Here is a 57,671-nt window from a genome sequence, read left to right as displayed (position 1 = left end):
TGGATCCATCCGACCGGCAGCAGGAAGGCGATCGTCATCGCCGCCAGCGCAACCTTGATGAGCAGGCCCTGAGTCCATAATGTCGTGACCGGAACCCCGATGAGCAGGTTGCGGATGACGCCGCCTCCAAATGCGGTTACCAGACCGAGCACGAAGACGCCCAGAATGTCATACTCTTCCTCCATGGCGACGATCGCTCCGCTGACCGCGAACGCAATCGTGCCGATAATGCTGAATACGGCAAAAATATCGGTATACAAGTTATAACGCCCCTTAAGTCTCCATCATCCTACCTATAATAGCCGCGAGGGATGCAGGACGCAACCGTCATTGCGGCATCGTCTCCGGACAAGCTATAATGTCGGCAGATTCAATACCGAAAGGATGGAAAACCTTGGAACCGTCAACCTTTTATAGCCGGGTCGTCATCGTATCCGGAGGAAGCCTCGGCAGCTGGGCGCTCGATCTTATTCGAGAAGACGACTACATCATCGGCGCCGACGCCGGAGCCCTGTTCCTCGTACGCCAAGACCTCAAACCGCATCTGTCGCTCGGCGATTTCGATTCCGTCAGCCCGGAGGAGCGGCACGATATTCAAGCCGGGAGCCTGGAGCTTGCTTCCTTCGATCCCGTCGACAAAAACTACACGGATACGGAGCTGGCCTTCCGGCGCGGCCTGGACCTGAAGCCGTCCTCCCTGCTGCTGCTGGGAGCGACGGGAAGCCGGCTCGACCATACCATAGCCAATGTCCACTTGCTGCGATCGGCAGCGGTACAGGGCATTTCCGCCTCCATTGAAGACGCTGCGAACCGGGTCCGCGTCCTTCCTCCGGGCTCCACGCTGGCCATTAGCCGCAGCCGCTTCGAGCACATCTCGCTGCTCCCGCTCAGCTTGCGCGTGACCGGCATCAACCTCATCGGATTCCGGTATCCGCTGACCGACGCAACTCTGGATCTCGGCCAGTCGCTCGGCATCAGCAATGCGCTGGCCGCCGAAGCCGGCACCGTATCCACGGCGGATGGCTGGCTCCTCGTGATGGAGAGCATCGGCTGATTCCCCCGTCCGCCAAATCTGAAGCTGCTTCCGTCCGCAGCTTCCCGTCCGCTTATTCCTTGCCGCCGCCACCCGGCGTTTCGATTTTCAGCCCGTCCACATGCTTGCGGGACATCAGCTTTCTGGCCTTGCGGTTTTCCTTCGAATCGAACACGATGTCGAGATCGTACTCCGCTCCCGGATAGAGCTGCTCCTTCTCGATATACAAGGCCAGCCGCTTGCGGTTGAAGGTTCTCTTCTCCTTTTGGACCTGGACCCCGACCTCTCCCCGTTCATCCTCCTCACGGTAGACGATGCCCGTTCTCCGGATCGGGTAGATCCAGACGCAATCTCCGACGCGGAGCGGCATTTTCTCCTTTCCCTTTCCTTTTTTAGCCTCTCGATCCGAAGCGTGTTCCGCCGCTGTCCGTTCCCTGGCCTCCGCTCGTTCCGGATCGCTGCGCCTCCTTCCGGCAGGCTCCCCATCTGACTCAGCCGCTGCTCTTCCCTTCTCCTGTACCGCTGGAGGATGAACTGCAGCCGCTTCCTCTGCCGGCGGCTCCGCTGCCTTCACAGGCTGAAGCTGAAGCTCCGGAGATCGATGATGTCTCAGCTGCTCCGCACGGTCGAGAATGGACCTGGGCAGTCCGTACCGCTTGGCGATCGCCAGCGCATAGCTGTCCCCCGCCTCTCCCGGCTCCAGCCGGTACAGCGGCTGCAGAGATTCCGGATCGAATGCCATGCGGGCGTTCATGCAGCGCCCGGTGCGCGCGGCATAGGCTTTGATTTCATTGAAATGAGTCGTCACGGCAAGCTTCGAGCCTCTCCGTCCCAGCTCCTCCAGCACGGCGATCGAGAGAGCGATTCCTTCCCCCGGATCGGTGCCCGCGGCGAGCTCATCCAGCAGGACGAGCGTTCTCCTTCCCGCCGTATCCAGCACTTCGCGAAGAACGGCCAGATGGGCGGAGAAGGTGCTCAGCGACTGCTCGATGCTTTGCCCGTCGCCGACGTCGGCGAGCACGTCGTCGAAGATGCCGATCGCCGTTCCTGCTGCCGCCGGCAGGAACAAGCCTGCCTGGGCCATGAGCACGAACAGGCCGATCGTCTTGAGCGCCAGCGTCTTTCCTCCCGTGTTGGGACCGGTAATGTACAGCTGATCCCAGCCCAGGCCGAGCTCCGCATCGATCGGAACCGCTTGCTTGCCGAGCAGCGGATGGCGCCCGGAGACGATCCTTACGGCGGGCTCGGCTTCCAGCACGGGCGCCGTCCCGTCGTACGAGATGGCCAGCTTGCCTCTGGCGAGAATGAAGTCGAACATCGCCATCGTCTCCAGGTTGATGCCGAGCTGCGGCCCATGCTCCTCTGCCAGAGCCGACAGCCCGGCCAGGATGCGCTGCCGCTCCTGCTCCTCGGCCGCTTTCCATGAAGACAGCTCCGCCTGCAGGTCGGCAATGTCCGCCGGCTCCACGAACAGCGTCTGGCCGCTGGCGGATTCATCCCACACGGTTCCGGGCACGAGCTTGCGATGCTCGCGCCGGACCGCCAGGACGAACCTTCCGCTGCGCTGGCTGATGACGGCTTCCTGAAGGGCGTTCCGATATTTGGCCAGCGATGCGTCGAGCTTCCTCCGTATCCTGTCCTCCGCCACTCCATGAGCGCGCCTGATCCTGGACAGCTCAGGCGAAGCATGATCGTGAAGCCATCCCCCTCGGATGCAGCGGTCCAGCTCCGCCCTCAGCTCCGGACAGTCCCTCATGGAGGAGGCATATCCCGACAGAAGCGGCGAGGCATCTCTTTTCGCCTCCATATACCGCTTCATTTGCGCCACGGAGCCGAGCCATGCGGACAAGCCCGACAGCTCGCGCTCGTCGTAGATTCTTCCCTTGCCGAGCAGCGCCAGGAAGGGTTCGATTCCTTCCATCGCAGACAGCGGAACGCTGGCTCCGGCCGCCAGCAGCGACTCCGCCTCTGCCGTTTCGCGCTGCCACAACGCCGCTTGCCTCCAGATCGCGCTGGGACGGTGCTTCTCAGCCAGCCTCAATCCGGGCTCCGATACGGCAAAGCCGCATAGCCGCTCGTGGATGGCGTTGTATTCGAGTCTTGCCATGGATGCTTGATTCAACTTGATTTCCTCCCCGAAATTGCTCATGTCCATATCGACCCAGCCGCATGAAGGCGTTCAAGGACATAAAAAAACAGGAGGGAACGCGGAAGCGCTCCACTCCTGTCGGGCTAGGTACCTGCTGCCGTCTCTACCTGTGTATGCCTCCCATGACCGGATGCCGGAAGCCTCGGTGGAACAGGCTTCTGGCGGCAGGTGCATGAGAAACGAAAAATCCGTGCTCGAAGGAGCACGGAATACCGGTAAGACGATTGTCCGCAGACCATCGCTCAGGGTGAGTATCCACATGTTCTCAACTCTTCATAAGCGCGCCCGAATAACCTCGTGAATGATTCCATTCAGAAGGGGTAATGAGTTCGAGAAGCGCTATATAAAATTTAAGAGTTAAGAACACCTGTAATCATCAATAGCTCCCCTTTGGATAAAGTCGGCTGGAATCGTATAGCTTCCATGAGCATACAAAGAAAATCGGCTTTCGTCAAGCAGCTGCCGCCTTCGGACGCCAGCGGCCTCCAGCCCTTTTTCGTTTAGCAGTGAATTATCTTCGGAGCCGCCTTATAATGGAACCAACGATACATCGCAGGAGGTACGAGATGAAATTAAGGCTGCTGACCCCTTACCTGGCTTCAAGAGGCTGGCTCTACGCCGCCTCGCTGCTGCTGATCGCCGCCGGCAACATCATCCAGTCCTATTACCCGCACATTCTCGGCGAGTTCATCGACCGGCTGAAAAACGATGACATCGCGATGACCGACATCCGCATGTACGCGCTCATGCTCGTCGCCATCGCCGTCTGCTACGGCTCCATGGCCGGCCTCGGCCAATACCTAATCATGAGGCTCGGCCGAGGCTTCGAGCGGCTGATGCGCAAGCGGCTGTTCCGCCACTTCACCCGGCTGAGCGAGTCCTACTACGCCAAGCACGGCGTCGGACAAATGCTGAGCTACGTCATGAACGACGTCACCTCCGTCCGGGAGGCCATCTCGGTATGCCTCAACCAGACGGCCAACGCCGTCATCCTGCTGCTGTCGGCCTTCGTCATGATGGCCGCATCGGGGCTTCCATGGGGGCTCATCGTTCCCTGCGTCTCCCCCCTGCTGCTTATTCCTTTCCTGGTCGTCTACTTCGGACCGCGCATCCGCAAGCGCTCGCGCATCGTGCAGAACGCGCTCGCGCGCATGACCGAATCGGCCGAAGAGCAGTTCGGCGGCATGCGCGTCACCCAGAAATTCGCCGCCGAGGACGTCATGGCGGAGAGATTCGGCGGCACCGTCGACCGGATCAGGGAAAGCCAGCTGGGACTGGTGCGGATGTCTTCCTTCTTCCAGGCGCTGCTTCCGTTTCTCGGCGCCCTGTCGCTGGTCGTCACGATCGCTTACGGCGGCTACCAGGCTCTGAGCGGAGCCATTACGATCGGAATGTTCGTCTCCTTGACTCTCTATGTGCGGCTGATGATCAATCCCCTGCAGCAGATCGGCAACGTCATCAACACGATGCAGCGGTCGCGCGCCAGCCTTGAGCGGCTGCAGGAGCTTCTATCCATCATCCCCGACATAAGCGATGCGGAGCAGTCCGTCCCGCTCTCCGGATCCGGAATCGAGCTGCGCGGCCTCAGCTTCAACTACCCCGGCTCGCCCGTGGAAGCGCTGCATGATATCCATCTCTCCGTTAAGCCTGGCACGACTGCCGGAATCATCGGCCGCACAGGCAGCGGCAAAACGACGATCGCCAAGCTGCTGCTGCGGATCTACGAAGCTCCCCCGCGCACGATCCGGATCGGCGAGGCCGATATCCGGGAGCTCGGCCTCGGCAGCCTGCGCGAGAACATCGCTTACGTCCCGCAGGACGGCTTCCTGTTCAGCACGACGATGCGCGACAATATCGCCTTCTCCAGGCGCAATGCCGAGCAGAGGGATGTCGAGGACGCCTCCCGTCAAGCCGGCATCTACGAGAGCATCCAGCAATTCAGCGAGGGCTTCCAGACCCGCCTCGGCGAGCGCGGCGTCACGCTCTCCGGCGGACAGCGGCAGCGCACGAGCCTGGCCAGAGGCCTGATCAAGGACGCTCCGATCCTCATTCTCGACGACAGCGTCAGCGCTGTCGATGCCGTCACCGAAACGGCCATCATCCGCAATATCCAGCAGCTCCGCAAGAACAAAACAACGCTGATCATCGCGCATCGCATCAGCGCGATCAAGCATGCCGATGTCATCGTCGTCATGGACGATGGCCGGATCGTCCAGCAGGGAACGCATGAAAGCCTGCTGGCGGAGGAAGGCATCTATGCGGAGCTGTTCGCCCTGCAGCAAGGAGGGACTTCACATGGCCAAATCGGTTAAGCAAGCCGAAGCAGCGGAACAGCAGCAGCAAAACCAGACCCGCTCCAAGGAAGCCCGAAAAGGCATCATGATCTATGCCAAGCCGTACCGCAAGGCGTTCACAGGCGTATTCTTCTGCACGCTGATCGCGGTTATAGCAGACCTGCTCCAGCCTTATCTGGTGAAGATCGTCATCGACGACCATCTGATGCAGGGCAAGACGGAATTTCGGCCGCTGCTGCTCATCGGCGCCCTGTATCTTCTTCTGTCCATTCTCGCCCTGCTGTTCTCCTATCTGCAGAACAATCTGATCCAGCGTACCGGCCAAGGCATCGTGGCAAGCCTTCGCAAGGACTTGTTCCGCCATATATCGAGGCTGTCGCCGTCTTTCTTCGACCGGACGTCGAGCGGCAGCCTCGTGACGCATGTATCCAGCGACACGGAGACAGTCAGCCAATTTTTCACCCAGGTGCTGATGAGCCTCATGCGGGACGGGATGACGCTGCTGCTCATCATCGCGCTCATGTTCCAGCTCGACCCCGTGCTCGCATCGTACAGCATGGTGCTGCTTCCCGTCATCGGCATCATCGCGTTCTCCTTCCGCAGCTATATGCGCAAGACGTACCAGCTGTCGCGCAGCAGGCTGTCGCGCCTGATCGCCTTCACGGCGGAGAACCTCTCCGGCATGAACCTGGTGCAGGCTTTCCATCAGGAGAAGGAGCAGGAGCGCCAGTTCGCCGAAAAGAACGAGACGTACTTCGAGGCCAATCTGAGGGAAATCCGCACGAACGTGCTGTTCAACCGCTCCTTCGACCTGCTGGGCAACCTGTCGGTCGCCTTCATCGCCTGGCTCGGAGGCCGCGCCGTCTTGGGCGAAAGCCTGGAATTCGGCATCCTGTATGCCTTCATCACCTATATCCGGCAGTTTTTCCAGCCGATCAATGCGATCACCCAGCAATGGAACACGCTGCAATCCGCCTCCGTCTCCATGGACCGGATCTGGGGCCTGCTGAGCACGAAGCCCGATCTTCCGGATGACGGAGATGCCTCCTTCCCTGCCTTGAACGGCGGCAGCGGCAGTCAGCAGGTCAGCGGCGCCATCGATTTCCGAAACGTGACGTTCGGCTACGGGGATGGCGAACCGGTCATCAAGGCGTTGAGCCTGAGCATCCGTCCCGGAGAGAGGATCGGCATCGTCGGCACGACAGGAGCCGGCAAAAGCTCGCTGATCAGCCTCCTGTGCCGGTTCTACGACGTGCGGAAGGGATCGGTGCAGATCGACGGAATCGACGTGCGGAAGCTCCCTCTCGCCACGCTCAGCCGGACGGTCGGGCTGGTCCAGCAGGAGCCGTACCTGTTCTCAGGCTCGATCATTGACAACATCCGGCTGTTCGACACCCGCTTCAGCCGGGAGCAAGCGATGCAGGCTTGCACGTTCGTCGGCGCCGACGCCCTGATCCGCCGTCTGCCGGACGGTTACGACACGATGCTGAGTGAAAAAGGCAGCGGACTGTCCACCGGGGAGCGGCAGCTGCTCAGCTTTGCCCGGATCGTGCTGTATCAGCCTGCCATTCTCGTGCTGGACGAGGCGACGGCGAATCTAGACTCCAGCACCGAGCAGCTCGTCCAGCGGGCGCTGGACGCCGTTGCGGCGGGAAGGACGACGCTCGTCATCGCCCATCGCATTTCGACCGTCATGGATGCAGACCGCATCATCGTCATGCGGAGCGGCGTCATCGCCGAGCAGGGCAGCCACGAGGAGCTGGTCCGGCAGCGCGGCTACTACGAGCAGCTGTTCCGCCATTCCCAGGGGCGCCCGGAAGAACGCGGAGCCGGCTAGACAGCTTGCAGGCAAACAAGCAGCCCCCGACGAATGCGGATGCCGCATCGTCGGGGGCTGCTTGTTTTTTGGCTTCTATTTATCGAGAATCCGGCGCATTCCCGCCTCGGCATACTTCACGTTGTCCGGCAAGCCGTATGGACGGCGCAGATCGATATCATGCGACATATGCGTCAGCAGCATTTCGCCCGGCTGCAGCTCCTCCCGCAGCTCCAGAGCTTCCGTGACGTCGTATACGGAGCGTCCAGCGTAAGGATAGGGCTCATGGTAAAAGCTCGTCCCGAGCACGATCAGATCGGCGCCGCGCAGCGGCTCCTTCTGCATATTGTCAAGGCCGATGGAGTCGGAACAGTACGCCCAGGCGTATCCTGTCTCGCCATGGTCGAACCGATAGGCGTACGCATAGCCGTTATGTCCATGATGGACACGCCAGCTTCGAATGCTCCAGCAGCCGATCACGAGCGGCTCTTCGATCGGCGTGAAATCGATCCATCGGTCCAGCCAGGGAAAGCGGGCCAGAATATCGGGGATGACTTCGGCGGGAGCGTATGCCATGCCCCGCTGCTTCGTCCACCTGCATGCATCCGCCCATTCCACGAGACCGCCTATATGGTCGAAGTGGGCATGCGTGATCAGCATTCTCCCGACCGAGCGCAGCCCGGCCGCTTCCATCTGCCTGCCCCAATCGGGTCCGCAGTCGATCAGCGTCACATCGTCCGGAGAACCGCCGCCTTCAAGTCCGTCGATCCGCACGAGGGAGCGCAGCCTCCTGTTCCTGCCCGTCGTTCTTGCTTCCTCGCATACGGGGCAGCTGCAATAAACCCTCGGCACTCCAAGCGAATCGCCGGTTCCGAGGAAGGTCAGCACCGCCGGAGCGGAAGCCATCAGAGCGGAAGCAGGGCGATCGATTCCCGATCGCGGATGCCCTGAATCATGTCGTACCATTCCTGGGGCTTGCGTTCGATCGCCGAATAGTAGGTTTCCAGAAACTGCGCAGCCAGAGCTCCCGGTATCTCGTCTTGCCGCTCGTCCTTCGGCAGGAAGCCGAGGTCAAGGCCGCTTACCGCTCCGCCTTCCAAATCCCAGGAAGGATGGACGTAGGCGAGATCCAGGCGCTTGTAGCCGATATGGGACAGCACCTCGCGCCTGACGATCGGATTCATCGGGCTGACGCCTCCGAATTCATGCCCGGTGCGGTAAGGATCGTAGATCTCCGCGAACATGCCGAGCGGCTCCGCCCCGGATTGCTTGGCCAGCCGGTCCAGCTCCCGCTCGCGGCTGCGCATCAGGAAGCGCCCGATGCCGAGACCCGGCCGGCCGATGATCGTGAAATCCGTCATGGCGACGCGCATGTCCGGATAATAGCGGTATTCCGTGGCGCCGACCGCCTCGCCCTCATGCAGGGCGACGCAGACATGGATGGACGGGTCGAGCAGCGGCTCCCGCCACAGGTCGTAGGCGAGCACCTCTTCCGGCGGAAACACCTCCTGCAGCAGGCGGTGGAGCTTGGGGAACTCCGGATCTTCAATGGACACGATGCGGTGGAATTCCATGGTTATGATCAACTCCTTATCGGTTTCATTACGATCTGTTCTTAAGACTCCTGGATGAGGAACGGATTGCGCCATTCCATCAGGGCGGCATAGTGGCATGATTCCTCATCCTCCAAATAGTTCTCCGCGATCCCGGCCGGCATCCTGCCGCAGCGAAGCAGAAAAGACAAAACCGGGTCATGGAGGTCGCCCTTCAGCACGGCGGCCACATACTGCTCGGGCTTAAGCTCGGCGGCATGACGATGGTAGCCCGGCAGACGTCCGCCGCCAAGCAGCCTTCCCTTGCCTAGATGCACGACCGTTTCGTACATCGTCTGCATCAGCCACTTCCCGATGCCGCTCTTGCGGTACTCGGGCCGGACGCATATATCCACGACATAGAGGGTGTCCCCCTCCGGATCGTGATTCCGGATATAGCCGCCGTCGGTTACGGTTGCCCAGTCATGGCTTCCGGCGAGGCTTCCATCCGTCAGCATGCCGGTCATGGACCCGATGATCTCCCCTTGCACGACGGCGCATAGAGCTCCTTCCGGGAAGCGGGCTGCATGCTCGCGGATCTGCTCCCGGTTCCAGAGCAGCTCCTGAGGATAAGGAGGCGGGAAGCTCGCTTCCTGCACCCGGATCAACCCCTCCGCATCTTCAAGGCCGTAGCGGCGAATCGTCGCTTCTACCGGCTTGCCTGCGTGGATCACGTAGAGTTTTTTCAGCATCCGATGATTCCTTCCTTCTCCCCCGCTTCTGTCAGCTCCAATCTCCATACAGATCCGTACGCCGGTCTCTCCATGTCGTTACGGATCCGCTCCGGCGGACGTCCTCGAGCAAGGACAGGTCAAGGTCGGCCACGATCAGCATATCGCGGTTTTCCGTGCCTTCGCACATGATGCCCTTCGGAGGGAACGGAATATCGTTCGGAGTAATGACGGCCGCCTGGCCGTAATTGGCTCTCATGAAGTCTACCCGGCGCAAGGAACCGACCGTTCCGGTCGCCACGATATAGACCTGGTTCTCGACGGCCCGGGCATGGCAGCAGTAGCGCACGCGGTAAAAGCCGTGGCGGTCATCCGTGCAGGAAGGACAGAAGATGACGTCCGCCCCTTTGGCCCGGGCCATGCGCACGATTTCGGGAAACTCGATGTCGTAGCAAGTCAGCATCGCGATCCTGCCGTACCGAGTGTCGAACACTTCCAGGCCGTCTCCGGCGGACATGTTCCATTCCTCCACCTCGGTCGGCGTCAGATGGATCTTGGCTTGCGTGCGCATGCTCCCGTCGGGTCCGAACAAATACGCCGTGTTCCTCAGCTTGCCTTCCGCCGTGCGGACGACGTGGGTGCCTGCAATGATGTACATGCCGTATTCCTGAGCAAGGCCGGCGAACAGCCCTTCGTACGCCTCCGTGAAATCCGGCAGCGACTGTATGCCCTGCGCTTGGCCATCCTCCCCTCTGATGCTGAGGAGCTGCGTCGTCATGAATTCCGGGAACAGCACGAACTGGGTTCCATATTCCGAGGCGTTGCGGACATAATGGGCGGCTTGAGCGGCGAATTCGTCAAAGGAATCGATATCGGCCAGCTCATACTGGACCGCACTTACGCGGAATTTCATTATTAACCTCCTTTAATATACAGCCAACCAATTATGAGAGGATTCTCATCGTATTCTCATAAAGCCCTTTGCATCGCGATTTGGTTGGGTTTTCTTTCTTTCTGGAAATGATTAGGATACAAAAGGTGTGTTATGATCCTTTTTGTAAGCAACACAACATATTCAACGTACACCATGATGGAGGGACACCACAAGACATGCGCACAAGCAAATGGAAAAAAACAATCATGAACATCGGCCTATGCTCTGTCATTGGAGTGTCGGGACTCGCTCTTGGCTCTGCATCGACAGCACATGCCGCGACGCCGCAGGCTGAAAAGCTTCTCTCCTACGGCAAGCAGTACTTAGGCGTTCCTTACCGCCTCGGAGCTCCAAGCGGCGTTACATACGCATTCGATTGCTCTTCGTTCACTCAATACGTCTACAAGAAAACCGGCGTCTCCCTGCCAAGGACTTCTACCCAGCAGGCGGCCAAAGGAGTCAAGGTGACCCGCGGCTATCTCAGCAAAGGCGATCTCGTCTTCTTCACCGGCAGCTCCGGCAAGAGCATCGGCCACGTCGCCATCTACGCCGGCTCCAACAAGATCCTGCACACATACGGCAAAACAGGCGTGACGATCTCCAGCCTTGGAACCTCTTACTGGAACAATCACTACGTCACCGCCAAGCGCATCCTGTAGACAATCTTTTACGAATGATAAAAAATCCGCATCGCCTTCGTTACCGAAGGCGATGCGGATTTTTTGCTTCCCTGCGGCCATGAGGCCGCAGCGCTACCTGCCGCCGTTTCCTTTCAGCGTCTGCGGGAATTGGAACGTAATCGTCGTTCCTTTGCCCGGCTTGCTGAACACGTCGATCTGCCCTTCATGAAGCTCTACGATTCTCTTGGCGATCGACAGCCCGAGTCCGACGCCGCCGGTCGTGCGGCCCCGCGCCCCGTCCACGCGGTAAAACCGCTCGAACAGATAAGGAATCTCGTTCTCGGGAATGCCGATGCCCTTGTCCGTCACCTGGACGCGCACGGACTGCTTGACCGCGCTCACCGTGACATCGATCGGCTCCTTGCTGTACTTGATGGCGTTGTCCAGCAGGATGACGAGCAGCTGGCGGATCTTGTCCTTGTCGCCCGACATCTTCAGTCCGCCTGCGGAAGTATGGACCCGGATCGGGCGCTGGAACGTCGCCTGCAGCATGCCGGCCATCTCGTCGACCATCTGCACGACGTCGAACGTCTCCAGATTCAGCCAATCCTCTTGCTCCGCTTCGGCCAGCATGAGCATCGACTTGGTGAGGTTCTGCAGGCGCTCCGCCTCCTTGGCGATCGCATCGATCGCCTCTTCGCGGACCGCGGCGTCGTCGCGGCCCCAGCGCTTCAGCATGCCCGCGTAGCTGACGATGACGGTCAGCGGCGTCTTCAGCTCATGCGACGCATCCGCGACGAACTGCTTTTGACGGGCAAACGTGCGGTCCAGCCTCTCGATCATCTGATTGAAGGCGCGAAGGAGCTGAAGCAGCTCGGCCGACTCCTCCTTGTCTCCCATCTCGATCTTCCGCAGCTTGCCGCTGCGGTCGATCTCCCTCATCGTCTGCACCATTTGCTGGATCGGGGCTGTCAGCCTCGAGGTGAACCAGTACGTGCCGAAGATCGCGAAGAGGATGGCGCCGATGCTGGTCACGGACAAAGCCGCTACGAGCACCTTCATGTAGCTGTCCTGCAGGTTGAGCTTGCGCTCGATCTCAAGCATGCCGATGATTTCGGAATCCTGATACAGCGGCACCTTCATGAACAGAACCCTCGTGCTGCCGACGAACCTTTCCCCGGACTCCCGGTAGGCGACGAACTTGACCGGGAGCGCCAGAAGGTCGGTATCGGAGCCCTGCAGATTGACCGTCTTGCCTTCCGGACTGATGATCCGGATCAGCTCGTTGACGTTGTAGAACTCCCTGAGCAGCCCTTCGTCCGCCAGATGCGTCTTGTCGTTCAGCTTGTTGTTCTCCAGAATCAGGTTCACCTTGTTCATCATGACCTGCTGCTCGCTGCGCGTCGTGATCTTCGTCATGAACAAGTAGACGAAGATGTTGAACAGGATGAGGATGAAGATGAGCCAGAAGATCGTGAATAGGGTGAACCGCTTGCGGAGAGTCATGCCTCCGGCTCCTTCATCATGTAGCCGACTCCGCGCACCGTATGGATCAGTTTGTGGCGGAAGCCCTTGTCCAGCTTCTGGCGGAGGTACCGGATATACACGTCGACGAGATTCGTCTCGCCCATGAAATCGTACCCCCATACTTCGGACAGGATTTCTTCCCGGGACTTCTCTTCGTTCTTATGCTGCGCCAAATAGACGAGCAGCTCGAACTCGCGCGGCGTCAGGTCGATGGCGAGCTCTTTGCGGAATACTTTGCGCGTGCGCAGCTCGACCGTCAGATCGCCGATCTTGAGCAGATCGGAGCCTTCGGATTCCTTCGGATTCTGCTGGAAGATGCGCAGCAGATTGCGCACGCGCGCCAGCAGCTCCTCCATCGCGAAGGGCTTGGTGATGTAATCGTTGGCGCCGTGCTCGAATCCGCTGACCTTGTCCGGCACCGTATCCCGGGCTGTGATGAGAATGACGGGGATGGGATTGCCTGCCTGGCGGAGCCGGCGCAGCACCTCGATGCCGTTCAGCTCCGGCAGCATGACGTCGAGCAGGACCAGGTCCCACTCTCCCGAGGATGCCTGCATGAAGCCGCTGCGCCCGTCCGGTGCATGGCCGACATGATAGCCTTCATGCTCCAGCTCCAGCTGGAGGATGCGCGCGATGCTTTCTTCATCCTCGATAACCAGCACACGTTCATTCATTCTTGGATGTCACCTGCTTTCCGGTAGATTGGCGGCGCCGCCGCCTGGCTGCCAAGACGGCTGTCAAGATCCGGAACCGCGGTCGACGGATCCTGACCGCCGGAATCTCATGATGCCCGCTTGAACAGCAAGCCCTATATCAGTTCTGTGCCTGCTGCTCCATCGACCAGGCTTCGACATCCCAAGTCTTCGTCACCCAATCCTCATAAAAATCAGGTTCGTGGGAGACAAGGACGATCGTGCCCCGGTAGGACTGGAGCGCGCGCTTGAGCTCGGCTTTGGCTACGACGTCCAGATGGTTCGTCGGTTCGTCGAAGAGGATCCAGTTGCTCTCGCGCAGCATCAGCTTGCACAGCCGCACTTTGGCCTGCTCGCCTCCGCTCAGTTGGCTCAGGCTGCGGGTGATATGCTCGTTCTTGAGGCCGCAGCGGGCAAGAGCCGCGCGAACCTCATGCTGGTTCATGAAAGAGAACTCGTTCCAAACATCCTCGAGCGGCGTCAGCCCTGGAGCCTTCGCTTCCTGCTCGAAGTAGGCCGGCAGCAGGTAATCGCCGCGGTAAACCGTTCCGTCGAGCGGCTCGATGCGGCCCAAAATGGTTTTCAAGAGCGTCGATTTGCCGACGCCGTTGCAGCCGACGATGGCGATTTTGTCGCCGCGCTCGATGAGCATGTCCATCTTCGGAAGAAGCGGGCTCGAGTAGCCGATGGAGAGGCCTTTCGCCTCGAAGATCGTCTTGCCGCTCGTCCGCCCTTCGTTGAAGGTGAACGTCGGCTTCCCCGCTTCTTCCGGCTTGTCGATGCGTTCGATCCGGTCCAATTGCTTTTCGCGGCTCTTCGCCCGGCCGGAGGTGGAAGCCCTGGCTTTGTTGCGCTGGATGAAGTCTTCCTGCTTCTTGATGAACTCCTGCTGCTTCTCGTATGCTCCCAGATGCTGGGCTTTATTCATCTCGGCCATTTCCAGGAATTTCTCGTAGTTGCCTGTGTAGCGGGTCAGGCGTGAAAATTCCAGGTGATAGATGACGCTGACGACTGCGTTCATGAAGCCGGTATCATGGGATATCAGAATGAAGGCATGGGGATAATTGCGCAGATAGTTCGCCAGCCAGGAGATATGCTCATCATCCAAATAGTTCGTAGGCTCGTCGAGCAGTAGGACCGTAGGCTTCTCCAGCAGAAGCTTGGCGAGCAGTACTTTGGTCCTTTGTCCGCCGCTGAGCGCCGTGACGTCGCGGTCGAGGCCGATGGCGCTGAGCCCGAGGCCGTTCGCCATTTCATCCACCTTCACGTCGAGCAGGTAGTAATCCCCGATCTCGAGCTCTTCCTGGATCTCGCCCATGCGTTCCAGCAGCACGTCCAGGTCGGCGTCCGGCTCGCCCATGGCGGCCGTCACCTCGTTCAGCTCCTTCTCCAGCTCCAGCAGCGGCCCGAAGGCGTCGCGCAGCACGTCGCGGATCGTCTTGCCCGCTTCCAGCTTCGTATGCTGGTCGAGGTAGCCGTAACGGATCTTAGGCGTCCATTCTACTCTGCCCTCGTCCTTCAGCTGCTTGCCGGTCAGGATATTCATCATCGTCGATTTGCCGGTGCCGTTCGCGCCGACCAATCCTACGCGCTCGCCTGCGAGCAGGCGGAACGACACGTCCCTGAACAGGACGCGGTCTCCGAATGTATGCGATAAATTTTCAACGGTCAGTAAGCTCATGTAAGTTCCATTCTCCATTCCTGTCTTTATGCAGAGAAAATATCCCGATTAGGGTTCCTAATGGGATATTGTATCACATTATGGGGCTTCTTGGCTCCCCCTTCCGCGAAGAGGCAATGATCGCCATGTTGGAAGCGGATTACATTCCGCCGCCTGCGGCAGGTCCGGCCGGATGACTAGGCCGCTGCCGTTTTTTTGTTGAAAAAGAACAACATCGAAGCCGCCAGCAGAAGGAGCAGAATGCCGATGGCGACGCTCGCAGTGCCGTTTTCATAAGAAATCATCAGCAACAGCTCCCAGCGGGTTGTTGGACCGGAATCGGGGCCGCTGTTGTAAGGGTGCGCATAAGCAATGGGCAAAAGCCCGAAAACGATCAGGGCTATCCCTAGAGCCGCCATCAGAATATAGCCTGCTTTCATAACCGCACCTCCTGCTTCTCTTTTCGTCATTTTACCATAAATTGGAGAAAAAATGCGAGCGTCTGCATTGTCTAGGGAATAGGACATCAGCTGCCTGAAACGGACTCGGATCACGAAGCTCCATGCAGAAATCGTTTTGATCCTCTATCCCGGAAGCATTTCCGACAAAGCGGCCAATGCCTGGCGAAGCGCAGCGGCCGATTTCCCTTTTCGCGGCAGCGGCATCCCTCTCCAGAGCAGCGCGTACCATTCGGACGGCTCCAAATAAGGGATTACGATGGCCGGCTTTTCCGGAAGCAGCGCCAGCCATTCCGCCCTATCCGGAAACGGAGCGTCCTTGCATGCCGCCCACACCGTAGGGAGCCCCGCAGCTTCCCGCATCCGCAGCAGCCGGTTCAGGCCGGCGATCCTCGCTTTGCTCCACCGTGCGGGATTGGGATCCGCGCAGACGACGAGCAGCCCGGAAACGGAAGCCCACTCTTCCGCCAAGGCGACTTCATGCCAGCGGGAGGACCAGTCGACGATAACGGCGCCCTCCCCGCCTCCCGAAGCCATCAGGCGGAAGCGCGCATCCTGATCGGCGGCCGCGGCGGGAGCAGGCTCGGGATGGAGCACCTGCCACGATGCGCGGACGCTTCCGAGACGCCGGTAGCGAGGGTCGGGCCCGTCCGGCGCAGGCGGCAGCACCGGACTCCCGATCAAGGCGCAATATTCCGGCTCTCCTCCAGGAGCCTCGATCAGCTGGAACGGCTGGCCCGTCTCCTCCAAATGCCGAGCAAGCATCAGGCTCAAAAACGTCGCCCCGCTGCCCGGTGAGAGAGACAGCACCGACACGGTTCCGGGCAAAGCGCCTCCGGCAAGGCCGAATGCAGATGCCTTGCCCTTGCCGGACAAGCCCGCGCCGGCGCTATCGGCCCATAATCGGATTTCCCTGGCCGCATCCTCCATGGAATGCAGCCGGTCTTCCGGCCGCCGCTCCAGCATGTTCAAGAGCCATGGAGGCAGCCGTTCCCCTGCGCTCCTCGCTTGGAATCCATCGCGGGACTCGCTTCCGATCATCAGCCAACGAATGAGACATCCAAGTCCGTATACGTCGGTGCGGGAATCGCTCTGTCCTCCCGACTCCTGCTCCGGAGCCGCAAAACCCGGCGTTCCCAGACGGCGCGTATCGGACCGGCTGCCCGGCTTGTAGCTGCGAGCGATGCCGAAGTCGATGAGCCTGACCCTTCCCTCCTTGTCGATCATGACGTTGGACGGCTTCAAGTCCCGGTGGATGACAGGAGGCTGCTGGCGATGCAAATACGACAGCGCCGAGCACAGCTGCAGCGATACCGCCGCCGTCTCATGGAGTTCCAGCCCTCTGCCCCGCGCGCGGACCGCTTGCTCAAGAGTCTGGCCATCGATGTAGTCCATGACGAGCATCTCGGCGGACGCCGAGTTCGGAGGATAATAATCCAGGAGCTGAGGCAAGTGGGGGTGCTCGAGACGCATGAGCATGAAGGCTTCCTCCGCCGTCAGCGCAGCATGGTTGGCTGCATTTATTTTTAATGCCCTTAATTTATTGTTCAGCCGGGTATCCTCCACGGCGTACACTCGGCTCATCCCTCCGCGCCCGATTTCCGCCGCCACCCTATACCGGCCGCCAACCAAGCTGCCTGCAGTCAAGCCATCCCGATGCGGATGAATATCAGCCGTATCTTCTTCCATGAACGCTCAGCCTCCCTATATCCGGCCTGGAATGCAAAAACCCGGCTATGGCGCAGCATCTCCAAAGAGAGCCTGCGCATAGCCGGGATGCTTTCCCGCTTGCCGCTTGTTATAAAATCGATGAGTTATTTCTTCTTCAAATACAGGGTCATTTCCTCCCTGTTGTGGAAAAGCTGCCTTGCGCCGAGAATGTCGAACGCCGTTGAAAGGCGGCTCTTCACTTCCCGGATCGTCTGCAGCGGCTTGCGATGCATCAGCTTGACCGTCACGATCGCCGTCCCGCCCTCCTGCAGCGCCGGGATGAGATCGAGGACAAGCTTGGTCATCTGCATCGGGCTCCAGCTCATATCGCAGACGAGCAGGTCGAATGTGCCTGGCTGGAAGCTGACTTCGGCCGCGTTTTTGCGCAGCACGGTCAAGGTCCGGTAAGACAGCAGCGACGGATGGAGCTCGGCTGGATCGATAGCGGTCACGCGGAGTCCCCGCTCCAGCAAGAGCGACGTCCACCCTCCCGGGGCGGCGCCGATGTCGAGCGCGTTCCGGAAGGCGGCATAATTCAGCCCGAACTCTCTTTCCGCTTCCAGCAGCTTGAACTTGGCCCTCGATATCTGTCCTTCTTCCTTCTGGAAACGTACAGCTCCGCCCGGCCAATCCGACAGCATCTCGGCAGGCGTTCCGATGCCGGCATACAGCGTATCCCGGGATGCGTATACCGCGACGAGAATCTCGGGATGCTTCTGTTCCGGCTCCGCCCCGCACTGCTCCAGCATCGCATCCGCAACGGCTTTTGTATCCGCCGCAGAATAAGGATAAGGGCTTCCTTCCGCTTTGCGGATGTGGACGCCTGTACGCTTGCCCTCGAGCTTGCCGCGAGAGAGCCGGATCCAATCGCTGAGCCAGTCCAGATCGTCCGCATCGGCCGAGATCGACCGAACCGCGTCCACGGGCTGCAGATGCCTAAGGAAAATCGGCTGCTCCGCCTTGATTGACGCCAGCACCGCCTCTTGTTCAAGCGGCACCTCGAAAAGAAAAGCTTCCCCTGGGGAAAGCTGCGTGATGGAGATGCCTTCGAACTGCCGCCGAAGCTCTTCCATCGCGTAGGACGCATAACTTTTATTCGCTGTTCCGATCCACTGACTCAACCTGCTGCACCATCCGTTCCTACTTTGATCCAAGGCCTGCCATGCGCCCATTCCACCGTCAACGGAAGCTCATAGGCATCGCCTAGCACGCTTTCCGACAACACTTCCTCCTTAGGTCCGGAAGCAAGCAGCCTCCCGTCCTGCAGCAAGGCGACATGAGTAAACATAGGCATGATTTCTTCCATATGATGAGTGACATAAATGACGGTCATGCTGCGGCTTCCAAGCTTGCCCGTCTCCGCGAGCAGCTTTTCGCGCTCGTACAGGTCCAGGCCGGAGCAAGGCTCGTCCAGAATCAGGATGGCCGGGTCGCTCATGAGCGCTCTCGCCAGCAGCACTTTCTTGCGCTCCCCCTGCGACAGCGTTCCGAACGGCTGCAGGGCGGCATGGCGAAGCCCGCACTCCTCAAGGAGTCTCAGCGCCTTGCCCCGCACCTCTTCCGGGATCTCTTGATAAAAGCGCAAAAAAGCATACTCCCCGGTAGCCACCACTTCCCATACCGGGTCGGCAAGAGCCAGCTTCTCCACGAGCGACTGGCTGATGTAGCCGATCCTCTTGCGGACCTCGCGGACATCGCATTCCCCGTATCGGTTGCCCAGCACCTCGACTGTCCCGGAAGTGGGGAACATATATCCCGTCAGCATTTCGAGCAGCGTCGTTTTGCCGGAGCCGTTGCGGCCCAGCACGACCCACTGCTCGCCCGGCTGCACGGTCAGGCTTACGTCCTGCAAAATCTCGCGTTCCTCTCGCTGCAGCCTCAAATGTTGCAAAGATATGATTGCCATGCTGCTCACCCGTTCTTCTCTTGAATTGATGCGGCATCCGCCGCTTCGCCGCCTGCCGCCCTGGCAAGTGTCTCTTCCGGCATGGAGGCATAGGAAAGACGGCTTCCTTCTGGAAGGGAGTCCGACAGCAGCTTGTACATCATTCGCCTGCCTTCCGTACTGGATGTATGCAGATAGATTTCCTGCGGATAACGGCCGCTCTCCGCGATATAGCGGGCAACTTCGATTCCCGTAGGCTGGCCCCAGCCGAGGTCGAAATCCAGGGAGAGGATGCCGATGTCCTCGGAAGCGACGAGGGCGATGCACTCCTCGGCATTGCGGGCGTGGACGAAGCCTTCCGGACAACGGCGGAAATCATCTAAATAGACATGGATCAAGTCCGTTCCTCCCATGACTTCATGATCGACAGCTGCTCGCGGTGCGTGCCGTCTGCGCCGGAAGCCGTCTCAAGGACGGCAGGAATGCCGGGGAGCGCTTCAAGCAGCCACCGGAGTCCGGCATCGCCTACAACGCCTTCGCCCAGCCGGGCATGGCGGTCGCGCCGCGAACCGCTGCCGTATGCGGAGTCGTTGAAATGAAGGGCGGCGATATGGTCCAGGCTGCCGGCCCTCTTCGCGTCGGCATGCCACTGCGCCCCGGCATCGCCTTTCCAAATTCCGCTCGCGAACAGATGGCAGCTGTCGAGGCAGAAAGCGATCTTGGCGGGCTCGCGGCAGAGCGAGCGCACTTGCGCCAGCTCCTCCAGCGTCATGCCCATGAAGCCGTGATTGCCGGCTTGATTCTCGATGAGCAGCTTGCATTTGCCGTCCCAGCTGCTTGTGATTCCATCCAGCGTCCCGATCATCAGCCGGTAGCCTTCCAGCGGATCCGCGCCTTTGTAGATGCCGAAATGGACGACGACGCCAAGCGATCCGCATGCCTCCGCGATGTCGAGATCGTTGAGCAAGGATTCGGCTGTCCGCTCGCGGACGGAAGCATCCTCCGAAGCCAGGTTGTTCGGATAAGGGGAATGGGCGATGGACGACAGTCCATGCTCCTGACACCATTCCTTGCAGCGCTGGGCGTCGCGGCGATCGAAAGCTTTGACGCCGAGACTCCGCGGATTTTTCGGGAAGTATTGGAAAGAGCCGCAGCCGAGGGCCGAAGCCCTTTCCGCCGCGGCCCGGTATCCCCCTCTAGTGCTGAGATGGCAGCCGATCCGGTTGTCTGGCATGGCTCAGGATTCCTTCTGGCAATCCGGACAAAAGAATACTTTGCGCGAAGACATTTCATGCTGCTCGATCGTCCCGCCGCAGCGGTAGCATTCGCCGCCCGGACGGTCATAGACTTTGCAATCGTCGTTATAGCCGCCTGTCGACTCGTCGCCGGCCTGGAACGGATTTTCCATATAACCGCCTCGGGTGCGCGCTTCCAGCAGCATGGAATGCATCGCATCGTACAGCCGCGCGAAGGACTCCTCGCTCAGGCCGCCTAGCTTGGCGTCCGGGCGCAGCTTCGCTTCCCAGGCGATCTCGTCGGAATAACAGTTGCCGATGCCGGCGATGACGCTCTGGTCCACCAGCACCGTCTTCAAGGCGCTCCGCTTCTTGGCCAGGAGCCTGGAGGTGAACGCGGCCAGCGTCAATCTCGGATCGAAAGGCTCGGGACCGAGCGCGGCAAGCTTCCCTTCGGTTTCCTTGGCGGAGAGCAGATGCAGGTAACCGAGCCTCAGTCCGATGAAATACAGGTTGCCGCTGTCGAGGTCCAATTGAACCTGAACGGTTCTGTCTGGCCGCTCTTCTTCGGAGCCGTAAAACATCCAGCCCCCCAGCATGAGATGCAGGAGCAGCCTTTCTCCGTTGTCCAAATGAAAAATCAAATGCTTTCCGCGCCGCTCGACGAACCAGATCGTACGGCCCTCCAGCCTGGAGACGAACTCGCCGGCCGGCAGATTGACCGACTTCTCCCGCTCGACGGCGACTTTGCGGATCCGCTGTCCGGCGACGGAAGCGCCCAGCAGCATCCGATAGTGGTCCATTTCAGGATATTCCGGCATGAAGTCTCGCTTCCTTTCCCTCGTGTTGTTCTTTTTATCGCCCTATGTACTTCAATATATACGATTGCAGATCGGCTAGCGAGCCGCAGACGGCATCGGGCTCGGCATCCGCCGCTTCCGCGTAGCGGGCATAATTGTCCGGGCTCGTCAGTCCCGTCAGCACGAGAATCGTGCCGCAGCCGCTGTTCTTGCCCGCGGCGATGTCGGTCGCCAAGTTATCGCCGACGACCCATACCTCCTCTGCCGTCAAGCCGATCCTTTCCAGCGAATAATCCATCAGGATCTTCTCCGGCTTGCCGATGACGACAGGCTTCGCTCCCGACGCGGCGGCAAGCATCGCCCCGATGGAGCCCGCTCCCGGAAAGAGGCCTCCATGGGAAGGCAGCAGCAGATCCGGATTCGTCAGGATGAATTCCGCTCCCGCCAGCAGCTCTCTCACCGCCTCGGAAGCCTTGGCGTAGGAGAAGGCGCGGTCGATGCCCTGGACGACGAGATCGGCATCCCGTTCGACCAGCATCAGGCCCGCTTGCTCCAGCTCTGCCGCCAAGCCTTCTTCCCCGATCAGGAACACCTTGCCGCCCGGAAAGCGTTCGGCCGCATATCGCGCTGCCGCCTGGGAAGAGGTGCATACTTCGTCGGCTTCCGCATCCACGCCCATATCCCGCAGCCTCTTCGCGACGGCTTCGGGACTGGAGGAGGAGTTGTTCGTCACATATTTGTAGGGAACTCCGGCATCACGAAGCGCCCTCACAAGAGAACCGGCCCCATCGACAGCCTTCTCGCCCCGATAGACCGTTCCGTCGAGGTCGAGCAGGAGGCCGCCGATCGGCCGGTCCGGCGCCGGCATTCCCGGCAAGCTGTACGTTTTCTTCATCTGTCAACCTCCAGCATGGCGCCGCTCCCTCCGCATTTGCGGCGGAGCCTGTCGCGCCGCTTGAGCAAAGCTTCCTGCTCGGCCCGCCGCTTGGCGCTGCGGTAATCATGCGGCCTGCCCGCGAACAGCTCGATCGCTTCCTCCGCATAGGCGAGAGCCGAGTGGACATCCTTGAGCTTGTGCTCGTAGAACATGGCCAGCTCCACATGGGCGTCCACGTTCGGAATAAGCGCCGTCCTCATGCAGGCGGCGGCTTTCTGCCACAATACCACAGCCCGGTCCCAATTGCCAGTTTTCTTCTCCCTCATCGCCAGCGTGTGCCAAGCCGAAGGAGCAGGCTTCTCCGAGGCTTCCACCAAGGCGAAAAGACGCTCGGCGTCAGCCGTCCGGCCCATCTTCTCCAGCCATAATCCGGTGCGCAGCCGCTCCTCGTTCTCCTCGGGCATCGGCGTCCGCTCTCCGACAGCGCCGGCGAGCAAATGGCCGAAGCGGATGCCCAGGCACGCAAGGGTGACCATATCCTGTTCGTTATGGCGGAATACGCCCTCAAGCACATCGGGATCGCCTTCCGCCAAATATTGAAAGTAGAGCGCCGGCGCCAGCGATCCCGGCACATCGTCCGTTCGGAAGATGCCGAGACGCTCTTCTTCGACATGGCTCAGCTTGCAGGAGACAAGCGTGTTTTTCCATATGCTTCTAGACGGATGGAGAAAATCCAGATGCAGCAGCTCAGGCGTCCCGCGGAAGCCGTTCATGATGAACCGGGATTGGACGAGCGGCCAGTCGAAGGAGCGCCCGTTGTACGTTCCTAGCCAGCGGAAGCGCGGCAGCAGGAGCAGCAGCTCCTGCAGCATCGCCCGCTCCTCGGCGGGATGGCGGATCAGGAACTGACGCAGGATGAAGGCTCCGTCTTCGAAATACGCCAGCCCCATCATGAACGGCACGTTGCCCGTTCCGGCTCCGAGGCCGGTCGTCTCCAGGTCGAGGAATAGGACGTTGCCGGCATCAGGCGCCTCGCCTGCGTCCGGATGGAAGGCGCCGAGCTGTCCGGCCGTTCCCGTCCACTCCGAGAGCGAATGATGCCCGCTCCGGTGGCCGAGCGGCAGCGTGATCCGCCTCTCCAGGCAATCGCCGGCTGCGTTGGCGACGAGCTTCACGCCGTGGCGGTCCCATTCCGGACCGGCCGAAGCAAGCCCGCCCGCTGCCGCTTCGGATGCAGATGCCTCCTGCATCGGGTCGTTCTCCAGAAGATCAGCGGCAGCAGGAGACCCGGCAGCTTGATCCTCTGCGGGTTTGATTCCTTTCAGCCGGTTCATTTTCTCGCGCAGGCTGCTCATGAGCCGCCTCCTCTCTTCTCGCGTCCTGTATCCTTCATTGCAAGCCTATCCGCCTTGACGATCCTGTGAGCTTTCATAACCGCTCCAGCAGCCGGATGCTTCTGCGCTTGAGGTCGCTTCCTTCTATTTCCGTGCCGATGCAGGAAGGGCATCCGTCCTTGCACGGGCATCCGGAAATCATGTTCAGCGCCGCGTCCCGGACCTCGTCGAACCGCTTGTACACCTCGTCCGCCAAGCCGATGCCTCCCGGATAGTGATCATATACGAATATCGTCGGCAGCTGCGTATGCGCCGCCTTGATCTGCGGCACGACATGGATGTCGTTCCGGTCGCACATCGCCAGGACGGGAACGATATGCTTGAGCACATGGGCGATGCCGAGCAGGAGCTGCTCCAGCGTCTTGGCGCCGATATCGTCGTCGACCTGCCTTATCTCGATCCAGGCCGAAGACGTATGCAGCTCCTCCTCGGGAAGATGGATCGGCCCCGATCCGATATTCTCGAACGTCGTCATCTTGATCTTCTTGAAGATCGTCGGAATGGCATTGACGGTGACATCTCCGAAGTGCAGGGAACCATCCTGCCGCTCCTTCGTCTTGTCGATTTCAAGCACCTTGAGGTTGATGGCGAGATTGGCGTCGGTATAATACTCCACGTCCACTTCGCGCACGTAGGCTTTCTTGTGGTCCCAATCGAGCTTCTCCACCTGGAACTGGACGCCCTCATGAAGGTAGATCGCCTCGTCATGCAGCAGCGTCATGGCGCTGAACCGGTCCATCTCCCCGATGATCCGCACGTTCGCGACGTCGGACTGGTCGACGATGACGACATTTTCCTGGGAAGCGGAGCGCAGGCTGATGCCGCTCGCAGGGAACGACTGGTTAGCCCAGTAGAACGTATCGGCGTTTTTGTGCAGGACGCGCTCCTCCACCAGATACTCCATGATGTCGCCGACATCCAGCGGACCGTACTCCTCGCTTTCCTTGAAGGGCAGCTCGTACGCCGCGCATTTCAAATGATCGACGAGGATGATCAGATTTTCCGGGTTGATCCGGGCCGCTTCCGGACTGCGCTCGAAAAAGTAGTCGGGGTTGTGCACCATGTACTGGTCGACCGGCGTCGATCCGGCAACCATGACGATCAGCGACTCTCCATGGCGACGTCCCGCCCGGCCGGCCTGCTGCCAGCTGCTGGCGATGCTGCCGGGGTAACCCGTCATGACGCATACCTGGAGCTGTCCGATGTCGACGCCGAGCTCCAGCGCGTTCGTGCTGACGACGCCGAGAATATCGCCGCTGCGAAGCCCCTTCTCGATCTCGCGCCGCTGGTTCGGCAGGTAGCCGCCCCGATAGCCGCGGATCGACTTCGGGCCGATCTCTTTCTTCACGAGCTCCTGGATGTGGCTCAGGATGATTTCGACCCGGACCCGGCTTCTGGCGAAGATGATCGTCTGGATCTTGTTCTTCAGGAATTCCTTGGCCAGGTTGTTGACCTCGACGGTCGCGCTCCGCCTGATATTGAGCGCCTGGTTGACGACGGGCGGATTGTAGAAGACGAAATGCTTCCGCCCCCTCGGAGCGCCGTTGTCGTCGATCAGCCGCATCGGGCTGCCGGTCAGATGCTCCGCGAGCTCCCGCGGATTCGCGATTGTCGCCGACGTGCAGATGAACACCGGATTGCTGCCGTAAAAAGCGCAAATCCGCTTCAGCCGCCGGATGACGTTGGCGACATGGCTGCCGAATACTCCGCGATACGTATGCAGCTCGTCGATGACGATGAACTTCAGGTTCTCGAACAGGCTGACCCACTTCGTATGATGAGGAAGAATGGCGGAATGGAGCATGTCCGGGTTGGTGATGACGATATGCCCGGCCTTTCTCACGAGCTGCCGGATCGCCGGAGAAGTGTCTCCGTCGTACGTATAGCTTTTGATGACGATGCCCATTTCCTGGATGATTTCGTTCAGCTCGCTCTTCTGGTCCTGGGCGAGCGCTTTGGTCGGGAAGAGATACAGCGCCCGGCTCGAATCGTCGTCCGCGATCTGCTGCAGCACGGGCAGATTGTAGCAAAGCGTCTTGCCCGAGGCGGTCGGCGTCACCGCGACGACATTCTCCCCTTTGCGGACCGTCTCGTACGCGCTGCTCTGATGAGTGTACAGCTCCGCGATGCCCCGCTTGCCGAGGGCGTCCTTGATCCGGGGGTCGACGCTCTCGGGCATCGGCCGGGTCCGCGCCTCCTGCGGCTCGATTTCATGCCAATTGGCTATATGTTCATTTCCGCGCAGTTCCTCGATCAGCTCGGAAAGAGTTTTCTTTTTCATCATGATGCTGTCACCTCTTCTAGTGACATTTTAGCGAATATCTGTTCGTTTTGCCAGAACAATAGAAAGAGGTTCCCGAGAGAGACGGGAGCTTGGAGCTTCCTTCGGCGCTTCAAACCATTCGTGCCCTTTATATTTAGCATCATTAACTATTAATATAGGCAAATATAGGCTCGATTTTCTCCGTCCGCAGAGACATCAATGTCTTTTTGCCACGCCTCGACAGCCTTCCGCATCGGAATGCGCAGGACACGGCTGAATTCGGCTTGATTCGGCGCCGGGACCGTCTATATCCAGCTTTATTCAGCTTCAGAACCCGCCAGCTGCCAGCTGCCCCTGGCGGTCCGGATTCCGCCTGGCGAGAACAGCGCTGCATCCGCATCCTTCTGGGGGCAGACGAGCCGTCGATAGGCAATAGGCCATTTTCCGCCGATACGGAAAATGGCCGTTATTGGAACCTTATAGACAATGGCATCGCGGCAGTCTTGCCGCCTTCCGGCTCAAATCCAGCAGGAGCCCTCCGGCTCCTCCTCACCCTGTCTGGGGATAGGTACGGTCAAAAGGTCGGCTCCCGCATAGGATTCTGCAAATATGCCGCGCGCCTCGGCGACCAACGCTGGCATGTCCTCATCGCGGTAGCGGCTGCTGAAATGCGTCATGACCAGCCTGCGCGCGCCCGCTTCAGCGGCTGCGGCAGCCGCCTGCAGCGTCGTGGAATGTCCGTAGGCTTTCGCTTTGTCCGCCATCGCGCCTTCAAACGTCGCCTCGTGGACAAGAAGATCCGCATCCTTGGCCAAGCGTACGATCGCCGGGCAAGGAATCGTGTCGCCGAGGACCGTGACGATCCGCCCCGGCAATGCCGGCCCCAGCACGTCGCTGCTGCGGATGACGCGTCCGTCGTCAAGGGTGATGTCCTTTCCTTGCTTGAGCAGCCCGAGCTGAGGGCCGAACGGGACGCCTAATGAGCGTGCCTTGGCGGAATCGAGGGCGCCCGGCTTATCCTTCTCGACGATCCGGTACCCCCAGCTCGGCACCCGGTGGTCCAGCCTGTCCGCTTCGACGATATACAGCTCATCCTCGTAGACGACGCCGGGCGCCAGCTCGGTGATTTCGAGCTCATAGTCCAGATGCGAAGCTGTCAGCCGGAAGACAGCCTGCAAGTACTCTCGGATTCCTTCCGGCCCGAACAGACGGAGCTTGCCCGCCCCAGGGTGATAGGAGCGGCTGCTGAGCAGTCCGGGCAAGCCGTTGACATGATCCCCGTGCATATGAGTGATGAACACGGCTTCGACCTTGCTCATCTTGAGCGGAGTGCGCATCAGCTGATGCTGGGTCGCCTCTCCGCAGTCGAACAGCCACACCGAGCAGCGCGGCTGCGGAAGCGTCAGGGCAACGGAAGTCACGTTGCGCAGGCGCGAGGGCCTGCCGGCGCCGGTTCCCAATAATGTCAGTTCCATTTATGGAGGCTCCCCCTTCCATTCCAATTCCTTATGCCTTGTCGACGTTGAAATATTTGGCTTCGGGATGGGCGAACACCATCGCGGACACGGATGCTTCCGGCTCCATCATGAAGCCCTCGGTCAGCTCGACGCCGATATCCTCGGGATGCAGAAGCTCGAAGAGCGGACCCTGGTCCTCCAGATTCGGACAAGCCGGGTAGCCGAACGAAACCCGGACGCCCTGATAACGAGCGCCGTGGCGCTGCTTCATCGTCATGTCCGGAGAATCCGGTATGCCCCACATATCCCTCATCATATGGTGGATGCGCTCCGCCATCCCCTCCGCCACTTCGAGAGCGACCGACTGCAGGGCATGGGAGCGCAGGTAATCGCCTTTGTCCTTCCAGTCTCCGGCCAGTTCGCGGACGCCTTCCCCCGCCGTCACGACCAGGAATCCGACATAATCCATGATGCCGCTGTCTACGCTCTTCAGATAATCGGCCAGGCAGAGGTAAGGCTCGACCTGCTGGCGCGGGAAGCTGAAGCGCTTGAGAATCCGGGAAGGATCCTGCGGATCGTACACGACGATATCGTTGCCTTCCGACTGGGCCGGGAAAAACCGGTACATGCCGTGCGCCCGGATAATTCCTTCTTTAACCGCTTCATGCAGAATGGAATCGACTGTATCCTTCAGCTGCATCACCTTGGGCTCGCGGGCCGCCAGCAGCTCCTCCACCTTGCCGCGCACGCCGAGATGATGGCCGAGCAGCATCTGCATGTTCACATAAGGAACGATATGCGGGATAGGGACGTTGCGCAGAATATGGCGGTCCAGATCCGGCGGCAAATACACGGGAGCATCGCGGTTGATGGAAGAACGGACCGCGCGGGTTTGCTGCGGCAGCTCCGGCTTCTCCTCCACGGCGACGGCGCCGCTGGCTTTCGCTTCGGCATGCTCTTCATCCATGCGGGCGCGATGGTGCTTGTCCATCAGCTTGTTGGCGAGGTCGAGGCCTTCCATGGCGTCCTTGGCGTAGAGCACCAAGCCGTCATATTCCGGACCGATCCGCGTTTTCGTGAACTTGCGGGTCAAGGCGGCTCCGCCGACCATGATCGGCACGTCGATGTCGGCATTGCGGAGATCCTGGGCCGTGATGACCATCTGCTGCGCGGACTTCACCAGCAGACCCGAGAGGCCGATGGCGTCCGCCTTTTCCCTGCGCTGGGCTTCGATCAGCTGTTCCGGCGGCACTTTGATGCCCAGGTTGACGATATGATACCCATTATTGGAAAGAATAATTTCAACCAGGTTTTTGCCGATGTCATGCACGTCGCCCTTGACGGTGGCCAGGATGATCTTGCCCTTGACCGACGACTCGGTCTTCTCCATGTGAGGCTCGAGATGCGCGACGGATGCCTTCATGACCTCGGCGCTCTGAAGCACCTCGGCGACGATGAGCTCATTGTTGTTGAACAGCCGTCCGACCTCGTCCATGCCTTTCATGAGCGGGCCATTGATGATCTGCAGGGCGGAGTATTTGCCGAGAGCTTCGTCCAGATCGGCGAACAATCCTTCCTTGGTTCCTTCAACCACATAGGAAGCAAGCCGCTCTTCCAGAGGCAGATTGGATACCTTCTCCTTCTTCTCGACCTTCTTCTCGCGGAATGCGGCGACAAAGGCGGCCAGCGTCTCGTCGTTCGTGCGGTAGATCAGATCCTCGGCCAGCTTGCGCTCATGCTCGGGAATGGATGCGTACCGTTCCAGCTTCTCCGTATTGACGATCGCGTAATCGAGGCCCGCCTTGGTGCACTCGTACAAGTATACGGAGTTGAGCACCTCGCGTCCGGCTTCCGGCAGCCCGAAGCTGATGTTGCTGATGCCGAGGATCGTATGGCATTTCGGCATCGCCTGCTTGATGAGCCGGATGCCTTCGACGGTTTCCTCCGCGGATCCGATGTACTGCTCGTCGCCCGTTCCGACAGGGAACATGAGGGGATCGAAAATGATATCTTCCGGACGGAGGCCGTATTTGTTCACGAGCAAGTCGTAAGACCGCTTGGCGACCTCGAGCTTGTCCTCCCTCGTGATGGCTTGTCCGCGCTCGTCGATCGTGCCGACGACGACTGCTGCCCCGTAGCGGTGGATGATCGGCACGACCTGCTCGAATTTCTCCTCGCCGTCCTCCAGGTTGATCGAGTTGATGATGGCTTTGCCTTGGCTGTATTTGAGCGACAGCTCGATGACCGCGGGATCGGTCGTGTCGATGACGAGCGGCGCCTTCACAAGCTTGACGACGATCTCGAGGAACTTCTTCATGTCCTCGCTTTCGTCGCGGTCCGGATCCTGGAGGCAGACGTCGATGACATGGGCGCCCTTCTTGACTTGGGCGCGGGCGATTTCAGCCGCTTCCTCGTATTTGCCTTCCACGATGAGGCGCTTGAATTTGCGCGAGCCGAGCACGTTCGTCCGTTCGCCTACCATGTAGGGACGGTTGTCGGATTCGATGTAGACCGTCTCGATGCCGGACACGGCTGGAGGATGATTGCCGCCGCGGCCGCGCGGCGCGTATCGGCTCATCGTTTCCGCCATCGCCCGGATATGCTCCGGAGTCGTGCCGCAGCAGCCGCCGGCGATGTTCAGCCAGCCGTTCTCGGCGAATGCGCCCATCTTGAGCGCAAGCGACTGGGGAGATTCATGGTAATGGCCGTTTTCGTCCGGAAGGCCCGCATTGGGATAACAGCTGACGGCCGCCAGCGAGATATCGCTCAGCGTGCGGATATGGTCGCGCATGAATTCCGGACCGGTCGCGCAGTTGAGCCCGATCGAGATCGGATTGAGATGCTCCAGGGAGATGTAGAAGGATTCGATGTTCTGGCCGGCCAGCGTCGTGCCCATCGGCTCGATCGTGCCGGATATCATCAGCGGCAGCGTCTTTCCTGTCGCCTCGTAGGCGTTGCGGATCGCGATGCTGCCCGCCTTGACGTTGAGCGTATCCTGGGATGTCTCCAGCAGCATGCAGTCGACGCCGCCCTCGATCAGGGCGACCGCTTGCTCGAAATAGCTGTCTACCAAGCCTTCGAAGGTGACGCCGCCTGTCACCGATAGCGTTTTCGTCGTCGGACCGATCGCGCCCACGACGAAACGGGGATGCTCGGCGGTGGAATACTTGTCCGCCGCTTCCCTCGCGATGCGCGCTGCCGCGAGATTGATCTCCCGGGCCCGCTCCGGAATGTCGTACTCGGCGAGAACGATGCTCGCTCCCCCGAACGTATTCGTCTCGATGAGATCCGCTCCCGCCTCCAGGTACTGCTCATGGATGCTGCGGATGACCTCCGGCCGGGTCAGCACGAGCATCTCGTTGCAGCCCTCCAGCTCCTCGCCGCCGAAGTCTTCGGCCGTCAGATCGACCTGCTGGATCATCGTGCCCATGGCCCCGTCCAGTATCAAGATGCGCTTCTCAAGCATTTCCTGCAAACTTGGCTTCGACAATCTTCTGCACCTCTCCGTCAAAAATCGTTATCCTTTAGTCTATCAGATGAACGCTGGAGTGAAAAGAACTGTAATCGACAACCCCCGAAAGTTGATTTATAATAGAAATTAGCGATATATTCAATTCATTTCAATGGGAAAAGAGGGAATTGCCGATGGCTGAAATCCGCATCCGCAATACGAACGAACGCATTTCCGGCGATGAGCATGTGAAAGCATTTTTGGATTCCCAAGAGGTGCTTTACGAGCACTGGGACATGAGCAAGCTCGACGCGTCCCTGCAGGAGAAGTTCACCCTGAGCGACGACGAAAAAGCTTCCATCCTGGAAACGTTCGACTCCGAAATCCGCGATCTGGCCGGCCGCCGAGGCTATCAGATCTGGGATATCATCACTCTGTCCGAGTCGACGCCGAATCTGGACGAGCTGCTCCAGAAATTCGAGAACGTCCACACCCATACCGAGGATGAGATCCGCGCCATCACAGCCGGCAAAGGCATCTTCATCATCAAGGGCTCCGACGAAGTCGGCTACTTCGACGTCGAGCTTGAAGCCGGCGACGTCATCTCCGTGCCGGAGAACAAGCCCCACTTCTTCACCTTGATGGATAACCGCAAGATTGTCGCGGTACGCCTGTTCATCGAGAAAGACGGCTGGATTGCTCACAACTACTCCGATCCTGAATTCCAGAAAGCTTGATTGCCGGCGCCAAAAAGGCTGCCGCCCGTCGACTTCGATTGAAGACGACAAGGGCGGCAGCCTTTTTCTTATGGGATGATGATTCCAATCGCTGATTCGCGATGCCGGCCGCGTTCCCGCAGCCTGTCGCTCGGGACGCGGATGCTTGCGTGCATATCGGAACCGTCTTGCGACGCCTTATGCAAGCAGCGGAATGAGCTGATCCAATCTCGTAATTTCATGGCTGGGCACGATTTCCGGATTTTTCGCCTTTCCGCCCCGGTTGATCCATACCGATGTCATCCCGATCGTGTTCGCTCCGAGAATGTCGGTCGTAAGCTTGTCTCCGACCATGATGCCATCCTCCGGATCCACTCCGAGCAGCTCAAGCGCATGGCGGAATATGCTTGCATCCGGCTTGCCTTTGCCGTAATTGCCGCTGATGACGATCTCGTCGAAGTAGGAGGTCAGCTCGGGCACGCCGAGCAGCTTCTCCTGCTGCAGATCCGGGGATCCGTTTGTAAGCAGAAGCAGCTTGTACTTGCCTTTGAGGGCGTCCAGCACCTCGAAGGTCTCCTCGTATACGATCGGCCGCTCGCGGCGTTCCTTCGGGAAGCGCTCGGCAAGCTCCGCTCCAAGAGACGGATCGTCGATCCCGACGGCCGAGAGGCCGCGGGTCCAAGCATCCTTGCGGTAGCCTGGAGCCAGCTGCTCCAGCTTGCGGAACGATTCCAGCTCCCCCTCCGAAAAGCGGGCCCACAGCCCTTCAAGCGGATTGATGCCGATTTGCTGCGTGAACGGGAACGTTTCATAAGAGCTGTACAGCTCTCTCGCCTCCCGCTTCACCTCCGCCTCCAGACGCTTCGGATCTGCGCCGGACTGCTGCTGCGCCCATTCGCAAGTGGCCTGGAAAGCTTCGTCCACGCTCCGCTCATCCCACAGGAGCGTATCGTCCAGATCAAACAATACCGCTTTCTTCGCCATCTCTCTCTTCCCCTCGAACCATTATGTCCATGCTGACGGCTGCAAGCCGGATGTCATTTCTGCGTAAAAGGAATGCCGTTGCGGGCGGCGAACTGCTCCAGGCTGACCGCCATCCGGTCCGTAGGATAACGGTTCAGCACCCGGGAGAACACCCAGTTCGCCCCTTTGACCTGCTCGATGACGACATAGCTTTTCATGACCGAGATGCCTTTGATGGCTTCTTTATTCAGACGCTTGTCGCCGGTCATGCGGCGTGTCTGCACAAAATCGGCTCCGACCGCCAAATAAGGGCGCCGCAGGAAGAACATCAGGGCCAGGAAGACGTACATCGCCACGACGATCCAGTTCCAGTTCGTCGCTCCTTCATCTTTTGGAAGGATCAGCACATACAAGGCGACGAACAGCACGAGCATGATCGGGGAGATGTAGTTGCGGCCTTTGAACCGTTCCGTACGATCCCCGGACGCCGCGGGCTTGATGGCGGTCTGTCCCCTCTTCTTTCTAGTGGCATTGATCTGCGCCGAATTGCGGCGTACTTTGCGTTCCCAGGAACGAGACAATAGGGTCACCTCTGCGATTGATTTTGTTGGCCTTGTCAGGGCGGCTTGTCCATATACGCAGGCGGGGCGCCTCCCGTTTCGCGCGGAGACGCCGACGGCCGCCTGTCAGAGAGGCCTGCGGAACTTCTCCAGGAATCGCGTCGGATATTCCGAAGGAAGGCGGCTCGCCTCGTCCAAAGCAGCAAATTGCTCCTTCGTCAGCTCCCAGCCCGCGGCTCCCATGTTTTCTTCGTACTGCGCGTAAGTGCTCACTCCGAAGATCGGCGACGTGATGCCCTTCTGCTGGATGAGCCAGCGGAGAGCCGTTTGCGCCGGCGTCTTGCCGGCTTGCGCAGCGACCTCCATCAAGACGTCCAGGATGCGGAAGTTAGCATCCGTATTCCGGTATTGCCAGGAGCTCTCGCCGGCATTCGCGGTCAGCCTGCCTTCTGTCGGCTCCTGGCGCCCGTAACGGCCGGTCAGGAAGCCTCCGCCGAGCGGCGCCCATGGAATGATGCCGACGTTCTCCTCCAGGCAGAGAGGCACCATCTCCCGGTCCATCTCGCGGTTCAGGAGGCTGTATTGCGGCTGCACGCTGATGAAGCGCGACCATCCCCGGCTGTCGCTCATGGCGAGCGCCTTCATCATCTGCCAGGACAAATAGTTGGAGCATCCTATGTATCTGATCTTGCCGGCGGAGACGAGATCGTCCAGAGCGCGAAGCGTCTCCTCCAGCGGCGTCGCATGATCCCATACATGGACCTGATAGAGGTCGATATAATCGGTGCCGAGCCGCTTCAGGCTCGCTTCCACGTTCTGAACGATATGCTTGCGCGACAGTCCGGCTCCGTTGATATGCTCTTCCGTCTGCATGCGGACCTTGGTGGCCAGCACATATTCGTCCCGATTGCCTGACATCGCCCGTCCGACGATCTCCTCCGATCTGCCTCCGGCATAGACGTTGGCGGTATCCAGGAAATTGCCGCCCTCGCCGCGAAAATGGTGGATCATGCGAGTCGCTTCTTCTTCAGATGTCGTATTGCCGAACATCATCGTTCCGAGACACAGCTCCGAGACGGCCAGCCCGCTTTTGCCGAGCAATCGGTATTCCATTTTATTGGCCCCCCTTGTTCTCGTCATCCACCCATTCAATGGTGTCCAGCTGCTGCTTGAAATTGCGCTTGAAATTGGCCAGATACTGCTGTCTGAGCTGCGTCCGTTCTATGACTTCCTCAGGCGTCAGCCCGACAGATTTGTGCTTGCGGGAAAGCTCGTTGATCCTCGCGATCAAGGTATCGATATCCACTAGTCGTTCACCTCTGTTCCTTGACGTTTCCTTCTAACTTTGAACTACGGAGAAGAGCTTGTCAAGAAAGCCAAAAAACCCCGGCGATGTCCGCCGGAGCTGATACCTATCGAGATGGAATTAGACTCTACCAAGCAAGCTGAAGCTCTAAAAGAAGCTGTTCAAGATTGCTTGGGAATGATCAAGGTCTGTCCCGCCTGCAAATCGGAATCCTTCAGCCCGTTGCGCTCCTTGATCATAAATACGCTGCGCCTGATGTCGTTGGAAAGGCCGGAATTCCCGGCGATGGACCATAGAGTGTCGCCGCTCGTCACCGTAATTGTAAGCTCGCCTTCAGCTGCGGGGGGGATGAGAGATGAGCTCGCTCCGGAAAATCCCCAGAAGCTGGAGAAGATCAGAAGGAACAGGAGGATTGACGCGGCATAAGGAAGCAGGCGGCGCAGACGGCTGTTCCCAGATGGCTTTGCAGAGCCAGCGGAGGAACGGGTGATGAAACTGGAATCGCCAGCGCCTGCTCCAGGACGGAAGCATTCCTTGAGATAAATATGTTCCTGCTTCTGCTCTTGCCTGCGGACCGTTGCCTTAGAGCCGCGCTCCGGCGTGCTATATCCAGATAAAGTCATCATGACCGTTCACTCCCCAAACGTTTGTTCTTATTCACAGAATAACACGAACATTTGTTTTGGTCAACGTTTATTTGGAACGTATGTTCGCAGGACGCGCATGCCCGATGCGAACGGCTGTTTCTCGAACTTATGTTTGTACGAACTCGGGTTCTGTGCTATACTTTGCCTACATATTTCTTTCTACTAATTTCTAGTTTTGGAGTGATTGCGATGTCTAAAGTGTCCAACCGCCAGCAGGCCATTCTTGACTTCATCAAGAACGAAGTCCGGGACAAAGGCTATCCACCTTCAGTACGTGAGATCGGCGAGGCGGTAGGCCTGGCATCCAGCTCCACGGTGCATGGCCATCTGGACCGCCTGGAGAAGAAGGGCCTGATCCGCCGCGACCCTACCAAGCCGCGCGCCATCGAGATCCTCGACGGCGACGATGCCGCCATGCTGCCCTTTCCCGTCTCGATCAGCCGCGTTCCCGTCGTCGGCAAGGTAACGGCCGGAGTGCCGATCATGGCGACTGAGAACATCGAGGAGTACTTCCCTTTGCCGGCTGATTATGTCGGCGACCACGAGGTGTTCATGCTGAGTGTCGTCGGGGAGAGCATGATCGAAGCGGGCATACATAATGGCGATTACGTCATCGTCCGCCAGCAGCCTTCCGCCAGCAACGGCGATATCGTCGTGGCCATGACGGAAGATGACGAAGCGACGGTCAAGACGTTCTACAAGGAACGCGACCATATCCGGCTTCAGCCTGAGAACTCCTCCATGGAGCCGATCCGGCTCAAGAATGTGACGATACTCGGCAAGGTAATCGGATTGTTCCGCAATCTTCACTGAGGCTTGTCCCTTTCCGGCGAATAGGAAGTCTCTTCCATTACCCCCATGCTTCCGGCTTTATTCAGCCATTCGCGCACTCTGACTGAGTGCGCGTTTGTTTTTCAAAGGTTCTTATTTTTCGCTGCTTTTCGCATGCTCATTGGAACTTTTCATGGAAAAATTCGTTCCGGTAGATATGCTTGGAGCCAGGGTATTGAAAACTCATGTAGAACCCGAAAGATTCAAGATGAATTCCGGTCAAGTGCCGGCTTCGCACATAAGGCCTGATCAATCGACGGAACCTTTCCTCCTGCCCGCTTCGAATCAGAACCGCCGCCTCCCTGGCGAAGATCCCGCTGCCGGCCAACTGCCGGTAGAGCGGCAGCACGGCCTCCGAAAGCCTGCGGAGCATGGCTGCAGAGAAAGCGGATTGCGCCGTTCCGGGAGGAATGGTCGTCGCATTCGTGTACGTCTGAACAGGCGGCGGATATTTGAAGTCCACGAAGAAACCGATGCCGTTCGTACTGAACGAATTGACCGGCGCAAGCGGAATCTCCTCCCTGAACAGCTTCAACAGCGTGTCGAGATCCGCCGCTCGTACAGCAGCGCTCCATTCCTCAGCGAATGGACGGCTTCGAACGAACCGGGCGTATAGCGGCAGCATGCTGGAGGCTGTCCGCGCAAGCACGATTCCCGACACCCGAGCCCGCGGCTTTGATTGTCTTGCCACGCTCTTCCCCCCTGTGGACCGGATCAGGACCGCAATCCTCCGGCAAGATGCCTATGAGTATGAGCCTATGCCCTCTCAGATTGTCTGAGAACAAAGAAAAAACGGCTTGTCCGACAGGACAGCCGCTGTTAAAGGCCTATAGAGTGCGAGCAAAGCAAGTATCGAGAGCGCAATGCTGCAGCGGCGGATACCGCCGATCACACCAATTGTTGGAGTCCCTTATCGTCTGCTCCGTTATGTTACAACGGTTTTGTCATGAATACGCTGTTCGGGTCCTCCGCATAGTCGGCGAACGGTCCGCATTCAATGAAGCCGAAGCTCTCATACAAATCCCGGGCCGGAACGAAAGCAGCCATGGTGCCCGTCTCCAGGCTTATCCGAACGTAGCCCCTTCGTTTCGCTTCCCCGATGATATGTTCAAGAAGCTTTCGCGCAACCCCTTTCCTCAGATGCCTTGAAGCCGTCCTCATGGATTTGAGCTCGCCATGACTGTTGTCCAGCTCCTTGAGAGCGCCGCAGCCGAGCAGCTCATCCCCCTCCCATACGCTCCAGAACGTAATTTCCGGTTTCTTCAAACCGCTGAGATCCAAGGCATGCATGCTTTCAGGCGGAGAATTATCGGCCATCGCCTGCAGATGTTCCCCGATCAATGCCTGGATTTCAGGTCCGTTCAAGTCGTCCACGGTTATGCGCATCATTCGCTTTCTCCCCTAACCAATCCGTTTACCGTATTATATCGGCGTTCAGCCCAGAAAAATAGGGAGATGCGGAAAGAAAATGTTCCTCTTTTACGCCTTGCTTTTAGACCAGGCTGGCTGATCATCAGCGGCATGTATGCGTTCATTGCAATCTCGGCAGCTTCCGAACGCATCCGATCGGGTTTCCTTGTATCGTTGTTCCAATTCGCGCTCCGATCGCCGGCAACCGCATCAGCCTCTGCCTTTCTAAAGGTTCCTGTCCAAGAGCATGCCTACTTGTTCTGCTATGCTTTGAGAAGAACCGGGTATTTCTTTTTTGAAATACGACTCCACAATACCTACTACAGCCGCACCAAAAAACTGCAGAACCACCTCTTTGCTCAGACCGGCATTTCTCCCTGCCGCAGCATCCACTTCGCTTTCTAATTCCTCGATGACGAAATCAAGGAAGCGGCTCCGAAAAAAAGGGGCTCCTTTGCTCGACAACATGGCCGAAAAGAAGGAATAGTGCCGTTCAAAATAGTCGAACCAAAGTGAATTCCCTTCTGCAAAAGACAGATCGGATCCGACTGCGCACAGCTTTCCAAGCTCGCCGATATGCTCTTCGATTAATTGATCCAGCAAGTCATACTTGTCCAAATAATGATGATATATAGTTCTCCGGCCAACGTTCGCCCGGTCAGAAAGATCTTGCATGGTGATCTCATCAAAGCTCTTCTCTGATAGGAGTTGAACAAAAGCATTCTTGATGGCTTCTTTAGATTTCAGTATTCTTCTATCCACGGTCGACACTTTAGCCATCACCATACTTTTTTTGGAATTTACCGCACATTTCACATCGCCTTGTGCAATAAGGCGCAAACGCAGCCAGATTGATCCTTGCAGAGAGTTATCTGCCATCTTATATTATACACATATGTGCGATATCGCACTATCATGCAGTTTATTGCACGACTTGCTACACCAGCTTACACAATAAACTAGACCAGGAGGCAGTCATTATGTCGGAACAAAAAGTATGGTTTATTACAGGTGCAGGACGCGGCATGGGGGTTGATATTGCAAAGGCAGCCTTGGCAGCGGGACATAAAGTCATTGCTTCCGGACGCAATACAGATAGAGTCAAGCAGGCAATCGGAGATGACGAAAATCTGCTCGTTGTCAGATTGGATGTTACCAGCCTTGAGGAATCCAAATCAGCCGTACAGGCAGCCGTTGAGCGTTTCGGCACGATCGATGTGCTTGTCAATAATGCGGCCAGCTTTTATGCAGGCTTCTTTGAAGAGCTGGCCCCGACGCAAATCCAGAAGCAACTCGACACCAACCTCATCGGACCGATGAATGTTACGAGAGCCGTTCTTCCCGTCATGCGCAAAGCTCGCTCCGGACATATTATTTCCATCTCTTCGCTCGCAGGCATCGTCGGCCAAGACTTTTGCGTGGCGTATTCGGCTTCGAAATTTGGCCTTGAGGGCTGGATGGAGTCTCTCCAGCTGGACGTCGCTCCATTCGGAATCCACACCACCATTGTCGAGCCAGGCTTCTTCCGGACCGAGCTGCTTGAGCCGGAGTCGACCATTTGGGCCGAGCTGAGCATTGACGATTACGCCAGCCGCACAGCAGCAACGCGCTCCGGATGGGAAGCAATGAACGGGAAACAAAGCGGGGATCCATCCAAGCTTGCCCATGCGCTGCTTACCATCGCCAGCGAGAAGCAGCCTCCGCTGCGCTGGATTGCCGGCGCAGATGCAGTCGCTGCTATTGAGCAAAAGGTGAATGAACTTCAGAAGCAGATCGATGCTTATCGCGGCTTGTCCACGTCTCTGTCTTATGAGTAAGTGAAGGAAAAACATTTAACAGAGGAGAAATCAAGGATGGCAAAATATGAAGAAGTAAAACATGGAGTTATCTTTCCCGTTGGAGAAAAAAATGAAGCCTATGCAAACTATTTCATAGGCCAAAGTTATCTCAAAACCTTGATTGCCGACCCTAAAGTAAATGTCGGTGTCGGGAACGTGACCTTTGAACCCGGATGCCGGAATAATTGGCATATCCATCGGGATGGATTCCAGCTTCTGCTCGTTACGGGGGGCGAAGGTTAGTATCAGGAAGAAGGGAAGCCTGCTCAACGGCTGAAAGCCGGCGATGTTGTCGTTACTCATGATGGCGTAAAACATTGGCATGGCGCGGCAAAGGACAGCTGGTTCGAGCATCTTGCCATTACGGCCGGCAAGCCGGAATGGCTGGAGCCCGTATCGGATGAAGTTTACGAAAAGGCATCCCAGTAGAGGCTTCATGGTTGAGTTTGAAACGACAAAGCCCGCTGACCATTTGGTCAGCGGGCTTAAATTTTGCATGGAGAATTCAGGCGCATAGTCACTATGAGCGCAGCGATCGGTTCATGCAGCGACTCGGCCATTGGCACGGCGTCCCTGCCGCCTCAGCCGTTTGCCTTCGCTGCTGCCATTCGAGCACTCTGGCTGCAACGCGGTTCTCTACACTTAGTACAGAGTCAGGTACTGATCGCGTTCCCACTCATGCACTTGCGTCTTGTACATGTCCCACTCGATTTCCTTGAGCTCGTAGAAATGCGCCAAGGCGTGGTCGCCGAGAGCTTCCGTAATGATCTCGCTGCGCAGCAGCTCGTTCAGAGCTTCGCGAAGATCCTCCGGCAGGCTCGGTATGCCGTCCTCGAGACGCTCTTCGTCGGTCATGACGTAGATGTTGCGGTCGATCGGAGCCGGCAGCGGCAGCTTGTTCTTGATGCCGTCCAGGCCCGCCTTCAGCATGACGGCCAGAGCCAGGTACGGATTCGCCGCCGGATCCGGGTTCCGCACTTCGACGCGGGTGCTGAGGCCGCGGGAAGCCGGAATGCGGATCATCGGGCTGCGGTTGCTTGCCGACCAGGCGACGTAGCTCGGCGCCTCGTAACCAGGCACCAGACGCTTGTAGCTGTTGACGGTCGGATTGGTGATGGCGGTCATCGCGCGTGCATGGCGCAGAAGGCCGGCCATGTAATAACGCGCCGTCGGGCTGAGTCCGAGCTGGTCGTCCTCGTCATAGAAGGCGTTCTCTCCGCCGCGGAACAGCGACTGATGGCAGTGCATGCCGGAGCCATTGACTCCGAACAGCGGCTTCGGCATGAAGGTCGCGTGCAGGCCGTGCTGGCGCGCGACAGTCTTGACGACGAGCTTGAAGGTCTGGATCTGATCGGCCGCTTTGATGGCGTCCGCATATTTGAAGTCGATCTCATGCTGGCCGGGAGCGACCTCGTGGTGGGAAGCTTCGATCTCGAAGTCCATCTCCTCGAGCGTCAGCACGATTTCGCGGCGGCAGTTCTCGCCGAGGTCCATCGGCGCCAGATCGAAATAACCGCCCTGGTCGTTGAGCTCGGTCGTCGGCTCGCCCTTCTCGTTTGTCTTGAACAGGAAAAACTCAGGCTCGGGGCCGACGTTCATCGCGGAGAAGCCCATATCCTCGGCTTCCTTGAGCACGCGCTTCAGAATGCCGCGCGGATCGCCGGCGAACGGCGTGCCGTCCGGCATGTAGATGTCGCAGATCAAGCGGGCGACGCGGTCCTCCGTAACCCACGGGAATACGACCCATGTGCTGAGGTCGGGATACAGGTACATATCGGATTCCTCGATGCGGACATATCCTTCGATCGAGGAGCCGTCGAACATCATTTTATTGTCGAGAGCTTTCTCAAGCTGGCTGACCGGGATCTCGACGTTTTTGATCGTGCCCAGCAGATCCGTGAACTGCAGACGGATGAATCTGACATTCTGTTCCTTGGCGATGCGCTTGATATCTTCTTTGTTGTAACTCACCGTATCTACTCCTCACATCATATAATAGGTTGCTGTCAGCGTTTGTTCGGGAAAAAACGGCTCAGCTGGCCTTGGATGAGCGAAGCTTTGCCAGGGCGCTTCTCTTGCAGCTGCTGCTTCAGGAGCAGGCGGAGCTGGGAATCGCTGAGCTCGCGGCGCTTCACTTCGGAAATCTCCGTCATGATGGTCGCATCCTCGGATTCCTTGGAGACCGGGTTCATCACCTGCTTGATTCCGGCGATGTTGACTCCCTTCTCGATGAGGGATTTGATCTCAAGCAGCCGCTCCACGTCGTTAAAGGAAAACAGCCTTTGGTTGCCCGAAGTCCGCGCCGGGACAATCAATTCATGCTGCTCGTAATAGCGGATTTGGCGTGCGGTCAGGTCCGTGAGCTTCATCACGATTCCGATCGGAAACAAAGCCATATTGCGGCGTATATCGTCAGCCATGTTCACATCAACCTTCCAATCGCGATAAGTTATGAACCTATTGTAATCGCGCGACATAAAGGTGTCAAGTCATGTTAGGTTCTTGTGTAAGTTTAACTGACAATAATGCCCTGCTGCTCCAGTCTTTGAAGCGACTGCAGCAAAGCGTACTTGACATGGGAGTAGGTCAATCCACCTTGCATGTACGCGATATAAGGCTCGCGTATGGGCGCGTCGGCAGACAGCTCCAGGCTGCCTCCCTGGATGAACGCGCCGGCCGCCATGATGACCGGATGCTCGTATCCCGGCATGTCCCATGCCTCCGGCACGACATGCGAGTCGACAGCCGCCGCCGCCTGAATGCCTTGCACAAATGCCGTGAGAGCGTCAGGAGAGCCGAAACGGATCGCCTGGATCAGGTCCGTGCGCGGATCGTTCCAGGCCGGGGACGTTTCGAACCCGAGCTCCTCGAACATCGCCGCCGACAGCACGCTTCCCTTCAATGCCTGCCCGACGAGATGCGGAGCCAGAAACAGTCCTTGATAAATGCCGCGCAGCGTATCCAGCATCGCTCCGACCTCGGAGCCGATGCCCGGCGCCGTGAGCCGGTAGGCGGCCGCCTGGACGGCATCGGCCTTGCCCGCTATGTATCCGCCTGTCGCGGCAAGTCCGCCGCCGGGGTTCTTAATGAGCGAGCCTGCGATGAGATCGGCTCCGACCTCGGTCGGTTCCGACAATTCCGTGAACTCGCCGTAGCAATTGTCGACGAACACGAGCACATCCGGCTTCAAGGATTTTACTCGGCGGACCATCTCTCCGATCTGATCGACGGTGAACGAAGCTCTCCAGTCGTAGCCCCTCGAGCGCTGGATGCCGATGACGCGGGTCCGCTCCGTAATGAGCGTCTCCACTGCTTCCCAATCGACGCCGCCATCCGGCGCCAGCGCCGCCTCCTTGTAGAGGATTCCCCAATCCTGAAGGGAGCCAGTGCCGTCGCCGGGCTTGCCGATGACCTTGTGCAAGGTGTCGTAAGGACGCCCCGTCACGTACAGCAGTTCGTCCCCGGGACGGAGCAGTCCGAACAGCGCCGTGCTGATCGTGTGCGTCCCGGACGCAAAATGAGGCCGCACGAGAGCGGCCTCGGACCGGAAGACGTCGGCATACACGAGATCGAGCACTTCGCGCCCCCGATCGTTGTAGCCGTATCCGGTAGATCCGTTGAAATGAAAATCGCTGACCTTATGATTCTGAAACGCTTCGATGACTTTCCATTGATTGCGCTCGGCGACGAGGTCCAATTCCGCGAATCGGGATTGAACCTTCGCTTCTGCCGCCTGCGCAAGCTTCATGAGCTTGTCCAACTTGTATTCAGTCTCCTTGCTGTGTCGTAATTCCGGCGCTGGTCCGCGACTGGCGGTATGGCTCCAGCTTATGTCCGTTCACTTCGTAATCCGCGCGGTTGAGCTCCACCGTCAGCAATAGGACGTCGCCGTCCGCTTCCCGCTCCAGCACCTCGCCGCAACGGTAGGCTAGCGCGATCAGGTCTCCGCGGTCGGCCGGCAAGGCAAACAACCGGGTCTCCCCCGAAAGCTCGTCCTGGATCGCCTCCAGCAGGCGGATCCGGTCTTCAGCGTCGTAGGCGCTGATGAGCAGCTGCCGAGGACCGCTGGACGGAAGCAGGCTTCTGAGCGCTCCTCCGACCAGATCCTTCTTATTATACACGAGCAGGAGCGGCTTGTCCGATGCCCCGAGCTGCTGGAGCAGCTCCTCGACGACGCGCATCTGCTCGCGCCGCATCGGAGAAGAGCTGTCCACGACATGCAGGATCAGGTCCGCCTCCGCGACTTCCTCCAAGGTGGCGCGGAAGGCGGCCACAAGATCATGGGGCAGGTTCTGGATGAAGCCGACCGTATCCGTGAGCACGACTTCGTTGCCGCTTGGCAGCACGAGAACCCGGGAGGTCGGGTCCAGCGTAGCGAACAGCCGGTTCTCGACCAGCACGTCGGCGAGCGTGAGCTCATTCATCAGCGTCGACTTGCCTGCGTTCGTATATCCGACAAGCGCGACTTGGGTCACGCCCGTCTTGCGCCGCCGCTCCCGGTGCAGCTCGCGGGTGCGCGTCAGCTCCCGCAGATGGGCCTTGAGATCGGAGATTCGTCCCCGGATATGCCTCCGGTCGGTCTCAAGCTTGCTCTCCCCCGGACCGCGAGTGCCGATGCCGCCGCCGAGGCGGGACAGATTCTTTCCATGTCCCGACAGTCGCGGCAGCAGGTAGCTCAGCTGGGCGAGCTCGACCTGGATGATGCCCTCCCGGGTTTTCGCCCTTCCGGCGAATATATCGAGAATAAGCTGGGTCCGATCGATGATTTTGGCATCGAGCGATTCCTCGAGATTGCGCACCTGCGCTCCGGACAGCTCCTGGTCGAAAATGATCGTCGTCGCGCCGAGCTCATCCTTGACGGCGCGGATCTCCTCGACCTTGCCTTTGCCGACGAGCCATTTGGGATCCGGCGCTTCCTTGTTCTGAATGACGGTAGCAAGCACCTCGACGCCGGCCGTATCGGCCAGGTTGGCGAGCTCTTCGAGCGAATGCTCCGGATCCGAAGGGCCGCGCTTCGCCTCCTGGGTGACCAGACTGACGAGAATGGCCCTGTCGGGCATGCCGTGATCCGTTTCATAGGTAGTCGTATCCAAGCTTCGGGAAGCTCCTTTCGCCCTATCCGATTTCACCAGGCTGCTTGACCTTCCCCTCCCAGCGCATGTCTTCCGGACGGATGCTCATGAGCTCCTGTCTGCCGGGACTGGTAGACGCATACTGGTTGAGGAGCCTGACGGCCTGATGGCGGATGGCTTTTTCGATAAGATTGCGGACATAGCGGGCATTGCTGAACGAATAGAGCGTTGCCGTCTTTTCCTGCATCAGATGGCTCCTCAGCTTGAAGACGGTTTGCGGGAGCAAGGAGTAGTCCCGGTCCTTGGCCATCAGCTCCGCAATCTGAATGAGCTGGTCCACCGAATAGTCCGGAAAGTCGATCTGGATCGGGAATCTCGAAGGCAGGCCGGGATTCGTCAGGAGAAAATGCTCGATCTCGAGCGGATAGCCGGCCAGAATGAGGACGAACTGGCTGCGGTAGTCCTCCATCGCTTTGACGAGCGTATCGATCGCTTCCTTGCCGAAGTCCTTCTCCCCGCCTCTTGCCAGGCTGTAGGCTTCATCGACGAACAGAACGCCTCCCAGCGCCTTTTTCACAAGGTCGCGGGTTTTCTGTGCGGTATGCCCGATGTATTCGCCGACCAGATCCGCCCGCTCGACCTCGATCAGATGTCCCTTGGACAGCAGGCCCATCTTCTGGAACAGCTTGGCGACGATGCGTGCAATCGTCGTCTTGCCGGTGCCGGGATTGCCCTTGAATATCATATGATAGACTTGCGCTCCGCCAGAGAGCCCGGCTTCCGTGCGCATCTGGCTGATCAGAAGCAAGGCATAGATTTCATAGATAAGCGATTTGACCCCTTCCATGCCGACCATATGCTCCATTTCCTTTTGGATCTCGGCATATGGATCGGCTGCGGGGGCCTGCCTGACGGCCCCCGCAGGCTCGGGATAATCGACCTGCTGGGCGGCTGCAGAGGATGCTCCAAGACCGTATGTCTCATGGCTTCGCAGCACGACATTTATTTGGCGGGAGGGCCTCGCGCCCTGATGTCCCGAAGCGGCGTGTCCGTTCATCCGCGGCATCACCTGTCCTTCCTGCAATTGAATGGCTCTACCAATTGTATTCGGGACAGCAGAGCCATATTAACAGAATCAGACAGACTTCAGATCGGACTTTGAACGATTGCGCAGGGATTTCATACGGACTTTAGCCCGACCAGCATGAGCAGCTTGTCCAGCTGCCATTTGCCGTAAGCGAGCGTCTCGCGGGTCTCGTTGGCGGCCGCGTTGAGCACTTTGGATTTGACGGAGCTCACGGCCGGGTCGGGAAATCCGAGGAACCGCGCCATGTCGAGCGCCCTGGAGGCATGATATTCATGCGTAATGATCAGATAGGACTTGATGCCGGCAGCCTCGCCGGCCTGTCGGCTGAACACCAGGTTCTCGTACGTGCTTGTCGCCCGGTTCTCGAGGATGACGGCATCCTTGGGTACGCCGCGCGACACGAGATAGACCCTCATTCCCTGCGCTTCGGTCAGCTTGGATCCGTTGCGGTCCAGCCCTCCGGAGACGATCAGCTTCTCTACTCTCCCGGCGTGGTACAGCTTCAGCGCCTGATCCAGCCGTTCCTTGAGTCCAGGGCTCGGCGCATCGTTCCAGAGAGCGGCTCCGAGCACGATTCCCGCCTGGCGCTTCGGCACAGGATTGGGAGGAGAATAGTGCGTGATTTGCCAGAACAGATAACCCGCCGCAAAAACACCGAGCGCCCCGATAATCAGGCAAGCGCGCACAAGGCGGCCCAGCAGGCCGCCATGTCGGTTTTTTTTGCGCCGGGCGGCAGGCTTCTTCGCCGCCCCGGTCTTTTTTGTCGGCTTCGACTTGTTCGTCCCCGCCCCTGCCGCCTTCATGATTCGCTGACCTCGCCCATCCGTTCGGCCAGCGTCTTGCGGTGGCGCAGGCTGAGCGTAAAGTAGCGGAAGCGGCCGTTCTTGATGGCGGCAAGCAGCCTTCCCGCCGTCTTGCGGGCCATCGCCGCTTCCTTGCGCGTCACATCGCCGTCGCGGATCGCATCCTCCAGCTCATCCTCGTCCATCAGGAACACTTCTCCCGTAGGAAGCACGACGATATCCAGATAGAGATCGTCGAACCAGGGAACCTGCTGGTCCGTCAGGCCTTGCGTCTTGCAGATGTCGATGTACCACTGCACGACCTTGCCCTTGTCGTCGAACATGGTCGTGACGACGAAATGCTCGCCGCGGGGAAAATGCTGCATCCAAAGATAGCCCCGGTCGGCCAGGCAGAGCCTCCGTCCGTTGTACTCCTTCCAGAGCGGTTCCCGGAGGTCGTGAATCCGGTAAAACGTGACCAGCCCTCTGAAATCCTCTCCGTCAAGCGTCAGGCAAGTGTAGCTTTTGCGCAGGATACGCCGCCAGTTGGCCCGATCCGAAAATTTTCGTTTCATATGGAACGTACCCTTTCCCTTAAGATGCGGCAATGGCGCTGCGACTATGCACGTTCCGCCCCTGCCTTTCTTCCGTCTTTCCTTTAGTTGACAGCTTACCACATCTTACTGTCCATCTCCAGCGGTAACGCCAAATAAGACCAACCTGCCTTGACCATGTCAAGGCGAAAACAACCGCTTCAAAAGAAAATATCCCCGCTCCTGATTGGAGGCGGGGATAGGAAAAATGCTTATTGGACGACCGAGTTGAACGACATGATCCATACGGAGCCGGCAACGATCGTGATGACGATGACGAAGCCGAGGACCAGCGCCATGACGTTGTACCGAGGCTTCTCGCCTTCGTTGATATGCATGAAGAAGAACAGCTGGACGAGAAGCTGCAGGATCGCTGTGACGAGGATGACTAGCAGCGTCCCCGTCCGGGACATCAGGCCGTTGAAAACGACGAGCATCGGGATGACAGTCAGAATGATCGAGATGATGAATCCGATCGTATAGGACTTGAGCGACCCGTGACTATGCTCTTCGTGATGGCCATGTCCATGGGAATCGGAATGCTGGCTCATCTACATCACCCCCATGAGGTAAACGACGGAGAACAGGAAGATCCAGATCACGTCGAGAAAATGCCAGTACAGGCTGAAGTTCGAAATCTTGCGCTTGGTTACCGTTGTAATTCCGTGCTTGCGCAGCTGGAAGATCAGCCCGATGCACCAGAAGATGCCGACGGTAACGTGGATTCCATGGGTGCCGACCAGGGTGAAGAAGGCTGACAGGAACGCGCTCGTGCCGATGTTCGCTCCTTCATGGACGAGGTTCACGAACTCCGTGACCTCGAGGTAAAGGAACGCCGCTCCGAGCAGGAGCGTCATGATCAGCCAGAAAATCATGCCGCTCAGCTTTTTGGCCTGCATCTGGAGAACGGCCAGGCCGCTCGTGAAGCTCGATGTAAGCAGGAGGAACGTCGAGGCGACGAATCCCGGTATCTCGAACAGCTCCTTGCCCGAAGGTCCGCCGTTCGTATGGCCGACCAGGACGACATAAGTCGCGAACAAGGTGCCGAACAGCAGAGTATCGGATACCAGGAACAGCCAGAAGCCCGCTGTCTTGAGCGACTCCTGTTCCTGGGTATGATGCTCGTGGACCTCAGGAGAGACGATATGCTGCTGCATTAGTACGACCTCCCTAATTTCCGTTCCGTCTCGATGACCTCATCGACCGGAATGTAATAATCCACATCGTAGCTGAATGAACGCGCGAACAGGCTTCCGAAGACGCCCAGCGCGCCGACGATGATCATCCATGTCCAGTGGAACGTAAAGCCGAAGCCCACGAGGAAGAAGAAGCTTGCCATGACGAATGGAATGGCGGAGTTCTTCGGCATATGGATCGGCTCCAGCTGCTGCTTGGGACGCTCGATTCCTTTTGCCTTGTCCTCCTTGACATGGAACCAGTCGTCGGCATGCTTCACCTGAGGCACAACCGCGAAGTTGTATACCGGAGGCGGAGATGGAATCGACCATTCCAGCGTTCTGCCGTTGCCGCTCCATGCATCGCCGGTTGCCCGTTCGCCCTTGCGGACGCTGTAGGCGATCTGCCATACCTGGAACAGGAAGCCGATGCCCATCATGAAGGCGCCGATCGTGCTCGTGAAGTTGAGCGCAGTCCAGCCGCGGTCCCAGCCGTACGTGTAGACGCGGCGCGTCATGCCGTCAAGGCCGAGGAAGTACTGCGGGAAGAAGCAGACGTAGAAGCCGATGTTCCATGTCCAGAACGCCCAGCGTCCGCGCTTCTCGTCGAGCTTGAAGCCGAACAGCTTCGGCCACCAGTAGTAGATGCCGGCGAGGTAGCCGAACACGACGCCGCCGATGATCACCTGGTGGAAGTGGGCGATCAGGAAGTAGCTGTTGTGGTACTGGAAGTCCGCCGGTGCGACGGCGAGCATGACGCCCGTCGCTCCCCCGACCAGGAAGCAAGGGATGAAGCCCATCGTCCAGAGCATCGGACTCTCGAAGCTGATTCTCCCTCGGAACATGGTGAAGAGCCAGTTGAACACCTTGACCCCGGTCGGGATGGCTATCGCCATCGTGGTGATCGCGAAGAACGAGTTGACGTCCGCGCTCGAGCCCATGGTGAAGAAGTGATGGACCCATGTGAAGAAGGACAGGACGCTGATGACCATCATCGCGAAGACCATCGACTTGTAGCCGAATATCGTCTTCTTCGAGAAGGTGGCCACGATCTCCGAGAAGATGCCGAAGGCAGGAAGCACGATGATATACACCTCGGGGTGACCCCACATCCAGATCAGGTTGACATACATCATCGACATGCCGCCGCCGTCAAGCGTGAAGAAGTGGGCCCCGAAATAGCGGTCCAGGAACAGCAGCGCGAGCGTGATCGTCAGGATCGGGAAGGCGAACAGAATGGTGATGCACGCCGAAAGCACGGACCAGGAGAACAGCGGCATTTTCATCAGCTTCATGCCTGGCGCGCGCATTTTCAGAATCGTGACGATGAAGTTGATGCCGGTAGCGAGGGAGCCGATACCGGAAATCTGGATGCCCCAGATATAGAAGTCCTGGCCGACGCCGGGACTGCCCGAGAGCTCCGACAGAGGCGGATAGCTGAGCCATCCCGCATCGGGAGAGCCGCCGATGACGAACGATACGTTCAGCAGCATCGCACCCATCAGGAACAGCCAGAAGCTGAGCGCGTTCAGGAACGGGAACGCGACGTCGCGGGCTCCGATCTGCAGAGGCACGACCATGTTGAAGAGGGCGAACATCATCGGCATCGCCATGAACAGGATCATGATCGTGCCGTGCGTGGTGAAGATGGCGTTATAGTGGTCCGCCTGCAGGAACTCCACGTTCGGAAGCGCCAGCTGCGTCCGCATGAGCAAGGCGTCGACGCCGCCGCGGAACAGCATGAGCAGCGAGGCGATCAGGTACATGATGCCGATTTTCTTATGGTCGACCGTCGTCAGCCATTCGCGCCAGAGCCATTTCCACTTTTTGAAGTAGGTCAGGACGAAAACGATGGCAATGCTGACGAGAGCGATGGATACATCCGCGCCATAGATGAGCGGATCGCCGGTGACGAAGAAATCGGCGGCAAAGTCTTTTATCGAATCCAACATGGATGAATTTCCTCCCCTTGGCCGCCTAGTGATTCATTTCGGGCTGCGATAGGCCCGATGTCTGATTTGCTGCATCCGGCTCGGAGCCGGAGCTTTCGTTGTTGCCGTCCTTCACCGGATAGGCGCCACGGATATCCAGGCCGTTGGCCGGATGGTGATGCCCGCCGTTTTTGATGACGATCGAGCTGAACAAGTTCGGATCCATGGAGCCGAAGGTTTGAATATCCGCCGTTCCCTTGACCGAGAGCTTGTTGTAGGCGGCGTTGTCCAGCTTGGCCGTCTCCTGCTGCGACTTGCTTACCCAGTCGTTGAAGTCGTCCTGGGACATCGACTTCACGGTGAAGTTCATCTTGGCGAAGTCGGTGCCGGTGAAGTTGGCTCCGGAGCCGAAGTACTCGCCTGTTTCATCCGCCTGCAGCCACATCCTCATCGCCATGCCCGGCATCGCGTACGTCTGGCCGCCGAGCTGCGGAATCCAGAAGGAGTTCATCGCCGCGCTGGACGTCAGAACGAACTGGATCGGAGTGTTCTCCGGAATGTTGATGTAGTTGATCGTCGCGATGTCCTGATCCGGGTACTGGAACAGCCATTTCCAGTCCATCGACGTCACCTGGATCGTCACCGGCGCTACATGGGCGGTTTCGGCCGGCGGCTTGACCAGCTTGTACGTATCGCGAACCGTGTAGTATCCCAGCAGCACGACGATGACGATCGGGATCCCCCACCAGATCACCTCCAGCTTCGTGCTGTGAGACCAGTTCGGCTCGTATGGCGCCTTGTTGTCCGGCTTATCGCGGTACCGCACGATAATGAACGCAAAAATGCCGAGCACAGGCACGATAATGACCGCGCACAAAATGACGGAAATCCAGATCAGGTTTTTCTGAATCTCCGCGACCGGACCTTTCGGATCCAGCACCATGAGGCTGCCGGACCATACCACCACGATGGCCACAGCAGCTATGGCAAGGGCAATCCCGAGCCCCCATAGCCACTTGTGTGAATTTTTCATCGTTTCATCTCCTTTTGGCCATCTCCATACTGCTATTACCCATTAACCGAGTATGCTCTAGACAGAACATTTCCTCTCTCGTGTACCAGCATAGCAAAAAGGACGCCTTTCGGCGCCCCCGTTAACGAATCCGTCTTATTTTTGTGCGATTTCCGTAAAATCTTGTTCATTGAATGTCCTTATATTTGCGAAATATTACCGTCGTCTGCCGGAACGCTCCGCGCCTTCGCCGGAATGGCTGCCGATGTACTCGTCCGCCAGCGGAAACATGAAGGACGCGATATAGACGACGGGCGCGGCTATGAGGCAGCCGACGCCTGCCATGAGCGCCATATTGCCGTCGTTGAACGGATACAGGAAGCCTCCGCACAAAACCGCCCCTGCCGCCAGCACTGCCCAGGCGTAGATCCTCAGCCATCTTCCCATACCCGCCGCGCCATGCTTGCCCATATGAGATCCCTCCTCTGCCAGTACAGCATATGAGGGAAATTCACATCATGTTCACATATTCGGCGGAACATCAGACAACGGGAATCAGCTTTCCTTGATTTCGACGCTTTGGATGCTCACCGTTTGAGTCGGCTTGCTGGGCTCGCCTTGGGCATTCCCCTCGACCGGAGTCGCGGCGATCTTGTCCACGACGTCCATTCCGCCCGAAATCTCTCCGAAAATCGTATAGTTCGGAAGCTGGCTCAAGCTCTCGACGCTTGGACCCGTGCCGATAAAGAACTGGCTGCCTCCCGTGTCGGCTTGTCCCGTATTGGCCATCGCCACGACGCCTTTCTTGTAGGCATGACCGTTGTTCAGCTCATCCGGTATCGTATAGCCCGGTCCGCCTGCTCCCGTGCCCGTCGGATCGCCCGTCTGGATCATGAAGTCCTGAATGATCCGGTGAAAGACGATGCCGTCATAAAATGTCTGCCGGGCCAGAAAGACGAAGCTGTTGACCGTTTCGGGCGCATCCTTCGCGAAAAGGTCGATCGTGAACTCGCCATCCGTCGTTTTGACGACCGCCTGATATTTTTTGGATGTATCGATCGCCATGTCGGGCTTTTTGCTCCAGCTTTTGGCGGCCGATCCGCTGGCATCGCCTGAAGCATTGCTTGCCGGCGTATTGGCGCCTGCGGCAGAAGATTCGTTGCCCTCAGGCTTCGCTCCGCAGCCCGCCGCAAGAAGAGCGGTGCCGAGCAGGAGGACGGATAGGGCTTGAAGGTTCTTTTTCATGGTTGTCATGACTTCCTTTTCCGTGAAGATAATTGTTTTCGGAATGCGACTTCAGACGGAACGGACATCCGAGCTCGCATGGAATGGGGCTCTGATGTCATGGGACAGGCATCGGGGCTCGCATGGAATGAGGCTCTGATGTCAATGGAACGGGCATCGGAGCTCGCTTTGTCGAAGCTCCGATGCCCGCTTGGGCTAAGGTCCGGTTGATTCAGCCGGAACCGAAGGGAGTCCGGCTGCATCGCCGGTGGGAGAGGTGCCGCCAGTTCCGTCGCCGCTGCCCGTTTCCCCGGCATCGGCCGGAGTCGAGGTCGGCGTGGGGGTCGGGGTCGGGGTTGGCTGGGAAGTCGATTCCCCACCCTGCTGTCCGCCTCCTTGACCGTTTCCATTCCCGTTGCCGTTGTTTCCATTTCCGTTGCCGTTGTTTCCGTTTCCGTTGCCGTTTCCATTATTGCCATTTCCGTTGCCGTCATTTCCGTAGCCGTTCCCATTGCCATTGCCGTTGTTGCCGCTGCCGTCATCCCAGCCGTTATCGGAAGGAGTCGGCGAAGGGCTGATCTCGACCGCAGGAATTTCAATCGCTATCCGGGCTGAAGGAGGTCCTTCCAAGCCGGATTCGCTATTATAGGCCGTCACGTAATATTCGTACGACATGCCAGGCGCCACGCTCATGTCATCGACGCTTCCCGCCGCAGCAGAATCAAGAGCGCGGCTGAACTCCGCCTGGGAGGAATCCTTGCGGTAGATCCGGTAACTGATCCCTTCGCCTTCTACAGGAGTCCAGCGCAGCGACACGAGCATTTGGTTCGGATCGTAGGAACCCGTCAGATTTTTGACCTGTTCCGGCGCATCCGCTGCCGGTGGAGTCGGAGTCGGCTCCGAAGGAGCTTTGCCAAACGAGCCTTTCGGCACGTCCTTCATCGCCTTGGACATGACCTTCGAGAACAGCGCCGCGGCTGCGGAGCTGCTCTTCTTGAGCAGATGCTCCTTGTCGGTCTTGTCATAGCCCATCCATACCGCGGCGGTCCATTCCGGCGTGTAGCCGACGAACCAGGCGTCGCGGTTGTAGCTTGATTTCAGACCGCTGATGCCATGCTGCGTCGTACCGGTCTTGCCTGCCAGCGGCCGGTCGATGGCCGCTCCCCGGCCCGTGCCGCCCGGACCGACGACACCTTGCAGGAGCTCCGTCATGTAAGCCGCCGTCTGCTCCTTCATGAGCTGCTTGGGCTTCGCCCCGGAATACTCGTATCTCGTCTCCTGCGAATGGCCGACGATCTTGACGATCGTATGGGCGTCCACCGACTTGCCGTCATTGGCGAATGCGCTGTACGCTGTCGCCATCTGCAGCGGGGTTACGCCATGAGACAGCCCGCCCAGCGCGATCGCCAGATTGCGGTCGTCCTTGTCCAGCGGCATGCCGAGCTTGCCGGAGAAGCTTACTCCCTTGCTGACTCCAATCTCGTTGAGCAGCCATACCGCGGAGGCGTTGCGCGACTCCATGATGGACTGGCTCATGCTGACAGGACCGATATATTTGTTTTTGTTGGAATCGGAAGGACAATAATCGCCGTAGCATTTCTTGTCGTCCCGCAAAGTCGATCCGGGCGTGTAGTCGCCTGTCTCCAGCGCCGGGCCGTATACGGTGATCGGCTTGAATGAGGAGCCCGGCTGCCGCGGAACCGTGACGCGGTTGAGTCCCTTGCGCACATAATCCCGGCCGCCGATCATCGCCTTGATCGAGCCGTCGCTATGGTCCATGATGACCATGGCCGCCTGCTGCTTCTGCTCGTCCGGACTTTTCTCGAAGTTGCTGTCGTCGTCGAACTCGTCCTCGATCGTCTGCTGGGCCGTAGCGTTCAGCGACGTGTAGATCTTGTATCCGCCCAAGCGGATCTCATCCTCGGACAGATCCATGACCTGCATCGCTTCCTTGACGGCATAGTCGACATAGGTCAGGAATTTGTTGCGGTCGCTGCCGGAGTTGAACTCGCCCGGCGGCTTGTAGACGACCGCCTTGGCTTGGTCCTCCTCCTCTTGCGTAATATAGCCTTGGTCTTTCATCAGGGTGAGGACGACGGCCCGGCGCTGCGTCGAGCGCTCGATGTCATCCTTCGGATTATAATAGCTTGGCGCCTTCGGAATGGCGGCAAGAGTAGCCATCTGCCACAGCTTGAGGTCTTCAAGGCTGCTGTTGAAGTAATATTTGGCGGCGAGCTTCACGCCATAGATGCCGTTGCCGAAGTAGATCCGGTTCAGGTACATCGTGAGAATCTCGTCCTTGGTCATCTGGTTTTCCAGGGCAACGGCAATCGAAGCCTCCGTCGCTTTGCGGAAAAACGTCTTGTCCTGGTTCAGGAACAGGTTGCGCGCCAGCTGCTGCGTGATCGTGCTCGCGCCTTCCTTGGCGCTCCGCGCGATGACGTCCTTGACGAGCGCGCGCCCGATGCCGAGCATGTCGATGCCGGAATGCTCCTCGAAGCGCTTGTCTTCCGTCGCGATGAACGCGTCGCGAAGCTTCTGGGGAAGCTCCGAGAATTCGGCGTTCTGCCGATTGACGCTGGCCAGGCTCGCGATCTTGTTGTTGCTGGAATCATAGACGACGGAAGCCTCCGTCAGGCTGAGCACATCCTTGTTGGCGGCGAGGATGCGTTCGCCGTTGAGGATGACCAGCAGGTAGCCGACGATGCCGGCGACGACGGCGAGTGCTCCCGCGAAGAACAAGCCGTAGAACCATTTCCGCTTCCGGCTGATCCGGCCTTTTTTCCTATTGCCCTTCTTGCTTGCCGGCTGCGCCGGAAAATCCCCTTTTTTTCTCTGGTCTGGCATGTCTGTCGTTCTCCTTCCGGTCGGTCTCTTCTGTCCCGATATAGGTATACCCTGGAAACAGAAGAACAACCCTGCCGGAGAGCGGGTTGTTCTTCGGACCGATATTTCCTTAACGAAGCTGCTGCAGGAAAGGTTTCACCGCTCATAGCGGCAAAGCCTGTCCTAGGATTCCGAAGAGCTGTCCTGCGGCTGCACGAGCGATACGTTGCGCTGAGGCGTGAACGTCGAGATCGCATGCTTGTACACCATTTGCTGGCGTCCGTCGGAATCGATGATGATTGTGAAATTATCAAAGGCGCGGATAACCCCGCGGATCTGGAAACCATTGGTGAGGTAGACCGTGACCGGGATGCTGTCCTTGCGGAGCTGGTTCAGGAACGTATCTTGAATATTAATGGATTTGTTCATTGGAAGTTACCCCCGTCAAAAAGGATTGGTTAGTGGTATATTCAAGATCGACTGCAAACTTTCCTGCTAGTATAGCATGGATAAGCTCCAAATTGTTGTGAAAATTTTCGCCAGCATCGATCCAATGAATGTCCTTCATATGCCGGAACCAGCTCAGCTGGCGCTTGGCGAATCTTCTCGTATCCCGCTTGAGCAGCTGGACGGCTTCTTCCTTCGTCGTCCCGCCTCTCAGCCAGGGAACGAGCTCCTTGTATCCCAGCCCCTGCATGGCCACGGCGTTCTCCGGCACGCCTTGCTCCAGCAAGCGGGCGACCTCTTCCGGCAGCCCGGCCTCCATCATGAGATCGATTCTCTCCTCGATTCTGCCGTACAGCTCCGCACGGTCCATCTGCAGTCCCAGAACAACTAATTCGTAGGGCGACTCTTTTTTCTGTCCGGCGAGCTGGCTGCTCATCGTTTCCCCCGTCACATGGAGGATTTCCAGCGCGCGGATGACTCTTCTCACATCGTTCGGATGCAGCTTGGCCGCGGACTCGGGATCTGCGGCAGCCAGCCTGGCATGCAGGGCATCGACGCCATCGGCAGCCGCGAGCTTCTGGAGATCCGCACGGAAGGCTTCATCCGATCCCGCCTCGGAGAACTGGTATCCATAACAGACCGACTCGATGTAGAGTCCGGTGCCGCCGACAATGAAGGGAAGCTTGCCCCGGGATGCGATCTCCGGAATGAGGCGGCTGCACGCTTCCTGGAAGTCGGCAGCCGAGTAAGGCTCGTCCGGATTCCGGACATCGATGAGATGATGGGGAATCCCCTCCATCTCATCGGAGCCGATCTTGGCCGTGCCGATGTCCATTCCCCGGTACACCTGCATGGAGTCTCCCGAGATGATTTCCGCGTTCCATGCCTTGGCAAGCTCCAGGCTCAGCTTCGTCTTGCCGACCGCCGTCGGCCCGACCAGAACCAGAAGCGGCTGTTTAGTCAATTCGAATCACTCCGTATCCGACAGCGGATGTCTTTTTCCCCGGACAGCGCTCGAAGCCGAGCCGCTGAAACTCCGGGCTGTTGTTTTTTTCCTTGAGCAGCACCGTTCTTCTCGCTACCCGAACAGCTTCGCGGACGGTCTCCGCTGCAAGCGCGCCGTGGTTCGCCAAGCCGCGCAGAGGTTCGATCGAGCTCGATTCCTGCACCGGGTCGCGGAACATGGGATCGAAGTAGACGATATCGAAGCTATCGTCGGGCAGCGACTTCAAATAGTCGGCATGGCCGGCGAGCACCGGCCTGATGCGCCGGAAAGCTTCATTCACGTCCTCGAGAGGCGTCTCATAGCGCAGAAGCCCTTCACGGACTACGGCATGCAGCACCGGCTCGCTCTCCAGCGCCGTCACGCTTCCTTCCGGTCCGGCCGCGTACGAGAACACGATGGAATCGCCGGCAAGTCCGGCCGTGCAGTCCAGGACGCTGTCTCCCGGACGGCAGCCGGCCAGCTCCACCAGCGGATCGGATTCTCCCTTGCGCAGCCGCTTCACGCGGACGTAGGCCATGCTGGGATGGAAATAAAAGGGCGGCTCATCGGGGCCGCCGTAATAACGAAGCTGCGTGCTCGTGGCGACCAGCAGCTCCTTGTCGCCGTAATTTGCCGCTAATTGGCCGAGCGTGCGTCCTCTGCGGCTCACGAGCCGCGCGCCCAGCTCCTCCGCCAGGCGGGCGGCAGCGTCAAGCATGGCTCCGCTCGGCTGATCCGTCGTCGTGACGATCATGACATCACCCGTTTGAACATTTTCTCTAGCTGATAGTTGGAAATATGGACCAGAATCGGCCTGCCGTGCGGACAGGTATAGGGCTGGGCGCAGGCGGCCAGCCTGGCGAAAAGGGCTTCGCCTTCCTCGCGGCTCAGCCGGTCGTTCGCCTTGATGGAAGCCTTGCAGGAGCACATGATGGCCGCTTCCTCCCGAAGCTTGGCGATGTCCACCGCCCGCTTCTCGCGCAGCACCCATTCCGCCATCTCCTCGACGAGCTGCTGCTCCTCGCCCTTGGGGAACCAATGAGGATGGGAGCGGACGAGAAACGATTGGGGACCGAAGGGCTCCATCTCCACCCCTGCTTCCGCCAGCAGCTCCAGCCTCCCGGCCAGCTGCTGGGCGTCTGCGCTCGTATACTCGAGCGTAAAGGGAACGAGCAGAACCTGGCTCTCGCTGCCCGGCTCCCCGAACTTGCGGTAATAGTATTCGTAATTGATCCGCTCATGGGCGGCATGCTGGTCGATCATGTACATGCCTTCCTCGTTTTGCGCGATCAGATACGTGCCGTGCATCTGTCCGACCCAGCTGAGCTCCGGGAAGCCCGTCCCGCCTTCGGGGGCATCGGAGAGGCTGCTCGCCGCTCCAGGGACGGATTCGGCCGGCATGTCCGAACCCCTAGGCTCGGCAGAGCCTGCCCGAGGGGACGGGGCCCAGCCGCTGACCTCCGGCTCAGGGACGGAAGCGCCGCTCGCAAGGCCCGCGGGATCGTCGCCTGCCGGAGCGGGAGCGGCGGCATAAGCTCCGCCTGCCTGCTCCCGCACGGCTCCGGCGCGGTCGGCCGCCATGCCGGCGGCAGGCGCGTACAGCCGCTGAGCGGCGTCAGGCGGAACGGCGGGGCCGCCCGAGGCGGCTGCCGCAGGGCGCCAGGGCCCGGCCGCCGCGCTGCCTGGAGGCGGGCCTTGGCGTCCGGTGCCGGCAGCGCGGGCCTGCGCGGGCCATGCAGCAGGCGCCG

The 57,671-nt window shown here is 58.9% G+C and carries 53 protein-coding genes and 2 pseudogenes (1 of these 55 running past the window's edge); 8 read left to right on the top strand and 47 right to left on the bottom strand.

Features of this window, described 5'->3' with window-relative positions:
- A protein-coding gene (locus ACLBWT_RS19085; RefSeq protein WP_447664706.1) for a trimeric intracellular cation channel family protein crosses the window boundary here: on the bottom strand, window positions 1-260 show its start. 385 nt of this gene lie to the left of the window's left edge; the window shows 260 of its 645 coding nt (coding positions 1-260); its start codon is at window positions 258-260; its stop codon lies beyond the left edge, outside the window.
- A gap of 134 nt (window positions 261-394) precedes the next feature.
- On the opposite strand from ACLBWT_RS19085, the gene ACLBWT_RS19080 reads away from it, so the two are divergent.
- Complete coding sequence (locus tag ACLBWT_RS19080; RefSeq protein WP_447664705.1) at window positions 395-1,054, top strand: thiamine diphosphokinase; 660 nt, start codon at window positions 395-397, stop codon at window positions 1,052-1,054.
- Between the two features lie 52 nt (window positions 1,055-1,106).
- Here the strand turns inward: ACLBWT_RS19080 and ACLBWT_RS19075 are convergent, their stop codons facing one another.
- On the bottom strand, window positions 1,107-3,155 hold the full coding sequence (locus ACLBWT_RS19075) for an endonuclease MutS2 (protein ID WP_447664704.1): 2,049 nt from the start codon (window positions 3,153-3,155) through the stop codon (window positions 1,107-1,109).
- A 593-nt stretch (window positions 3,156-3,748) separates the two neighbouring features.
- Here ACLBWT_RS19075 and ACLBWT_RS19070 point away from each other — a divergent pair.
- Both ACLBWT_RS19070 and ACLBWT_RS19065 read left to right on the top strand, forming a co-directional pair.
- Window positions 3,749-5,494, top strand: coding sequence for an ABC transporter ATP-binding protein (locus tag ACLBWT_RS19070; RefSeq protein WP_447664703.1), 1,746 nt, complete (start codon window positions 3,749-3,751; stop codon window positions 5,492-5,494).
- A complete protein-coding gene (locus tag ACLBWT_RS19065; RefSeq protein ID WP_447664702.1) occupies window positions 5,478-7,313 on the top strand; it encodes an ABC transporter ATP-binding protein in 1,836 nt (611 codons plus the stop codon). The genes ACLBWT_RS19070 and ACLBWT_RS19065 overlap by 17 nt, the downstream gene beginning before the upstream one ends.
- 75 nt (window positions 7,314-7,388) lie before the next feature.
- On the opposite strand, the gene ACLBWT_RS19060 is transcribed toward ACLBWT_RS19065, so the two are convergent.
- Genes ACLBWT_RS19060 through ACLBWT_RS19045 form a run of 4 tightly spaced genes read right to left on the bottom strand, consistent with a single transcriptional unit; the run spans window position 7,389 to window position 10,468 of the window.
- Window positions 7,389-8,198, bottom strand: a complete 810-nt coding sequence (locus ACLBWT_RS19060) for an MBL fold metallo-hydrolase (RefSeq protein WP_447664759.1) — start codon at window positions 8,196-8,198, stop codon at window positions 7,389-7,391.
- On the bottom strand, window positions 8,198-8,866 hold the full coding sequence (locus ACLBWT_RS19055; protein WP_447664701.1) for a GNAT family N-acetyltransferase: 669 nt from the start codon (window positions 8,864-8,866) through the stop codon (window positions 8,198-8,200). Before ACLBWT_RS19055 ends, ACLBWT_RS19060 begins: the two co-directional genes overlap by 1 nt.
- 41 nt (window positions 8,867-8,907) lie before the next feature.
- The gene (locus ACLBWT_RS19050) at window positions 8,908-9,576 is read right to left on the bottom strand and encodes a GNAT family N-acetyltransferase (RefSeq protein WP_447664700.1); all 669 of its coding nucleotides are present in this window, start codon (window positions 9,574-9,576) and stop codon (window positions 8,908-8,910) included.
- A gap of 31 nt (window positions 9,577-9,607) precedes the next feature.
- Window positions 9,608-10,468, bottom strand: coding sequence for a carbon-nitrogen hydrolase family protein (locus tag ACLBWT_RS19045; protein ID WP_447664699.1), 861 nt, complete (start codon window positions 10,466-10,468; stop codon window positions 9,608-9,610).
- A gap of 197 nt (window positions 10,469-10,665) precedes the next feature.
- Between ACLBWT_RS19045 and ACLBWT_RS19040 the strand changes: the two genes are divergently transcribed.
- Window positions 10,666-11,148: a C40 family peptidase gene (locus ACLBWT_RS19040; protein WP_447664698.1), complete on the top strand. Its 483-nt coding sequence runs from the start codon at window positions 10,666-10,668 to the stop codon at window positions 11,146-11,148.
- A 93-nt stretch (window positions 11,149-11,241) separates the two neighbouring features.
- Here the strand turns inward: ACLBWT_RS19040 and ACLBWT_RS19035 are convergent, their stop codons facing one another.
- The 15 genes from ACLBWT_RS19035 to metH all read right to left on the bottom strand — a co-directional run bounded on the left by ACLBWT_RS19035 (window position 11,242) and on the right by metH (window position 30,557).
- Complete coding sequence (locus ACLBWT_RS19035; RefSeq protein ID WP_447664697.1) at window positions 11,242-12,615, bottom strand: HAMP domain-containing sensor histidine kinase; 1,374 nt, start codon at window positions 12,613-12,615, stop codon at window positions 11,242-11,244.
- A complete protein-coding gene (locus tag ACLBWT_RS19030) occupies window positions 12,612-13,310 on the bottom strand; it encodes a response regulator transcription factor (RefSeq protein ID WP_447664696.1) in 699 nt (232 codons plus the stop codon). Before ACLBWT_RS19030 ends, ACLBWT_RS19035 begins: the two co-directional genes overlap by 4 nt.
- Before the next feature lie 139 nt (window positions 13,311-13,449).
- Window positions 13,450-15,009, bottom strand: a complete 1,560-nt coding sequence (locus ACLBWT_RS19025; protein ID WP_447664695.1) for an ABC-F family ATP-binding cassette domain-containing protein — start codon at window positions 15,007-15,009, stop codon at window positions 13,450-13,452.
- Between the two features lie 176 nt (window positions 15,010-15,185).
- Window positions 15,186-15,428, bottom strand: a complete 243-nt coding sequence (locus ACLBWT_RS19020) for a hypothetical protein (RefSeq protein ID WP_447664694.1) — start codon at window positions 15,426-15,428, stop codon at window positions 15,186-15,188.
- Window positions 15,429-15,572: 144 nt separating this feature from the next.
- Window positions 15,573-17,135 (bottom strand): serine/threonine-protein kinase, encoded by a 1,563-nt coding sequence (locus ACLBWT_RS19015; RefSeq protein ID WP_447664693.1) that lies wholly within the window; start codon window positions 17,133-17,135, stop codon window positions 15,573-15,575.
- Window positions 17,136-17,260: 125 nt separating this feature from the next.
- A complete protein-coding gene (locus ACLBWT_RS19010) occupies window positions 17,261-18,277 on the bottom strand; it encodes an SAM-dependent methyltransferase (RefSeq protein ID WP_447664692.1) in 1,017 nt (338 codons plus the stop codon).
- Window positions 18,274-19,056, bottom strand: coding sequence for an ABC transporter ATP-binding protein (locus ACLBWT_RS19005; protein ID WP_447664758.1), 783 nt, complete (start codon window positions 19,054-19,056; stop codon window positions 18,274-18,276). Before ACLBWT_RS19005 ends, ACLBWT_RS19010 begins: the two co-directional genes overlap by 4 nt.
- An 11-nt stretch (window positions 19,057-19,067) precedes the next feature.
- Complete coding sequence (locus ACLBWT_RS19000; protein WP_447664691.1) at window positions 19,068-19,439, bottom strand: cyclic-phosphate processing receiver domain-containing protein; 372 nt, start codon at window positions 19,437-19,439, stop codon at window positions 19,068-19,070.
- On the bottom strand, window positions 19,436-20,275 hold the full coding sequence (locus ACLBWT_RS18995; RefSeq protein WP_447664690.1) for a deoxyribonuclease IV: 840 nt from the start codon (window positions 20,273-20,275) through the stop codon (window positions 19,436-19,438). The genes ACLBWT_RS19000 and ACLBWT_RS18995 overlap by 4 nt, the downstream gene beginning before the upstream one ends.
- A 3-nt stretch (window positions 20,276-20,278) precedes the next feature.
- Window positions 20,279-21,097, bottom strand: a complete 819-nt coding sequence (locus ACLBWT_RS18990) for an Fpg/Nei family DNA glycosylase (protein ID WP_447664689.1) — start codon at window positions 21,095-21,097, stop codon at window positions 20,279-20,281.
- A gap of 34 nt (window positions 21,098-21,131) precedes the next feature.
- A complete protein-coding gene (locus ACLBWT_RS18985; RefSeq protein ID WP_447664688.1) occupies window positions 21,132-21,971 on the bottom strand; it encodes an HAD-IIA family hydrolase in 840 nt (279 codons plus the stop codon).
- Entirely contained in the window at window positions 21,968-23,308 is a 1,341-nt protein-coding gene (locus ACLBWT_RS18980) for a ribonuclease H-like domain-containing protein (RefSeq protein WP_447664687.1), read from the bottom strand. The genes ACLBWT_RS18985 and ACLBWT_RS18980 overlap by 4 nt, the downstream gene beginning before the upstream one ends.
- Window positions 23,309-23,381: 73 nt before the next feature.
- Window positions 23,382-25,628, bottom strand: a complete 2,247-nt coding sequence (locus ACLBWT_RS18975; protein WP_447664757.1) for a DEAD/DEAH box helicase — start codon at window positions 25,626-25,628, stop codon at window positions 23,382-23,384.
- A gap of 500 nt (window positions 25,629-26,128) precedes the next feature.
- A complete protein-coding gene (gene rnz / locus ACLBWT_RS18970) occupies window positions 26,129-27,085 on the bottom strand; it encodes a ribonuclease Z (RefSeq protein WP_447664686.1) in 957 nt (318 codons plus the stop codon).
- Between the two features lie 31 nt (window positions 27,086-27,116).
- Window positions 27,117-30,557, bottom strand: coding sequence for a methionine synthase (gene metH, locus ACLBWT_RS18965; RefSeq protein WP_447664685.1), 3,441 nt, complete (start codon window positions 30,555-30,557; stop codon window positions 27,117-27,119).
- Window positions 30,558-30,712: 155 nt separating this feature from the next.
- On the opposite strand from metH, the gene ACLBWT_RS18960 reads away from it, so the two are divergent.
- Window positions 30,713-31,255: an acireductone dioxygenase gene (locus ACLBWT_RS18960; RefSeq protein WP_447664684.1), complete on the top strand. Its 543-nt coding sequence runs from the start codon at window positions 30,713-30,715 to the stop codon at window positions 31,253-31,255.
- A gap of 177 nt (window positions 31,256-31,432) precedes the next feature.
- Here ACLBWT_RS18960 and ACLBWT_RS18955 read toward each other — a convergent pair whose 3' ends face one another.
- The 5 genes from ACLBWT_RS18955 to ACLBWT_RS18935 form a co-directional block, all read right to left on the bottom strand.
- Window positions 31,433-32,218 carry an HAD family hydrolase gene (locus ACLBWT_RS18955; RefSeq protein ID WP_447664683.1) on the bottom strand — a complete coding sequence of 262 codons (786 nt, stop codon included), beginning with the start codon at window positions 32,216-32,218 and terminating at the stop codon, window positions 31,433-31,435.
- Window positions 32,219-32,271: 53 nt separating this feature from the next.
- Complete coding sequence (locus ACLBWT_RS18950; RefSeq protein ID WP_232312963.1) at window positions 32,272-32,787, bottom strand: hypothetical protein; 516 nt, start codon at window positions 32,785-32,787, stop codon at window positions 32,272-32,274.
- 96 nt (window positions 32,788-32,883) lie between these two features.
- Window positions 32,884-33,870, bottom strand: coding sequence for an aldo/keto reductase (locus tag ACLBWT_RS18945; protein WP_447664682.1), 987 nt, complete (start codon window positions 33,868-33,870; stop codon window positions 32,884-32,886).
- Window position 33,871: 1 nt separating this feature from the next.
- Window positions 33,872-34,063, bottom strand: a complete 192-nt coding sequence (locus tag ACLBWT_RS18940) for a DUF896 domain-containing protein (protein ID WP_447664681.1) — start codon at window positions 34,061-34,063, stop codon at window positions 33,872-33,874.
- Between the two features lie 161 nt (window positions 34,064-34,224).
- Window positions 34,225-34,689 (bottom strand): LysM peptidoglycan-binding domain-containing protein, encoded by a 465-nt coding sequence (locus tag ACLBWT_RS18935; protein ID WP_447664680.1) that lies wholly within the window; start codon window positions 34,687-34,689, stop codon window positions 34,225-34,227.
- A gap of 210 nt (window positions 34,690-34,899) precedes the next feature.
- Between ACLBWT_RS18935 and lexA the strand changes: the two genes are divergently transcribed.
- Window positions 34,900-35,523 carry a transcriptional repressor LexA gene (gene lexA / locus ACLBWT_RS18930; RefSeq protein ID WP_447664679.1) on the top strand — a complete coding sequence of 208 codons (624 nt, stop codon included), beginning with the start codon at window positions 34,900-34,902 and terminating at the stop codon, window positions 35,521-35,523.
- Window positions 35,524-35,659: 136 nt separating this feature from the next.
- On the opposite strand, the gene ACLBWT_RS18925 is transcribed toward lexA, so the two are convergent.
- The 3 genes from ACLBWT_RS18925 to ACLBWT_RS18915 all read right to left on the bottom strand — a co-directional run bounded on the left by ACLBWT_RS18925 (window position 35,660) and on the right by ACLBWT_RS18915 (window position 37,722).
- A complete protein-coding gene (locus ACLBWT_RS18925; RefSeq protein WP_447664678.1) occupies window positions 35,660-36,232 on the bottom strand; it encodes a hypothetical protein in 573 nt (190 codons plus the stop codon).
- Window positions 36,233-36,471: 239 nt separating this feature from the next.
- Entirely contained in the window at window positions 36,472-36,927 is a 456-nt protein-coding gene (locus ACLBWT_RS18920) for a GNAT family N-acetyltransferase (protein ID WP_447664756.1), read from the bottom strand.
- 249 nt (window positions 36,928-37,176) lie between these two features.
- The gene (locus ACLBWT_RS18915; RefSeq protein WP_447664755.1) at window positions 37,177-37,722 is read right to left on the bottom strand and encodes a TetR/AcrR family transcriptional regulator; all 546 of its coding nucleotides are present in this window, start codon (window positions 37,720-37,722) and stop codon (window positions 37,177-37,179) included.
- A gap of 80 nt (window positions 37,723-37,802) precedes the next feature.
- Between ACLBWT_RS18915 and ACLBWT_RS18910 the strand changes: the two genes are divergently transcribed.
- Both ACLBWT_RS18910 and ACLBWT_RS18905 read left to right on the top strand, forming a co-directional pair.
- A complete protein-coding gene (locus ACLBWT_RS18910) occupies window positions 37,803-38,768 on the top strand; it encodes an SDR family NAD(P)-dependent oxidoreductase (RefSeq protein ID WP_447664677.1) in 966 nt (321 codons plus the stop codon).
- Between the two features lie 36 nt (window positions 38,769-38,804).
- A pseudogene (locus ACLBWT_RS18905) lies at window positions 38,805-39,218 on the top strand (cupin domain-containing protein).
- Window positions 39,219-39,431: 213 nt separating this feature from the next.
- On the opposite strand, the gene glnA reads toward ACLBWT_RS18905, so the two are convergent.
- From glnA to ACLBWT_RS18815, 18 genes and pseudogenes are all read right to left on the bottom strand, one after another.
- Window positions 39,432-40,760 (bottom strand): type I glutamate--ammonia ligase, encoded by a 1,329-nt coding sequence (gene glnA / locus ACLBWT_RS18900; RefSeq protein WP_447664676.1) that lies wholly within the window; start codon window positions 40,758-40,760, stop codon window positions 39,432-39,434.
- A 35-nt stretch (window positions 40,761-40,795) separates the two neighbouring features.
- Window positions 40,796-41,209 carry a MerR family transcriptional regulator gene (locus ACLBWT_RS18895; RefSeq protein ID WP_048745897.1) on the bottom strand — a complete coding sequence of 138 codons (414 nt, stop codon included), beginning with the start codon at window positions 41,207-41,209 and terminating at the stop codon, window positions 40,796-40,798.
- 92 nt (window positions 41,210-41,301) lie between these two features.
- Complete coding sequence (locus tag ACLBWT_RS18890; protein ID WP_447664754.1) at window positions 41,302-42,537, bottom strand: methionine gamma-lyase family protein; 1,236 nt, start codon at window positions 42,535-42,537, stop codon at window positions 41,302-41,304.
- 19 nt (window positions 42,538-42,556) lie between these two features.
- Window positions 42,557-43,882: a GTPase HflX gene (gene hflX / locus ACLBWT_RS18885; protein WP_447664675.1), complete on the bottom strand. Its 1,326-nt coding sequence runs from the start codon at window positions 43,880-43,882 to the stop codon at window positions 42,557-42,559.
- A gap of 22 nt (window positions 43,883-43,904) precedes the next feature.
- Window positions 43,905-44,918, bottom strand: coding sequence for an AAA family ATPase (locus ACLBWT_RS18880; protein ID WP_447664753.1), 1,014 nt, complete (start codon window positions 44,916-44,918; stop codon window positions 43,905-43,907).
- 122 nt (window positions 44,919-45,040) lie between these two features.
- Entirely contained in the window at window positions 45,041-45,751 is a 711-nt protein-coding gene (locus ACLBWT_RS18875) for a YdcF family protein (protein WP_447664674.1), read from the bottom strand.
- On the bottom strand, window positions 45,748-46,305 hold the full coding sequence (locus ACLBWT_RS18870) for a DUF402 domain-containing protein (RefSeq protein WP_048745902.1): 558 nt from the start codon (window positions 46,303-46,305) through the stop codon (window positions 45,748-45,750). The genes ACLBWT_RS18875 and ACLBWT_RS18870 overlap by 4 nt, the downstream gene beginning before the upstream one ends.
- Before the next feature lie 230 nt (window positions 46,306-46,535).
- Window positions 46,536-46,874: a cytochrome o ubiquinol oxidase subunit IV gene (gene cyoD, locus ACLBWT_RS18865; RefSeq protein ID WP_447664673.1), complete on the bottom strand. Its 339-nt coding sequence runs from the start codon at window positions 46,872-46,874 to the stop codon at window positions 46,536-46,538.
- On the bottom strand, window positions 46,875-47,480 hold the full coding sequence (gene cyoC / locus ACLBWT_RS18860; RefSeq protein ID WP_048745903.1) for a cytochrome o ubiquinol oxidase subunit III: 606 nt from the start codon (window positions 47,478-47,480) through the stop codon (window positions 46,875-46,877). It lies immediately after the preceding gene.
- Window positions 47,480-49,450 (bottom strand): cbb3-type cytochrome c oxidase subunit I, encoded by a 1,971-nt coding sequence (locus tag ACLBWT_RS18855; protein ID WP_447664672.1) that lies wholly within the window; start codon window positions 49,448-49,450, stop codon window positions 47,480-47,482. The genes cyoC and ACLBWT_RS18855 overlap by 1 nt, the downstream gene beginning before the upstream one ends.
- A gap of 25 nt (window positions 49,451-49,475) precedes the next feature.
- Entirely contained in the window at window positions 49,476-50,462 is a 987-nt protein-coding gene (qoxA, locus tag ACLBWT_RS18850; protein WP_447664671.1) for a cytochrome aa3 quinol oxidase subunit II, read from the bottom strand.
- Between the two features lie 195 nt (window positions 50,463-50,657).
- Window positions 50,658-50,912, bottom strand: coding sequence for a hypothetical protein (locus ACLBWT_RS18845; protein ID WP_447664670.1), 255 nt, complete (start codon window positions 50,910-50,912; stop codon window positions 50,658-50,660).
- Between the two features lie 84 nt (window positions 50,913-50,996).
- A complete protein-coding gene (locus ACLBWT_RS18840) occupies window positions 50,997-51,686 on the bottom strand; it encodes a peptidylprolyl isomerase (RefSeq protein ID WP_447664669.1) in 690 nt (229 codons plus the stop codon).
- Between the two features lie 195 nt (window positions 51,687-51,881).
- Complete coding sequence (locus ACLBWT_RS18835; RefSeq protein ID WP_447664668.1) at window positions 51,882-54,512, bottom strand: PBP1A family penicillin-binding protein; 2,631 nt, start codon at window positions 54,510-54,512, stop codon at window positions 51,882-51,884.
- A gap of 162 nt (window positions 54,513-54,674) precedes the next feature.
- Window positions 54,675-54,920, bottom strand: coding sequence for an RNA chaperone Hfq (gene hfq, locus ACLBWT_RS18830; RefSeq protein WP_447664667.1), 246 nt, complete (start codon window positions 54,918-54,920; stop codon window positions 54,675-54,677).
- On the bottom strand, window positions 54,904-55,902 hold the full coding sequence (gene miaA, locus ACLBWT_RS18825; protein ID WP_447664666.1) for a tRNA (adenosine(37)-N6)-dimethylallyltransferase MiaA: 999 nt from the start codon (window positions 55,900-55,902) through the stop codon (window positions 54,904-54,906). Before miaA ends, hfq begins: the two co-directional genes overlap by 17 nt.
- Window positions 55,895-56,677, bottom strand: coding sequence for a class I SAM-dependent methyltransferase (locus ACLBWT_RS18820; RefSeq protein WP_447664665.1), 783 nt, complete (start codon window positions 56,675-56,677; stop codon window positions 55,895-55,897). Before ACLBWT_RS18820 ends, miaA begins: the two co-directional genes overlap by 8 nt.
- Window positions 56,674-57,671: pseudogene (locus tag ACLBWT_RS18815) on the bottom strand (DNA mismatch repair endonuclease MutL); the annotation flags it as partial. The pseudogene ACLBWT_RS18815 and the gene ACLBWT_RS18820, both read right to left, overlap by 4 nt.

This window comes from Paenibacillus sp. D51F (genome assembly GCF_053345695.1).
Note: the sequence above shows the minus strand (reverse complement) of the source record. Positions and strands in the feature narration are given on the sequence as shown.

Bases quoted from the DNA above. Each gene is read 5' to 3' on its own strand.
- ACLBWT_RS19070 (WP_447664703.1), top strand. From the start codon at position 3,749: ATGAAATTAAGGCTGCTGACCCCTTACCTGGCTTCAAGAGGCTGGCTC.
- ACLBWT_RS18955 (WP_447664683.1), bottom strand. From the start codon at position 32,218: ATGGCGAAGAAAGCGGTATTGTTTGATCTGGACGATACGCTCCTGTGG.
- ACLBWT_RS18820 (WP_447664665.1), bottom strand. From the start codon at position 56,677: ATGATCGTCACGACGACGGATCAGCCGAGCGGAGCCATGCTTGACGCT.
- qoxA (WP_447664671.1), bottom strand. From the start codon at position 50,462: ATGAAAAATTCACACAAGTGGCTATGGGGGCTCGGGATTGCCCTTGCC.
- ACLBWT_RS19020 (WP_447664694.1), bottom strand. From the start codon at position 15,428: ATGAAAGCAGGCTATATTCTGATGGCGGCTCTAGGGATAGCCCTGATC.
- ACLBWT_RS18960 (WP_447664684.1), top strand. From the start codon at position 30,713: ATGGCTGAAATCCGCATCCGCAATACGAACGAACGCATTTCCGGCGAT.
- ACLBWT_RS18945 (WP_447664682.1), bottom strand. From the start codon at position 33,870: ATGGAATACCGATTGCTCGGCAAAAGCGGGCTGGCCGTCTCGGAGCTG.
- ACLBWT_RS18880 (WP_447664753.1), bottom strand. From the start codon at position 44,918: ATGAACGGACACGCCGCTTCGGGACATCAGGGCGCGAGGCCCTCCCGC.
- ACLBWT_RS18895 (WP_048745897.1), bottom strand. From the start codon at position 41,209: ATGGCTGACGATATACGCCGCAATATGGCTTTGTTTCCGATCGGAATC.
- ACLBWT_RS18975 (WP_447664757.1), bottom strand. From the start codon at position 25,628: ATGAAAAAGAAAACTCTTTCCGAGCTGATCGAGGAACTGCGCGGAAAT.
- ACLBWT_RS19060 (WP_447664759.1), bottom strand. From the start codon at position 8,198: ATGGCTTCCGCTCCGGCGGTGCTGACCTTCCTCGGAACCGGCGATTCG.
- ACLBWT_RS18990 (WP_447664689.1), bottom strand. From the start codon at position 21,097: ATGCCGGAATATCCTGAAATGGACCACTATCGGATGCTGCTGGGCGCT.
- ACLBWT_RS18875 (WP_447664674.1), bottom strand. From the start codon at position 45,751: ATGAAGGCGGCAGGGGCGGGGACGAACAAGTCGAAGCCGACAAAAAAG.
- ACLBWT_RS19035 (WP_447664697.1), bottom strand. From the start codon at position 12,615: ATGACTCTCCGCAAGCGGTTCACCCTATTCACGATCTTCTGGCTCATC.
- ACLBWT_RS18995 (WP_447664690.1), bottom strand. From the start codon at position 20,275: ATGCCAGACAACCGGATCGGCTGCCATCTCAGCACTAGAGGGGGATAC.
- ACLBWT_RS19015 (WP_447664693.1), bottom strand. From the start codon at position 17,135: ATGGAAGAAGATACGGCTGATATTCATCCGCATCGGGATGGCTTGACT.
- cyoD (WP_447664673.1), bottom strand. From the start codon at position 46,874: ATGAGCCAGCATTCCGATTCCCATGGACATGGCCATCACGAAGAGCAT.
- ACLBWT_RS19040 (WP_447664698.1), top strand. From the start codon at position 10,666: ATGCGCACAAGCAAATGGAAAAAAACAATCATGAACATCGGCCTATGC.
- ACLBWT_RS18855 (WP_447664672.1), bottom strand. From the start codon at position 49,450: ATGTTGGATTCGATAAAAGACTTTGCCGCCGATTTCTTCGTCACCGGC.
- ACLBWT_RS18985 (WP_447664688.1), bottom strand. From the start codon at position 21,971: ATGAAGAAAACGTACAGCTTGCCGGGAATGCCGGCGCCGGACCGGCCG.
- ACLBWT_RS18835 (WP_447664668.1), bottom strand. From the start codon at position 54,512: ATGCCAGACCAGAGAAAAAAAGGGGATTTTCCGGCGCAGCCGGCAAGC.
- ACLBWT_RS18980 (WP_447664687.1), bottom strand. From the start codon at position 23,308: ATGAGCAGCCTGCGCGAGAAAATGAACCGGCTGAAAGGAATCAAACCC.
- hfq (WP_447664667.1), bottom strand. From the start codon at position 54,920: ATGAACAAATCCATTAATATTCAAGATACGTTCCTGAACCAGCTCCGC.
- ACLBWT_RS18890 (WP_447664754.1), bottom strand. From the start codon at position 42,537: ATGAAGCTTGCGCAGGCGGCAGAAGCGAAGGTTCAATCCCGATTCGCG.
- ACLBWT_RS19045 (WP_447664699.1), bottom strand. From the start codon at position 10,468: ATGAAATTCCGCGTAAGTGCGGTCCAGTATGAGCTGGCCGATATCGAT.
- ACLBWT_RS18935 (WP_447664680.1), bottom strand. From the start codon at position 34,689: ATGATGACTTTATCTGGATATAGCACGCCGGAGCGCGGCTCTAAGGCA.
- ACLBWT_RS18920 (WP_447664756.1), bottom strand. From the start codon at position 36,927: ATGCGCATAACCGTGGACGACTTGAACGGACCTGAAATCCAGGCATTG.
- lexA (WP_447664679.1), top strand. From the start codon at position 34,900: ATGTCTAAAGTGTCCAACCGCCAGCAGGCCATTCTTGACTTCATCAAG.
- ACLBWT_RS19025 (WP_447664695.1), bottom strand. From the start codon at position 15,009: ATGAGCTTACTGACCGTTGAAAATTTATCGCATACATTCGGAGACCGC.
- ACLBWT_RS19055 (WP_447664701.1), bottom strand. From the start codon at position 8,866: ATGGAATTCCACCGCATCGTGTCCATTGAAGATCCGGAGTTCCCCAAG.
- ACLBWT_RS19065 (WP_447664702.1), top strand. From the start codon at position 5,478: ATGGCCAAATCGGTTAAGCAAGCCGAAGCAGCGGAACAGCAGCAGCAA.
- ACLBWT_RS18840 (WP_447664669.1), bottom strand. From the start codon at position 51,686: ATGAAAAAGAACCTTCAAGCCCTATCCGTCCTCCTGCTCGGCACCGCT.
- rnz (WP_447664686.1), bottom strand. From the start codon at position 27,085: ATGGAACTGACATTATTGGGAACCGGCGCCGGCAGGCCCTCGCGCCTG.
- ACLBWT_RS19050 (WP_447664700.1), bottom strand. From the start codon at position 9,576: ATGCTGAAAAAACTCTACGTGATCCACGCAGGCAAGCCGGTAGAAGCG.
- cyoC (WP_048745903.1), bottom strand. From the start codon at position 47,480: ATGCAGCAGCATATCGTCTCTCCTGAGGTCCACGAGCATCATACCCAG.
- ACLBWT_RS18845 (WP_447664670.1), bottom strand. From the start codon at position 50,912: ATGGGCAAGCATGGCGCGGCGGGTATGGGAAGATGGCTGAGGATCTAC.
- ACLBWT_RS18870 (WP_048745902.1), bottom strand. From the start codon at position 46,305: ATGAAACGAAAATTTTCGGATCGGGCCAACTGGCGGCGTATCCTGCGC.
- ACLBWT_RS19030 (WP_447664696.1), bottom strand. From the start codon at position 13,310: ATGAATGAACGTGTGCTGGTTATCGAGGATGAAGAAAGCATCGCGCGC.